General features: G+C 69.4%; 51 protein-coding genes (2 of these 51 cut by a window edge). 31 read left to right on the forward strand and 20 right to left on the reverse strand.

The annotated features are described in order from the left end of the window. The 3 genes from ACFOW8_RS21765 to ACFOW8_RS21775 all read left to right on the forward strand — a co-directional run. Positions 1–907, forward strand: the 3' portion of a protein-coding gene (locus ACFOW8_RS21765) for an alpha-E domain-containing protein (protein WP_378553028.1). Its footprint begins 71 nt before the window's first position; 907 of the gene's 978 nt are visible here — the last part of the coding sequence; its start codon lies beyond the left edge, outside the window; the stop codon is at positions 905–907. Continuing rightward, positions 904–1,746 carry a transglutaminase family protein gene (locus tag ACFOW8_RS21770; RefSeq protein WP_378553030.1) on the forward strand — a complete coding sequence of 281 codons (843 nt, stop codon included), beginning with the start codon at positions 904–906 and terminating at the stop codon, positions 1,744–1,746. Before ACFOW8_RS21765 ends, ACFOW8_RS21770 begins: the two co-directional genes overlap by 4 nt. Positions 1,747–1,813: 67 nt before the next feature. Beyond that, on the forward strand, positions 1,814–2,590 hold the full coding sequence (locus ACFOW8_RS21775; RefSeq protein WP_378553032.1) for an aquaporin: 777 nt from the start codon (positions 1,814–1,816) through the stop codon (positions 2,588–2,590). Between the two features lie 61 nt (positions 2,591–2,651). On the opposite strand, the gene ACFOW8_RS21780 is transcribed toward ACFOW8_RS21775, so the two are convergent. Further along, positions 2,652–3,203, reverse strand: coding sequence for a type II toxin-antitoxin system PemK/MazF family toxin (locus ACFOW8_RS21780; protein ID WP_378553034.1), 552 nt, complete (start codon positions 3,201–3,203; stop codon positions 2,652–2,654). Positions 3,204–3,272: 69 nt separating this feature from the next. On the opposite strand from ACFOW8_RS21780, the gene lepA reads away from it, so the two are divergent. Continuing rightward, positions 3,273–5,156: a translation elongation factor 4 gene (lepA, locus tag ACFOW8_RS21785; protein WP_378553035.1), complete on the forward strand. Its 1,884-nt coding sequence runs from the start codon at positions 3,273–3,275 to the stop codon at positions 5,154–5,156. A 3-nt stretch (positions 5,157–5,159) separates the two neighbouring features. Here the strand turns inward: lepA and ACFOW8_RS21790 are convergent, their stop codons facing one another. Genes ACFOW8_RS21790 through ACFOW8_RS21800 form a run of 3 tightly spaced genes read right to left on the reverse strand, consistent with a single transcriptional unit; the run spans position 5,160 to position 7,538 of the window. Continuing rightward, positions 5,160–6,425, reverse strand: coding sequence for a HAMP domain-containing sensor histidine kinase (locus tag ACFOW8_RS21790; protein ID WP_378553037.1), 1,266 nt, complete (start codon positions 6,423–6,425; stop codon positions 5,160–5,162). Further along, entirely contained in the window at positions 6,422–7,114 is a 693-nt protein-coding gene (locus tag ACFOW8_RS21795; RefSeq protein ID WP_378553039.1) for a response regulator transcription factor, read from the reverse strand. The genes ACFOW8_RS21790 and ACFOW8_RS21795 overlap by 4 nt, the downstream gene beginning before the upstream one ends. A 37-nt stretch (positions 7,115–7,151) precedes the next feature. Further along, positions 7,152–7,538: a hypothetical protein gene (locus ACFOW8_RS21800; RefSeq protein WP_378553041.1), complete on the reverse strand. Its 387-nt coding sequence runs from the start codon at positions 7,536–7,538 to the stop codon at positions 7,152–7,154. A 238-nt stretch (positions 7,539–7,776) separates the two neighbouring features. On the opposite strand from ACFOW8_RS21800, the gene ACFOW8_RS21805 reads away from it, so the two are divergent. After that, positions 7,777–9,792, forward strand: coding sequence for a hypothetical protein (locus ACFOW8_RS21805; protein WP_378553042.1), 2,016 nt, complete (start codon positions 7,777–7,779; stop codon positions 9,790–9,792). A gap of 36 nt (positions 9,793–9,828) precedes the next feature. Beyond that, positions 9,829–11,628 (forward strand): hypothetical protein, encoded by a 1,800-nt coding sequence (locus tag ACFOW8_RS21810; RefSeq protein ID WP_378553044.1) that lies wholly within the window; start codon positions 9,829–9,831, stop codon positions 11,626–11,628. Here the strand turns inward: ACFOW8_RS21810 and ACFOW8_RS21815 are convergent. After that, positions 11,625–13,595, reverse strand: a complete 1,971-nt coding sequence (locus ACFOW8_RS21815) for a glycoside hydrolase family 15 protein (protein WP_378553045.1) — start codon at positions 13,593–13,595, stop codon at positions 11,625–11,627. The genes ACFOW8_RS21810 and ACFOW8_RS21815 overlap by 4 nt on opposite strands. A 117-nt stretch (positions 13,596–13,712) precedes the next feature. Here ACFOW8_RS21815 and ACFOW8_RS21820 point away from each other — a divergent pair, with 117 nt between their 5' ends. After that, complete coding sequence (locus ACFOW8_RS21820) at positions 13,713–13,961, forward strand: hypothetical protein (RefSeq protein WP_378553047.1); 249 nt, start codon at positions 13,713–13,715, stop codon at positions 13,959–13,961. Between the two features lie 272 nt (positions 13,962–14,233). Here ACFOW8_RS21820 and ACFOW8_RS21825 read toward each other — a convergent pair whose 3' ends face one another. After that, on the reverse strand, positions 14,234–15,283 hold the full coding sequence (locus tag ACFOW8_RS21825; protein WP_378553049.1) for a M48 family metallopeptidase: 1,050 nt from the start codon (positions 15,281–15,283) through the stop codon (positions 14,234–14,236). 75 nt (positions 15,284–15,358) lie between these two features. Between ACFOW8_RS21825 and ACFOW8_RS21830 the strand changes: the two genes are divergently transcribed. The 7 genes from ACFOW8_RS21830 to ACFOW8_RS21860 all read left to right on the forward strand — a co-directional run bounded on the left by ACFOW8_RS21830 (position 15,359) and on the right by ACFOW8_RS21860 (position 22,339). Next, entirely contained in the window at positions 15,359–15,460 is a 102-nt protein-coding gene (locus tag ACFOW8_RS21830) for an Ms4533A family Cys-rich leader peptide (protein WP_378553051.1), read from the forward strand. Between the two features lie 155 nt (positions 15,461–15,615). Continuing rightward, positions 15,616–16,665, forward strand: coding sequence for a sulfate ABC transporter substrate-binding protein (locus ACFOW8_RS21835; RefSeq protein ID WP_378553053.1), 1,050 nt, complete (start codon positions 15,616–15,618; stop codon positions 16,663–16,665). Between the two features lie 146 nt (positions 16,666–16,811). Next, positions 16,812–17,612 carry a sulfate ABC transporter permease subunit CysT gene (gene cysT, locus ACFOW8_RS21840; RefSeq protein WP_378553191.1) on the forward strand — a complete coding sequence of 267 codons (801 nt, stop codon included), beginning with the start codon at positions 16,812–16,814 and terminating at the stop codon, positions 17,610–17,612. Further along, positions 17,609–18,415 (forward strand): sulfate ABC transporter permease subunit CysW, encoded by an 807-nt coding sequence (cysW, locus tag ACFOW8_RS21845; RefSeq protein WP_378553054.1) that lies wholly within the window; start codon positions 17,609–17,611, stop codon positions 18,413–18,415. Before cysT ends, cysW begins: the two co-directional genes overlap by 4 nt. Further along, the gene (locus ACFOW8_RS21850) at positions 18,412–19,407 is read left to right on the forward strand and encodes a sulfate/molybdate ABC transporter ATP-binding protein (RefSeq protein WP_378553056.1); all 996 of its coding nucleotides are present in this window, start codon (positions 18,412–18,414) and stop codon (positions 19,405–19,407) included. The genes cysW and ACFOW8_RS21850 overlap by 4 nt, the downstream gene beginning before the upstream one ends. Before the next feature lie 334 nt (positions 19,408–19,741). Beyond that, positions 19,742–20,746, forward strand: coding sequence for an AurF N-oxygenase family protein (locus tag ACFOW8_RS21855; RefSeq protein WP_378553192.1), 1,005 nt, complete (start codon positions 19,742–19,744; stop codon positions 20,744–20,746). 12 nt (positions 20,747–20,758) lie between these two features. Continuing rightward, a complete protein-coding gene (locus ACFOW8_RS21860) occupies positions 20,759–22,339 on the forward strand; it encodes an FAD-dependent oxidoreductase (protein ID WP_378553057.1) in 1,581 nt (526 codons plus the stop codon). A gap of 51 nt (positions 22,340–22,390) precedes the next feature. Here the strand turns inward: ACFOW8_RS21860 and ACFOW8_RS21865 are convergent, their stop codons facing one another. Then, positions 22,391–23,152 (reverse strand): SDR family NAD(P)-dependent oxidoreductase, encoded by a 762-nt coding sequence (locus tag ACFOW8_RS21865; protein ID WP_378553059.1) that lies wholly within the window; start codon positions 23,150–23,152, stop codon positions 22,391–22,393. Between the two features lie 523 nt (positions 23,153–23,675). On the opposite strand from ACFOW8_RS21865, the gene ACFOW8_RS21870 reads away from it, so the two are divergent. After that, on the forward strand, positions 23,676–26,093 hold the full coding sequence (locus tag ACFOW8_RS21870; RefSeq protein WP_378553061.1) for an Hsp70 family protein: 2,418 nt from the start codon (positions 23,676–23,678) through the stop codon (positions 26,091–26,093). 417 nt (positions 26,094–26,510) lie between these two features. Next, on the forward strand, positions 26,511–27,311 hold the full coding sequence (locus ACFOW8_RS21875) for an HAD family hydrolase (protein WP_378553063.1): 801 nt from the start codon (positions 26,511–26,513) through the stop codon (positions 27,309–27,311). Positions 27,312–27,315: 4 nt separating this feature from the next. On the opposite strand, the gene ACFOW8_RS21880 is transcribed toward ACFOW8_RS21875, so the two are convergent. After that, on the reverse strand, positions 27,316–27,729 hold the full coding sequence (locus ACFOW8_RS21880) for a VOC family protein (protein WP_378553066.1): 414 nt from the start codon (positions 27,727–27,729) through the stop codon (positions 27,316–27,318). A 92-nt stretch (positions 27,730–27,821) separates the two neighbouring features. Here ACFOW8_RS21880 and ACFOW8_RS21885 point away from each other — a divergent pair, with 92 nt between their 5' ends. Further along, positions 27,822–28,793, forward strand: coding sequence for a helix-turn-helix transcriptional regulator (locus ACFOW8_RS21885; RefSeq protein WP_378553069.1), 972 nt, complete (start codon positions 27,822–27,824; stop codon positions 28,791–28,793). Between the two features lie 50 nt (positions 28,794–28,843). Here the strand turns inward: ACFOW8_RS21885 and ACFOW8_RS21890 are convergent, their stop codons facing one another. Next, the gene (locus ACFOW8_RS21890; protein ID WP_378553070.1) at positions 28,844–29,536 is read right to left on the reverse strand and encodes an SGNH/GDSL hydrolase family protein; all 693 of its coding nucleotides are present in this window, start codon (positions 29,534–29,536) and stop codon (positions 28,844–28,846) included. Between the two features lie 9 nt (positions 29,537–29,545). Continuing rightward, positions 29,546–30,952, reverse strand: a complete 1,407-nt coding sequence (locus ACFOW8_RS21895) for an MFS transporter (RefSeq protein ID WP_378553072.1) — start codon at positions 30,950–30,952, stop codon at positions 29,546–29,548. Positions 30,953–31,050: 98 nt separating this feature from the next. Between ACFOW8_RS21895 and ACFOW8_RS21900 the strand changes: the two genes are divergently transcribed. After that, a complete protein-coding gene (locus tag ACFOW8_RS21900; protein ID WP_378553074.1) occupies positions 31,051–31,686 on the forward strand; it encodes a TetR/AcrR family transcriptional regulator in 636 nt (211 codons plus the stop codon). 20 nt (positions 31,687–31,706) lie between these two features. Here ACFOW8_RS21900 and ACFOW8_RS21905 read toward each other — a convergent pair whose 3' ends face one another. From ACFOW8_RS21905 to ACFOW8_RS21935, 7 genes are all read right to left on the reverse strand, one after another. Then, complete coding sequence (locus ACFOW8_RS21905) at positions 31,707–32,570, reverse strand: hypothetical protein (protein WP_378553076.1); 864 nt, start codon at positions 32,568–32,570, stop codon at positions 31,707–31,709. Between the two features lie 269 nt (positions 32,571–32,839). Continuing rightward, positions 32,840–33,142, reverse strand: coding sequence for a VOC family protein (locus tag ACFOW8_RS21910; RefSeq protein ID WP_378553079.1), 303 nt, complete (start codon positions 33,140–33,142; stop codon positions 32,840–32,842). A 679-nt stretch (positions 33,143–33,821) separates the two neighbouring features. Next, positions 33,822–34,817: a sirohydrochlorin chelatase gene (locus ACFOW8_RS21915; protein ID WP_378553081.1), complete on the reverse strand. Its 996-nt coding sequence runs from the start codon at positions 34,815–34,817 to the stop codon at positions 33,822–33,824. Beyond that, positions 34,817–36,112: a sulfate adenylyltransferase subunit 1 gene (locus ACFOW8_RS21920; protein ID WP_378553083.1), complete on the reverse strand. Its 1,296-nt coding sequence runs from the start codon at positions 36,110–36,112 to the stop codon at positions 34,817–34,819. The genes ACFOW8_RS21915 and ACFOW8_RS21920 overlap by 1 nt, the downstream gene beginning before the upstream one ends. After that, positions 36,112–37,071 (reverse strand): sulfate adenylyltransferase subunit CysD, encoded by a 960-nt coding sequence (gene cysD, locus ACFOW8_RS21925; protein WP_378553085.1) that lies wholly within the window; start codon positions 37,069–37,071, stop codon positions 36,112–36,114. The genes ACFOW8_RS21920 and cysD overlap by 1 nt, the downstream gene beginning before the upstream one ends. Beyond that, positions 37,068–37,787, reverse strand: coding sequence for a phosphoadenylyl-sulfate reductase (locus ACFOW8_RS21930; protein ID WP_378553087.1), 720 nt, complete (start codon positions 37,785–37,787; stop codon positions 37,068–37,070). Before ACFOW8_RS21930 ends, cysD begins: the two co-directional genes overlap by 4 nt. A 20-nt stretch (positions 37,788–37,807) precedes the next feature. Then, positions 37,808–39,610: a nitrite/sulfite reductase gene (locus tag ACFOW8_RS21935; RefSeq protein WP_378553088.1), complete on the reverse strand. Its 1,803-nt coding sequence runs from the start codon at positions 39,608–39,610 to the stop codon at positions 37,808–37,810. Between the two features lie 601 nt (positions 39,611–40,211). Between ACFOW8_RS21935 and hemW the strand changes: the two genes are divergently transcribed. From hemW to ACFOW8_RS21955, 4 genes are all read left to right on the forward strand, one after another. Further along, entirely contained in the window at positions 40,212–41,417 is a 1,206-nt protein-coding gene (hemW, locus tag ACFOW8_RS21940) for a radical SAM family heme chaperone HemW (RefSeq protein WP_378553090.1), read from the forward strand. Positions 41,418–41,501: 84 nt separating this feature from the next. Beyond that, positions 41,502–41,942, forward strand: a complete 441-nt coding sequence (locus ACFOW8_RS21945; protein WP_378553092.1) for a hypothetical protein — start codon at positions 41,502–41,504, stop codon at positions 41,940–41,942. Positions 41,943–42,107: 165 nt separating this feature from the next. After that, positions 42,108–42,335, forward strand: a complete 228-nt coding sequence (locus ACFOW8_RS21950; RefSeq protein ID WP_378553094.1) for a hypothetical protein — start codon at positions 42,108–42,110, stop codon at positions 42,333–42,335. 169 nt (positions 42,336–42,504) lie between these two features. Next, the gene (locus ACFOW8_RS21955; protein ID WP_378553096.1) at positions 42,505–42,729 is read left to right on the forward strand and encodes a hypothetical protein; all 225 of its coding nucleotides are present in this window, start codon (positions 42,505–42,507) and stop codon (positions 42,727–42,729) included. A gap of 101 nt (positions 42,730–42,830) precedes the next feature. On the opposite strand, the gene ACFOW8_RS21960 is transcribed toward ACFOW8_RS21955, so the two are convergent. Next, complete coding sequence (locus ACFOW8_RS21960) at positions 42,831–44,336, reverse strand: hypothetical protein (protein ID WP_378553098.1); 1,506 nt, start codon at positions 44,334–44,336, stop codon at positions 42,831–42,833. Beyond that, positions 44,323–44,703, reverse strand: coding sequence for a hypothetical protein (locus ACFOW8_RS21965; RefSeq protein ID WP_378553100.1), 381 nt, complete (start codon positions 44,701–44,703; stop codon positions 44,323–44,325). Before ACFOW8_RS21965 ends, ACFOW8_RS21960 begins: the two co-directional genes overlap by 14 nt. Positions 44,704–44,989: 286 nt before the next feature. Between ACFOW8_RS21965 and hrcA the strand changes: the two genes are divergently transcribed. The 9 genes from hrcA (at position 44,990) to ACFOW8_RS22010 (ending at position 55,412) form a co-directional block, all read left to right on the forward strand. Further along, positions 44,990–46,024, forward strand: coding sequence for a heat-inducible transcriptional repressor HrcA (hrcA, locus tag ACFOW8_RS21970; protein WP_378553102.1), 1,035 nt, complete (start codon positions 44,990–44,992; stop codon positions 46,022–46,024). Positions 46,025–46,155: 131 nt separating this feature from the next. Continuing rightward, complete coding sequence (gene dnaJ / locus ACFOW8_RS21975; RefSeq protein WP_378553104.1) at positions 46,156–47,310, forward strand: molecular chaperone DnaJ; 1,155 nt, start codon at positions 46,156–46,158, stop codon at positions 47,308–47,310. Between the two features lie 4 nt (positions 47,311–47,314). Further along, on the forward strand, positions 47,315–48,055 hold the full coding sequence (locus ACFOW8_RS21980; protein ID WP_378553106.1) for a 16S rRNA (uracil(1498)-N(3))-methyltransferase: 741 nt from the start codon (positions 47,315–47,317) through the stop codon (positions 48,053–48,055). A gap of 186 nt (positions 48,056–48,241) precedes the next feature. After that, on the forward strand, positions 48,242–49,303 hold the full coding sequence (locus tag ACFOW8_RS21985) for a PhoH family protein (protein ID WP_378553194.1): 1,062 nt from the start codon (positions 48,242–48,244) through the stop codon (positions 49,301–49,303). 63 nt (positions 49,304–49,366) lie between these two features. Further along, positions 49,367–49,921 (forward strand): rRNA maturation RNase YbeY, encoded by a 555-nt coding sequence (gene ybeY, locus ACFOW8_RS21990; RefSeq protein ID WP_378553107.1) that lies wholly within the window; start codon positions 49,367–49,369, stop codon positions 49,919–49,921. Between the two features lie 50 nt (positions 49,922–49,971). Continuing rightward, complete coding sequence (locus ACFOW8_RS21995) at positions 49,972–51,264, forward strand: hemolysin family protein (RefSeq protein WP_378553196.1); 1,293 nt, start codon at positions 49,972–49,974, stop codon at positions 51,262–51,264. After that, positions 51,257–51,592, forward strand: a complete 336-nt coding sequence (locus tag ACFOW8_RS22000) for a cytidine deaminase (protein WP_378553110.1) — start codon at positions 51,257–51,259, stop codon at positions 51,590–51,592. Before ACFOW8_RS21995 ends, ACFOW8_RS22000 begins: the two co-directional genes overlap by 8 nt. Further along, on the forward strand, positions 51,585–52,490 hold the full coding sequence (era, locus tag ACFOW8_RS22005; protein ID WP_378553113.1) for a GTPase Era: 906 nt from the start codon (positions 51,585–51,587) through the stop codon (positions 52,488–52,490). The genes ACFOW8_RS22000 and era overlap by 8 nt, the downstream gene beginning before the upstream one ends. Positions 52,491–52,580: 90 nt before the next feature. Next, positions 52,581–55,412: an ABC transporter substrate-binding protein gene (locus ACFOW8_RS22010; protein ID WP_378553115.1), complete on the forward strand. Its 2,832-nt coding sequence runs from the start codon at positions 52,581–52,583 to the stop codon at positions 55,410–55,412. Positions 55,413–55,415: 3 nt separating this feature from the next. Here the strand turns inward: ACFOW8_RS22010 and ACFOW8_RS22015 are convergent, their stop codons facing one another. Continuing rightward, positions 55,416–56,716: the 3' portion of an amidase gene (locus ACFOW8_RS22015; RefSeq protein ID WP_378553116.1), read on the reverse strand. Its footprint extends 127 nt past the window's final position; the window shows 1,301 of its 1,428 coding nt (coding positions 128–1,428); the start codon falls outside the window, past its right edge; its stop codon occupies positions 55,416–55,418.

Here is a 56,716-nt window from a genome sequence, read left to right on the forward strand (position 1 = left end):
CATTCTCGACGTCGCCGTGCACCACCTGCTCGAGGACGCCACCGTCGATGCCGACCGCACCTCCCGGGTGCTGCTGAAGGTGCTCGGTATCGAACCACCCGACGGTCTGCCGCTGGACGTGTGGTCGGTGACCGACCTCGTCGCGTTCAGTCACGACCACGGCGTGTCGATCAGCGATTCGATCGCCAAGGCCCGCGAGAACGCCCGCGGTGCCCGCGAGGTGACCTCGAGCGAGATGTGGGAATGCCTCAACGCCACCTACAACGGGCTGGCGGCGGCGGAGAAGGCGGCGCGTGGCCTCGGCCCGCACGAGTTCTTCTCCTACGTCAAGGACCGGGCGGCGATGTTCACCGGCCTGACCGACTCCACGCTGTCCCGCGACGACGGCTACCGCTTCCTGCTGCTCGGCCGCTCCATCGAACGGGTCGACATGATGGTGCGGCTGCTGCTCTCCCGCGCGGGCGACCGCACCTCCTCGCCTGCCTGGGTGACGGTGCTGCGTTCGGCCGGTGCCCACGACACCTACCTGCGCACTCATCGCGGCGCGCTCGACGCGGCGAGAGTCGCCGAGTTCATCCTGATCGACCGGCTCTTCCCGCGCTCGGTGTTCCACACGCTGCGCGTCGCCGAGGACTGCCTGACCGAACTCGACCAGCGGCCCGGCAGCCGCGTCGGCGCCAGGCACGAGGCGCAGCGGGTGCTCGGCCGGGCACGGAGCGAGCTCGAGTTCCTGCCGCCCGGTGTGCTGCTGGAGGACTTGCAGAACCGCCTGCTCGCCTTGCAGAAATCGTGCCGCGAGGTGAGCGAGGCGGTGTCGCGCCAGTATTTCCACGCCGCACCATGGGTGGCGTGGACCGATGTGCGCAGCAGCGCGGACGGCCGCGTGCCGGTGGAGGGAGAACTGTGAGCTGGCGGATCAGGGTGGTGCACACCACCGGGTATGTCTACGACGCGCCGGTGACCCGGTCGTTCAACGAGGCCAGGCTGACCCCGCGGGCCGACAGCCGACAGAACGTGATCCTCAACCGGGTCGAAACCGTGCCTGCCACCAGGTCGTATCGGTACACCGACTACTGGGGGACCGCGGTCACCGCGTTCGACCTGCACGCCCCGCACACCGAACTGGAGGTGACCGGGTCCTCGGTGGTGGAGACCGAGCCGTTCGCCGAACCGGCGGGCGAACTGAGCTGGGACGACCTGCGCGGCGGTCGGATCGCCGACCGGTTCGACGAAATGCTCAGCCCCACCGCGTATGTCCCGCGCGACCGCAAGCTGTCGACCGTCGCCAAGCAGCTCGCGCGCGGTGAGGAGCCGGCCAAGGCGGTGGTGCGCGCGGCCGAGTGGGTGCACAAGGAGATGGACTACATCGCCGGAACCACCTCGGTGCACACCTCGGCGCTGGAAGCCTTCGCCGAGCGGCGCGGCGTCTGCCAGGACTACGCGCACCTGACCCTGGTGTTGTTGCGCAGCATGGGGATTCCCAGTCGCTACGTTTCCGGGTATCTGCATCCGAAGCCGGGCGCGGAGATCGGCGAAACGGTGGCCGGCCAGTCGCACGCCTGGGTGGAGGCCTGGACCGGCCAGTGGTGGGGATACGACCCGACCAACAACCTGGCCGTCAACGAGCAGCACGTCTCGGTCGGTGTCGGCCGCGATTACGCCGACGTGCCACCATTGAAGGGAGTGTTCTCCGGTGGCGGCTCGACCGACCTCGAGGTCGTTGTCGAGGTGACCCGGCTGGCGTAATGTCCATCTCGCTCGTGCGGACCCCGCTCGCCGCGGGGATGAATCCTCTCGGAAGAGGTGGTAGCCGATGTCGCCCACTGCGCAGGAACTCGTCGAACCGGATGTCGTACCCGAGCACAAGAAATGGGCCGCCGAGGGGTTGGGCACCTTCGTTCTCGTGATCAGTGGTGTCGGCACCGCCGTGCTGGCAGGCGACCGGGTCGGTGCGCTCGGTATCGCGCTCGCCTTCGGCCTGTCCCTGATGTTCCTGGTGTATGCGATCGGCCCGATCTCGGGCTGTCATGTGAATCCGGCGGTCACCCTCGGTCAGCTACTGCTCGGCCGGATTCGCGCGGTGTCCGCGGCGGGCTATGTGATCGCCCAGCTCGTCGGTGCCTTCCTGGCCGGGCTCGTGCTGTTCGCGCTGGCGAAGAATCTGCCGTCGTACGACCGTGCGGTGGACGGGCTCGCCGCCAACGGCTGGGGCGCGCACAGCCCGTCGGCGGCGACCGGTCCGCTGGGTGAGGTGGTCGTGCAGAACGGGTACGGCATGGCCGCGATGATCATCATCGAGGTGATGCTCACCGCGCTGCTGGTCTTCGTGGTGCTCGCCTCCACCGACCAGCTCTCGGATGTGCCGCTGGCCGGGTTGTCGATCGGGGTCACCCTCACCGTGATCCACCTGGTGTCCATCCCGGTGGACTTCACCTCGGTCAATCCCGCCCGCAGCCTCGGCGTCGCGCCCTATCAGGACGGCGCGATGGGCCAGGTGTGGGCGTTCGTGGTGTTCCCGCTGATCGGCGGCGTGCTCGGAGCCCTGGTGTACGGCCTGATCTTCGGCCGCTCACGCGACGTGCTCAGCTAGTCACCCGAACGACGACACCCCGAGCCTGCGCCTGCCGGCTCGGGGTGTCGCGTCGGTGTCCTCAACTCCAGCGGTATTCGGCGACCAGCCGGTGCGCCACCAGATCGAAAGTCCTGCGTTCGACGATCGCGCCCTCGCGCCGGATGCCGTCCTCCGGCACGTCGAGCACCCGGTCCAGCCGGACCCAGCTCGGCCTGCCGTCGTGATCCCACGGCCCCGAACCGATCCCGATCCAGTTACGGTCGTGCGCGCGTTCGGGTTTGGACGACAGCATCAGGCCCAGCAGCGTCCGGCGATCACGCCCGACCACCAGCACCGGCCGGTCCTTCCCGTTGGTCGGGTCCTCCTCGAACGGCACCCAGGTCCACACGATCTCCCCAGGGTCGGCGCGCCCGTCGAGCTGCGGGCAATAGACGATCTGCCGGGCGCGATGGGCGGTGGGGACCGGGGTGGACGCGGTCGGGCGCACCGCTACGGTGGGTTCCGGCTTGGTCGACAGCGCCCCCACCAGTTTGTCGAGCAGCCTCGGGCCCTGCTTGCGCACGATCTTCGGCCCCTGCTCCTTGGCGATCACGCCGAGTTGCTTGCCGAGAGTGTTCCAACTGCTGGCCATCCCTGAAATATAACGGTGCACGGGGCTTCGGTGCACCGGTGACAGAGCCGCTGATCCCGCCATGGGACGATGGACGCAGTTCGCCGATACCCCTCGAGGAGTGGAGTGGCTTCCAGCTTTGCCGATACGACGTTCACCGATCCGTCCCGGATCAGGAACTTCTGCATCATCGCGCACATCGACCACGGCAAGTCGACCCTGGCCGATCGGATGCTGCAGCTCACCGGTGTGGTCGAGGAGCGGGCCATGCGCGCCCAATACCTGGACCGGATGGACATCGAGCGCGAGCGCGGCATCACCATCAAGGCACAGAACGTCCGGCTGCCCTGGACCGTCGACGGCGAGGACTTCGTCCTGCACATGATCGACACGCCGGGCCACGTCGACTTCACCTACGAGGTGTCGCGCGCGCTCGAGGCGTGTGAGGGCGCGATCCTGCTGGTCGACGCCGCCCAGGGCATCGAGGCGCAGACGCTGGCGAACCTGTACCTGGCGATGGAACGCGATCTGGCGATCATCCCGGTGCTGAACAAGATCGATCTGCCCGCCGCCGACCCGGACCGCTACGCCGCCGAGATCGCCCACATCGTTGGCTGCGAACCCGACGATGTGCTGCGTGTGTCGGGCAAGACCGGCGTCGGCGTCGACGCGCTGCTGGACAAGGTGATCGCCGAGGTGCCCTCGCCGGTCGGCGACGCCGAGGCACCGGCCCGCGCGCTGATCTTCGACTCGGTCTACGACACCTACCGCGGCGTGGTCACCTACGTGCGTGTCGTCGACGGCAAGCTCACCCCGCGCCAGAAGATCAAGATGATGTCCACCGGCGCACAGCACGAACTGCTCGAGATCGGTATCGTCTCGCCCGAGCCGAAACCGACGCAGGGGCTCGGCGTCGGCGAGGTGGGGTATCTGATCACCGGCGTGAAGGATGTGCGTCAGTCGAAGGTCGGCGACACCGTCACCACCGCCCGCGACGGCGCCGCGCAGGCGCTGGCCGGCTACCAGGAACCGCGGCCGATGGTGTACTCGGGCCTGTACCCGGTGGACGGCTCGGACTACCCGGATCTGCGCGACGCGCTGGACAAGCTGCAGCTCAACGATGCCGCGCTCACCTACGTGCCGGAGACCTCGGTGGCGCTCGGCTTCGGCTTCCGCTGCGGCTTCCTCGGCCTGCTGCACATGGAGATCACCCGCGAGCGGCTGCAGCGCGAGTTCGGACTCGACCTGATCTCCACCGCGCCCAACGTGATCTACCGGGTGGTGATGGAGGACGGTACCGAACACGTCGTCACCAACCCGTCGTACTGGCCGGAGGGCAAGGTGCGCCAGACCTTCGAGCCGATCACCAAGTGCACCGTGATCGCGCCGAGCGAGTTCGTCGGCACCATCATGGAACTGTGTCAGAGCCGCCGCGGCGAACTGCTCGGCATGGACTACCTGTCGGAGACCCGCGTCGAGATGCGGTACACGCTGCCGATGGCCGAGATCATCTTCGACTTCTTCGACTCGCTCAAGTCGCGGACCCGCGGCTATGCGTCGCTGGACTACGAGGAGGCGGGCGAGCAGTCCTCCGCCCTGGTGAAGGTCGACATCTTGCTCCAGGGCGAGGCTGTCGACGCGTTCAGTGCCATCGTGCACAAGGACGCGGCCCAGGCCTACGGCAACAAGATGACCACCAAACTGCGCGAACTCATCCCGCGTCAGCAGTTCGAGGTGCCCATCCAGGCCGCGATCGGCTCGAAGATCATCGCCCGCGAGAACATCAGGGCGATCCGCAAGGACGTGCTCGCCAAGTGCTACGGCGGTGACATCAGCCGTAAGCGCAAGCTGCTGGAGAAGCAGAAGGAAGGCAAGAAGCGGATGAAGACCATCGGCCGGGTCGACGTGCCGCAGGAGGCCTTCGTCGCCGCGCTGTCCTCGGACGCGGCCTCGGACAAGCCGAAGGGCAAGTAGGCCTCACCCCGGTTCGGCCGCGACGCGCACCGACAGTCGCGTCCCGCCGAGCGGGCTGGCGGTGAGTTCAGCACTGCCACCGTGTAATTCGGCCTGCTGGTGAACCAGCGCGAGGCCGAGTCCCGACCCGGGCGAGCCCGGCCGTTTGGCGAACCGCTCGAACGCGGTGGGGGACAGCTGGTCCGGGATACCGGTGCCGTTGTCGTCGACGGTGATCGTGACGCCGTCGTCGTCGGCGTGCGCGGCGACCGCGATCTCGGTGGCATCGCCGTGCAGTATCGCGTTGGTGACGGCGTTGGTGACGATCAGCAGGATGCCGCCGGGCAGACCGGTCATCGGGACCGGATCGCACGCGGTGAGCGCGATGTCGGCGGCGGGGTGCGCGCGGCGCGCGTTCTGTACGGCGCGGTCGAGTGTCTCGCACAGCTCGAACGGTTCGAACGCGTCACGATCGGTGAGCTCGCCAACGGCGAGGCGCTCCAGGTCGGTGAGGGTGCGTTCGATCTGGCCCTCGGCGGCGAGCACGTCGGCCAGCACGGTCGCACGCTGCTCGGCGGGCAGGTCGGTACCTGCCAGCACCTGCAGGTCGGTGCGCATCGCGGTGAGCGGGGTGCGCAGCTCGTGCGCGCAGACCGCCGCGAAATCGCGGGCGCCTGCCAGCGCTCTGCCGGTCTCGCCGTGCGCGGTCTCGAGCCGGGCCAGCATCCTGGTGATCGCGTCGGAGAGTTCCTCGGCCTCGCGCACGCCGCGCCCCGACAGCGGCGGCAGCTCGTCGAGAGTATCGATCTCGTGCGTCGCGGTGGCGAGCCTGCGCAGCGGGCGGGCGGCGAAACCGGCGAGCACCCAACCCAATCCGGCGGCGGCGAGCACCCCGGCCACCCCGATGCCGAGGCCGATCAACTGACTGCGGGTGATGGCGGCGTCGACGCGCTCCCGATCGGGATCCAGCCGCACCAGCAGGCCGGGTGCGCCGAGTACCGGCGCCACGCCGCGATCGGCGGTGTCGGATCGGAAGGTGCCCGGTGGGCGGGGCTGGTCGGGGAGTTCGGGCAGCGGCTGCGCGGGACCGGGCACCGGCAGCGCGGGAACGCTACCGTCGTCCGGCACCGCGAGGACCCGCATGGTGGAGACCGTCTGATCGAGCTGGCGGGTGCCCGCCACCTGCAGCAGCGCCGCGTAGGTGAAGCCGAGGGTGACAGTCACCAGCGCGGCCACCACCGCCGACACGACCGCCACCCGCGTCCGCAGCGACCACGAACCGCGCCTCACGGGCGCTCACGCAGCACGAAACCGACACCGCGCACGGTGTGCACCACTCTGGCGGCACCGTCGGTCTCCAGTTTGCGCCGCAGATAGGACACGAAGACGTCGACCACGTTGGTGTCGGTGGGGAAGTCGTAACCCCAGACGGCGGACAGGATCTGCTCGCGCCCGAGCACGATGCCCACGTTCTCGGCCAGCAATGCCAGCAGTTCGAATTCGCGCTTGGTGAGCTCGACCTGGCGACCGCCCGCGTACACCCGGTGTCCGGCCGGGTCGATCTCCACCGCGCCCACCCGGACCGTCGTGCCCCGCGGCGCCACGGCGGCGGCGCGCCGGCGCAGCAGCGCGCGCAACCGGGCGATCAGTTCGCCGAGATCGAACGGTTTGGTCAGGTAGTCGTCGGCGCCGCGTTCCAGCGCGGCGATCCGGTCGGTCACCGCGCTGCGGGCGCTGAGCACACAGATGGGGATGTCGTCGCCCATCGCCCGCAACGCGGTCACCACGCCGACACCGTCGAGCTCTGGCATGTTCACATCGAGCACCATGGCGTCGGGGGTGGCCGATCGCACCAGGGCGAGCGCGGCGGCGCCGTCACCCGCGGTGATGACGTCGAAGCCGGAGAGTTCGAGGCCACGCCGCAGCGACGCGAGCACGCGGACCTCGTCGTCGACGACCAGGATCTGCTGTCCGGTCATGCGCCCACCCTAGTGCGATTCATTTCTTCCCCCCAGGTCAGCGTGGTCGGCTCGGGGCGATGACGATGGGTCCGTCCGGGGCGGGGACGGTGGTCCGCTCGCCGTCGGGGCCGATCCGCACGCACTCACCCGGCTCGCCCGGCGGCAGCGGGAGGGCGGGCCGGAACTGGGCGGGCTCGCCCGGCGCGACGGGGCGGGTCCGGTCGAAGTGCGCACGGTCACCGGGTTCGGCATGTTCGATCCGTACCCGCGGGCCCGCCGGTGGGGCGGGCTCGCCGGGGGCACCGCACAGGACCAGCGTGTGGTCACCGTGGTCGGCGGTGCGGGCGGGGTCGGCGGCCGCGGCACCGGCGACGGCGGCGGTGAGCGCGGCGGCGCCGCCGAGGACGGCGACCAGCCTGCGCAGGGACGACGATCGGGTCATAGTGGATCTCCTCACAAGGGTTTCGCCGATCGGACCGACCGGCGAAACCGACGCTAAGCAGCCCGTCTTCAGGCTTTGTTGAGCAATCGTTAGAGTTCTCTTGGGATCGCGGGCCCCCGATTCCACCGGGTCGCCGAAACTCGTTGCTCGCCATAAAGTGGGTGCCTACAGTGTTGGATGATCTTCACTTCGCTCGAACGTGGTGGGGGGCCGACAGTGAGCGAATGTTGGAGCATTGATGACGCGTGAACTGCCTATCGATGACGAGGCCGCGCCCGCGGCCGGTGGCGATCTGGCCTACCGGGTCGCCAACGGCGTCGCCCGGGTAGCCAGGGCCGGTGCCTATGTCACCGGCGGCGCGCTGGTCGCGACGAACACCCCGGCACCCGCGCCGACTCCGGGGACGAGCAATGCCGACAGCCGGTGGGCAGGCTGGTCGACGCAGACCGTGCCCGGCGACCCGAGCCCCGACGCACCGAGCCCGGTGATGACCTTCCCCGATCTCACCGAGAACGATCTGCCGATCCCCGACGCCGGGCCGTTCGCCCCGTTCGGCGACTCCCCGTTCGATGCGAGGCCGCAGCCGGAGTCCGAGGTCACGATGGTGGGGCGCTCCACCGAATCCGACTGGCGTTCGGAGATTCCCGGCTCCGACGGCGACACCGAGCTGCGGATCCCCGGGTCGGGGCAGACCTCGTCCGGCATCGGCGTCCCGTCCTACGAGTCCGCGCCGAGCACGCCAGGCCTCGGCCTCGACGACGACAACCCGTTCGCGCCCGGCGGTCCCGGTCTCGGGCTGCCCGGCCAGGGGATGGGTATCCCCGGCTTCGACGGGTTGCCGGGCCAGGGGATCGGTATTCCCGGCTTCGACGGGCTGCCCAAGTTCGGCGATGCCACCGATTCGGTCGCGGCGAAGCCGGGCGATGGCCCGTTCGACGGGATCGGCGACATGTTCGACGGTATCGGCGCGATGGTGAACACCGAGTGGCAGGTCGACGCGCATGTCGGCACCGACGGCGTGTGGTTCACCTCGCAGATGAAGATCACCGGCCAGGTCGGGCAGGTCGGCGATCAGCTCGACGACTACGGCAAATGGCTCGGCGACGGCATCAAGGTCCCCGGCGGCGCCGACAGTGGTATGACCTCGCCGACCGGACCGAGTCTGCCCGGTTCGTCGTCGGGCGGCTCCGGTCTGCCCGGCAGCACGGCCACCCCGAGCGGGGTGGCGCCGACGGGTGTGGCTCCGGCGGGTGCGGCGCCGCTGCCCGCAGCGCCCGCGCCGGTCGCGCCAGTGGCTCCCGCGCCCGCCGCGGTCGCCCCGGCGCCGGTCGCTCCGGCACCGGTGGCTCCCGCCCCGATCGCGCCCGCGCCCGCGCCCGCTCCGGTCCCGCTCGCTCCCGTCGCCCCAGCGCCCGCGCCCGCCGCCGTCGCGCCCGCCGCGCTCAGCCCGGTGGTCAGCACCCCGCTGCAGACCACGATCCAGCCCGATGCCGCGTCCACCCCGATCGCGAACGTCTTCGGTGGCACGGGCTCGGCCGCGCCGCTGACCGCGCCCGCCGCCGCGGTACCCGACCTGTTCACGCCACCGACACCGACGACGAAACCGGTCGAGGTGCCCGATGTGTCCGGTGGTGGTGGCACCAGCCCGTCGACCGCTCCGGTGACCGCACCGCCGCCTGTCCCGACCGTCGATCCGGACATCCCGACAACGGTGCAGGTGCCGACGGTGACCGTGCCGACGATGCCCGCGGTCACCGTGCCGCCGACCGCGGGCACCGGACCGGGAACCACACCGACCGTCCCGACCGACGTCGGCACCGAGCCGGGGACCGGTACCGGCGGCGCCACCACACCCTCGACCGCGCCGACCCAGCCGACCGTCGACGTGCCGGACCCGACCGGATCCACCCCGACAGCCACGGTCCCCACCCAGCAACCGACCGTGCCGACCACGCAGCCGACCGCCCCGACCCAGCAGCCGACGGTGCCGGTTCAGCCGGTGCCGACCAAGCAGCCGACCGTGGACATCGATCCGCCCGGTGTGGTCACCCCGCCGCCGGTCGTCACCGTGCAGCCGACCGTCGCCCCGGTGAAGCCGCCGGTCGTCGACGCCAAGCCGATCGCCGCCGATGTCGACCACCACGCGGGCAGTTACCATGGCGTGTCGGCCGGTCTGTTCGATTCCGGCCTCGGCGGGGCAAGCCAGCAGGCCGCGGTGTTTCCCACCGAGCACCATGGGTATGACTTGATCTAGTTTGCCTCAGCGCATGCAACGAGAGTGAGGAAAAGGTTGGCTGCCGCTGCCGGATTGCAGGCCGCGACGGTGAAACACCCGGACGTGATGGCTCCGGTCGTATCGCTTGTCGACGAACTGCGGGATCTGGTCCGCACCAGCGGTCGTGACGACCTCGACGCCCGGCTCGGCATGGTCCGGGCCAGGCTCACCGACCCCAGGGTGCGCCTGGTCGTCGTCGGCGAATCTCAGGCGGGGATGAGCACCCTGGTCAACAGCATGATCGGTACCCCGGTCAGCGCCACCGACGGCAAGCCCAGCGTTCCGGTCATCGTGGAGTACGGTCCGACGCCGGCCGCGACACTGGTCAAGTCGGCGCCGCGTGGCCGGGTCGAACGCCTCTCGGTCGATCCGCTGAATCCAGGCCCCGCGCTGACCGCGCTCGGCGTGCTCCGCGCGGAATTCGCCGAGCCGAGCGCGCTGCTGGCCGACGGCATGGTGGTGATGGACGCGCCCGGCGCCGTTGCCAACGAGAGCGCGGCGTGGTCGATGATCGCCGCCGCCGACGTGGTGCTCTATGCCACCGATTCCGCCGCCGAACTCACCGAGCGCCAGCTGGACTACCTGCGCCGGGTCGAGCAGGTGTGCCCGTCGGTGGTGTGTGTGCTCACCAAGATCGACCGCAACCCGCACTGGGCGCTGACCCAGCGCCGCAATCGCGCGCTGCTCGACGGCGCCGGGCTGAACTTCGCGGTCGCCCCGGTGTCGGCGGTGCTGCACCGGCGGGCGGGCGAATCGGGCGATCAGCAGCTCGACATCGAATCCGGCGTCCCGCAGCTCATCGACCACCTGCGCGACTATGTGGTGGCCCAGGCTGATTCGGTCGCCATCGTGGCCGCCGTCCGGGACATGACGCGGATCACCGACCAGCTCGGGGTCATTCTGCGCGCGGAGGCCGACACCCTGCGTGACCCGCGCAGGCGCGCCGAGATCACCCAGCGGCTCGCCGCGGCCCGCGCCGAGGCCGATCAGCTGCGCCAGCGCACCGCCACCTGGCAGGTCACCCTGGTCGACGGCAGCGCCGAACTCACCGCCGATATCGAACACGATCTGCGTCACCGCCTGCGCACCCTGGTCCGCGAGGCCGAGGCCGAGATCACCCGCTCCGATCCGGCCCGCAAATGGTCGGAGTTCGCGACCGAACTCGACGCGCGGATCTGTGAGGCCGTCGAGGAGAACTTCGTGATGGCGCACTACCGCGCCGTCGAACTCGCCGAACAGGTGGCTGCGAAGTTCCCGCCGGACAACCGCACCCCGCCGCTGCCCGAGCTGCGCCTGAGCAACCCCGGCGACGTGCTGGAACCCGTGCAGTCGCTGGAGGCACTCGAAACCGCCAAATCCGCCATCGGCCAGCACATGCTCTCGGCACTGCGTGGTTCCTACGGTGGCATCCTGATGGTGGGTCTGGCCACCAGCCTGCTCGACATGGGGCTGGTCAACTGGTATTCGGCGGGGGCGGGCGTCCTGCTCGGCGTGAACGCGCTCTTCGATGAACGGCGCAGCCGCAAACAGCGCAGGCAGGCCGAAGCCAAGGTCGCCGTCGCCAGGCTCGCCGACGACGTGATCTTCCAGGTGGGCAAGGAATCCCGCAACCGGCTGCGCACTCTGCAGCGGGTACTGCGCGACCACTACACCGAGATCGCCGCCGAGGTCGGCCGCACCGCCGAGGAAGCCCTGCGCGCCGCCGAGGAGACCGGCCTGCGCTACGGCGACCAGCGGGAGCTGCGCCTCACCGAGATCGATGCGGGGCTGCGCACGCTGGCCGGCCTGCGCGAACGCGCCGAACGCCTGGCCTAGTTCGGCCGGTTCGACGGGGAATGGGCGGGCTGGAACTGGCCTGCCTGCCGGGAATCCTCGGCCCTGATCACGTGCGTCACGGCGTTGATCAGCGCCAGATGCGTGAACGCCTGCGGGAAGTTGCCGAGGTGCCTGCCGGTGTGTGGGTCGATCTCCTCGGCGTAGAGCCGCAGCGGGCTGGCCAGGCCGAGCAGCCGCTCGCACAGCTGGGTCGCGCGTTCGAGCTCGCCGATCTCCACCAGCGCCGACACCAGCCAGAACGAGCAGATGGTGAAGGTGCCCTCCTCACCGGCGAGCCCGTCGTCGGTGGTGTCGGTGTCGTAGCGCAGCACCAGGCCGTGCACGGTGAGCCGGTCGGCGATGGCGAGCACCGTGGCCTTCACCCGGTGGTCCTCCGGCGGCAGGAAGCGGGTCAGCACCACCATCAGCAGGGAGGCGTCCAAGGTGTCGCCGCCGTAGGTCTGGGTGAACACGCCATCGGCGTCCACTCCGTTGGCGAGCACATCGTCGCGGATCTCCTCGGCGATACCGAACCATTCGGTGGCCCGCTCGTGCTGGCCGTGCAGCTGGGCCAGCCGGGCGCCGCGATCGAGCGCGACCCAGCACATCACCTTCGACGAGGTGAAATGCTGTGGCGCCCCGCGCACCTCCCAGATGCCGCGATCGGGTTCGCGCCAGCGCGCGATCGCGGCATCCACGGTGCGTTCCAGCATGGGCCACAACGACTCCGGCACCTGCTGACGTGACTTCACATGCAGGTACACCGCATCGAGCATGGTGCCCCAGATGTCGTGCTGGTCCTGGTTGTAGGCGGCGTTGCCGATGCGGACCGGCCGCGAGTTGTCGTAACCGGACAGCTCGGGCAGTACCTCCTCGGTGATCCGGCGTTCCCCGCCGATGCCGTAGAGCACCTGCAACGGCAGGGCGTCGCCGTCCTCGCCGGTGGTCGCGTCGTTGAGGAAGTTGAAGAAGTCGTTAGCCTCGCGGTCGAGCCCGAGGGTGTACAGGCCCCACAGCGCGAAGCTGGCATCGCGCACCCAGGTGTAGCGATAGTCCCAGTTGCGTTCCCCGCCGGGGGTTTCCGGGAGCGAGGTGGTGGCGGCGGCGATCAGCGCGCCGGTCGGGGCGTAGGTGAGGCCCTTGAGCGTCAGGGCGCTGCGCTGGAGATAGCTGCGCCACGGATGATCGGGGAAGTCGCCGAGCGTGATCCAGCGGCGCCAGCACTCGGCGGTCGTCCACATCTTCGCTGCCGCCTCGTCGAAGGTGGCGGGCGCGGGCAGATCCGACCAGGACAGCGCGACGAACACCGCGTCGCCCTCACTCATCCTGGTGCGCGCCCGCGCCTCCCTGCCCTCCAGACCGAGCCGTAGATCGGTGTTGAGCACCAGGGACGGCCCGTTCTCCGGATGGTTCAGTGCCACCGCCGTCGCCTGCTCATAGACCTTGCCGGTGTACTCCCAGCGGGCCCCGCCCCGGTGGTAGTCCAGCGACGGCTGACAGCTCATCTCCAACTCGACCGTGCCGCTGACACACTTCACCGTCCGCAACAGCAGGTGCTCGGCATCCCAGTCCATCGGCGTGCGGCGGTGGGTCTTGGAGCGGGCGATGTTGTTGTGCCACGGCCCGAGTACTAGCGCGTCGCGCACGATCAGCCAGCCGGTCTCGGTCTGCCAGGTCGTCTCCAGGATCATCCCGCCGGGCAGGTAGCGGCGCGCGGCCGGGACATGTTTGCCGTACGGCCCGATCCGGAAATGGCCGGCGCTGCGGTCCAGGATGGCACCGAACACGCTGGGCGAATCGGGGCGGGGCACACACATCCACTCGACCGAGCCGCTACTGGCTATCAGGCAGCTCGTCTCGCAATCGGACAGGAACGCGTAGTCGTCGATCGGCGGGAACGCGCCACGGCGACCGCTGGAGGAGACCGGACTCAGAATCGGCAGACTGTCGGCGCTGGAAGACTCCATACCCCATCATCACGGCGCGGCCGGGCACTCGTCCACCGTGTGCGGGACACCGCAGCGACGAAGCCAGGTCACAGCCACGGAATTCGTCCGTTCACGACGACCGACTAGTCTGGTCGCGTGCAACGCATCGCAGGTTGGTGGGACGGCTTCGAACTCTGGGTAGCCGGGCTGCCCTTCATCCCCCAGTTCCTCGTCGTGCTGGTCGGCATGGTGCCGATCAGCTTCGCCATCGCCTTCCTGCTCGACCGCTCGCTGCGCGCGATCTTCCGTTTCCTTCGCCGCGCCGAGCCCATCGACAACGAGCCGATCCCGGTCCTGCCCGCGCAGGCCCCGGTGCGCCCGACCGTGGGCAGCGGGGCCCGCTGATGCCACGTTCCCGCGTTCAGCTCGCCCTCGTCGCCCTCCTGGTCCTCGTCGTCATCGCCTGGTTGTTCACTGTGTAGTTGGAGCGCTGGCGCGCTCGAGTCGCGGCCCCTAGGGGCCGCCGGTCAGCGCTCGAGACTCGCGCCTGCGGCGCATGCGCTTCGAGCGCTGACCGGCGACCCGGCCGCGACCAGCCGCTGCGCGGCTGCCGCTCCTCGGGGTCGCGGGTGCGGAGCTGGGTTGGGTGCTGAGTGGTGGTTCAGGCTGTCTGCCGGCTAGTTCTTGCGCCAGTCCGACAGGCGTTTGCCCAGGTCGGCGACGGTTTGACCGACTTCATGGCCGACCGTGGTCACCGCGGCGCCCACATCGCGGCCGAGGTCGCGGACCGTGCGGACCAGCAGGTCGTCGGACTGGTCGAAGGACTCGCGGTAGCTGCGGGCGGCGTGTTTGACTTCCTCGCTGATCCGCGCGTTGCGGTCCTGGTCGCGACGCGGGTAGGTGCCGCCGAGCACCCGGTCGTAGTCGCCGGACTGGATCCAGCGGCGCAGTTCGGCGGCGCGCAGCACGGAGAACGGATGCGACTGCAGCTCCAGGTTCAGCAACTTGAGTACGCCGTCGCGCAGATCACCGGAGCGCAGGTAGTCGTCGGCCTGGTCGAGGAAGGCGCCGTGGTTCATCTCCCTCAGCCAGGTGCCGCCCGCGGTCTTCATATGCACCCGCACCGAGGCCTCGACGTCCTGGCAGCACAGCAGACCGGCCCGGTCACCGGACAGCTCCGACTTGCGGCTCCACTCCATCAACGCGGCCACGATCGCCCGCAGTGCCCAGCCACCGCCCGGCATCCAGCCGATCGACGCCGACAGTCGCAGCAGATGCATCAGCATCGTGCGGTACACCGCGTGCCCGGACAGGGCGTGGCCCAGTTCGTGCCCGATGACGAAACGCAGCTCCTCGGTGTCCATCAGATCCAGCAGCCCGGTGGTGAGCACGATGAACGGCTTGTCCATCCCGATGGTGAACGCGTTCACATGCGGGTCCTGCAGGACATACATCTCCGGCGTCGACTCCGCGTCGAGCACGCCGACGCAGTCGGCCCGCAGCTGGTGCAGTGTGCGGAACTGGCGCTCGTCCACCCGGACCGCGGTCGCCAGATACAGCAGCCGGTGCTGCCGCTCGCGCAGCAGGCTCGACAGCGCCTTGAGCACCGTGTCGAACCCGGTCAGCGCCCGCAGCGCGACCAGCGCCGTGCGGTCGGCCGGGTGTTCCCAGGCGCGGGTGCTGATCTCGGGAAAACGCACGCGTACGCGGTCAGGAGCCATGGTCATGGAATGAAATCCCCCCTGTGTGTGGAACTCTCGTCGATTCGAACCATCATGTCGCAGTCTGTTACAGTCTGCCCTGTGTCATCGAGTGTCGCCCCGCAGATCCGCCATGAGCTGGCGTTGATCGCTGTCGGCAACCTCGCGGTCGCCGACATTCTCTGTCGCGCAGCGGCCACCTGACCAGGTCGCGCTGCGGCGCCGAGTAGACTGGCGCGCGCTTTTCCCGTCGCGGTCGTGGTGCTCGCCAGCCCGGGTCGCCCGACCGACGACCAGCACACCCGCCACGGTGACGGAGAACGTTGCGCGGCAGGTTATTCCCCGAAAGGTTCCTCCCGATGTCTGCCAGCACCTGGATCGGTTCGCCGCGCCGTGCCGCCGCGGTCGCCCTCGCCGCGGTCGCGGCGATGACGCTGACCGCCTGTGGCGGCGGGGTCAGCGACTCGACCGACGACAGCGTGCCGGTGGCCGACGGCAGCGCGGGCACCATCACGCTGTACGCGTACGCCGTGCCCAAGCCGGGCTTCGACGAGGTCGTGCCGGAGTTCAACAAGACCGAGGCAGGCGAGGATGTCGCCGTCCGCATCTCCTACGGCGCCTCGGGCGATCAGTCCCGCAAGGTGCGTGACGGGGCAGAGGCCGACGTGGTGAACTTCTCCGTCGAGCCGGATATGACCCGTCTCGTCGATGCCGGACTGGTCGAGGACACCTGGAACGCCGACGCCACCAAGGGAGTGGCCTTCGGGTCGGTCGTCACGCTGGTGGTCCGCGAGGGGAACCCCAAGGGCATCAGGGACTGGGACGATCTGCTGCGGCCCGGCGTCGAGGTGGTCACCCCGAACCCGTTCAGCTCCGGGTCGGCCAAGTGGAATCTGCTCGCGCCCTACGCCGCCAAGAGCGACGGCGGCAAGAACCCGCAGGCCGGGCTCGACTACCTGAGCGAGCTGATCTCCGAACACGTCGAGGTGCAGCCGAAGTCCGGCCGCGAGGCCACCGAGACCTTCCTGCAGGGCACCGGCGACGTGCTGCTCAGCTACGAGAACGAGGCCATCTTCACCGAGCGCAACGGTGAGCCGGTCGAGCACGTCAATCCACCGGTCACGATCAAGATCGAGAATCCGGTGGCGGTGGTGAAGAACTCGGCCGAGCTGGCCAAGGCCGTCGCCTTCCGCGATTTCCTGTTCACTCGGGAGGGGCAGCGGGCCTGGGCGCGGGCCGGGTTCCGGCCGGTCGACCCGGCGATCGCCGACGAGTTCGCCGCCGAGTTCCCGAAGCCGGACACGCTGTGGACCATCGACGATCTCGGCGGCTGGAAGGCCGTCGACCGGGATCTGTTCGCCCAGGGCACCGGTAAGATCGCCGTGGTCTACGACGAGGCGACCAGGTAAGTCGTGACCCAGCGCACACGCGATACTGGACAACTGTGACTGACAGCAGCGGGCAGGCCGGGACCGGGGACGACAACGTCTCGGTCACGGTCGTCGAACCCGGGAAACCGAAGGCACCGAGGCCGCGTGGCAAGCGCTGGTCGTGGCTGCGCGTCACCGGCTCGGTCGGTCCGCTCGGCATCGCCACCGCCGTGCTGTGGCTCAGCGTCATCGTGCTGCTGCCGCTCGCGGCGCTGACGGTGAGCTCGTTCGAGGACGGCTGGTCGGGGTTCTCGGACGCGATCACCGCGCCCGCCGCGCTGGACTCGCTGAAGGTGACGATCGGTGTGTCGGTGATCGTCGCGCTGCTCAATGTCGTCATGGGCACCCTCATCGCCTGGGTGCTGGTGCGTGACGAGTTCCCCGGCAAGGGAATCGTGAACGCGCTGATCGATCTGCCGTTCGCGCTGCCGACGATCGTGGCCTCCATCGTGTTGCTGTCGCTGTACGGTCCGAGCAGCCCGCTCGACATCCATCTCAACGCCACTCAGCCGGGCCTCGTCGTCGCCCTGGCGTTCGTCACGCTGCCGTTCGTGGTGCGGTCGGTACAGCCGGTGCTGATCGAGGCCGACCGCGAGGTCGAGCAGGCCGCGCTCTCGCTCGGTGCGAACAACTGGACGACCTTCCGTCGCATCGTGTTGCCGACGCTGGGCCCGGCGATCATCTCCGGTGGCGGGCTGGCCTTCGCCAGGGCGATCGGCGAGTACGGGTCGGTGGTGCTGATCGGCGGGAACATCCCGCGCGAGACCCAGGTGGCCTCGCAGTACATCCAGCAGCAGATCGAGGTCGACCGGCCGGTGGACGCCGCCGCGGTGTCGGTGGCGCTGCTGGCAATCGCCTTCGCCACCCTGCTCGTCCTGCGGCTGCTCGCCGAGCGCACCGCGCGCAAGGAAGAGGCCGCCCGATGAAGCTGTCCGCCGTCACCAGGCTCTCGCTGCGCACGGTCGCGCTCGGCTACCTCGGCGTGTTGCTGGTGCTGCCGCTGCTCATCATTCTGTGGCGCACCTTCGAGCGGGGGATCGGCGCGTTCATCGACTCGGTCACCACGCCCGCCGCGATCTCGGCCTTCCAGCTGTCGATGCTCATCGTGGCCATCGTCGTCCCGCTGAACGTGGTGTTCGGTGTGGTCACCGCGTTGGCACTGGTCCGAAGCAAGTTTCCGGGCCGCAGTCTGGTGCAGGGGATCGTCGATCTGCCGTTCGCGGCCTCGCCGGTCGTTGTCGGTGTGGCGCTGATCCTGCTGTGGGGTGCCGGTGGCTGGTTCGGCGGCCTGCGCGATCTCGGCTTCCAGGTGATCTTCAGCCTGCCCGGCATGGTGCTGGCCACGATCTTCGTGACCCTGCCGTTCGTGGTGCGCGAGGTGGAGCCGGTCCTGCACGAGATCGGCGACGATCAGGAACAGGCGGCGGCCACGCTCGGCGCGTCCGGCTGGCAGACGTTCTGGCGGATCACCCTGCCCGCGATCCGGTGGGGTCTGACCTACGGTGTCGTGCTCACCGTGGCCCGCGCGCTCGGCGAGTTCGGCGCGGTGATCATGGTCTCGTCGGCGCTGCCCGGCACCTCGCAGACGCTGACCCTGCTGGTGCACGGCCGCTACATCGACGACCACAACACGTTCGGTGCCTACACCGCGGCCACGGTGCTGATGGGTATGGCGCTGGTCGTTCTTCTCCTGATGACTCTCCTCGAACGCAAGCGGGGCACCGAATGATCACCGTGACCAACGCGCGCAAGAACTACGGTTCCTTCGCCGCGCTCGACGATGTCAGCATCGACATCCCCGCGGGCGAGCTGACCGCGCTGCTCGGTCCGTCGGGATCGGGAAAGTCGACCCTGCTGCGCTCGATCGCCGGTCTGGAGTCGCTGGACGGCGGCATCGTCACGATCGCGGGCAACGATGTCACGCACGTGCCGCCGCAGAAGCGCGATATCGGCTTCGTGTTCCAGCACTATGCCGCGTTCAAGCACATGACCGTGCGCGACAACGTCGCCTTCGGCCTGACGATCCGCAAGCGGCCGAAGAAGGAGATCGACAAGCGGGTCGACGAACTGCTCGGCATCGTCGGTCTCGACGGTTTCCAGCACCGGTACCCGGCGCAGCTGTCGGGTGGCCAGCGCCAGCGCATGGCGCTGGCACGGGCGCTGGCGGTCGACCCGCAGGTGCTGCTGCTCGACGAGCCCTTCGGCGCGCTCGACGCGAAGGTGCGCACCGACCTGCGTACCTGGTTGCGCAGGCTGCACGAGGAGGTCCATGTGACCACGGTGCTGGTGACCCACGATCAGGAGGAGGCGCTCGACGTCGCCGACCGGATCGCGGTGATGAACAAGGGCCGGATCGAGCAGGTCGGTTCCCCGGAGGACGTCTACGACCGGCCCGCCAACGAGTTCGTCATGTCGTTCCTCGGCGCGGTGGCCCGGCTCAACGGCCACCTGGTGCGTCCGCACGACATCCGGATCGGCCGCGATCCGAGCATGGCGCTGGCCGAGCACGAGGGCACCGCGGAATCGGCTGGGGTCACCAGGGCCACCGTCGAGCGCATCGTCCGGCTCGGTTTCGAGGTGCGTCTCGAACTGCGCAATGCCGCGACGGGCGATCAATTCGCCGCCCAGGTGACCAGGGGTGACGCCGCCGCCCTGCATCTGACCGAGGGTGAGACGGTGTACGCGAGGGCGACCAGGATCCCGGATCTGCCGTCGAACTGATCCGATTCGCCGAGACCGGCCGGGCGGGGTTGCTGAGCGACTTCGCCCGGCCGGTTCGCGTTCCGGCGGTGCAGGGTAGCCGGTACCGGTGGTCGACGTGGCTGAACGCGGAAGCGCCGCGGAAGTTTTTTCCGGGCGCGGCCGAGGCGGGTCCGCGAGTGTGCATGACGCGGTGTCACAGGTAGAGCCGTTTTTACTGGTGAGTAGCTTAGCTTCCAGGCATTTCGACAGGCCTAACGCGGCACTTCCGGTCATTCTGGGAGTTGACGCGACCTCTCTTAGCTGTAACTATTGGAAACAGTAAAACGTCCCTTGAGGAGAGGCAGTGACGACGATGTCTGCGCCCACCACCCCTGACGTCGATCCTGTAGTCGCCGAGGCTCAGGCGTACGCCGAGAAGTTGCTGATGCTGTCCGAGGCGTCGGTCAACCGTCACTTCGACCCGTTCGAGGACATCGACTGGGACAACCCCGACTTCGACCCGGATCACCAGCCCGAGCGCTGGGTGCTGGTCACTTCGGCCGACCCGATCGGTCGCCACCCGTGGTACCAGTCGCTGCCGCTGGAGAAGAAGATCGAGATCGGCAAGGTCCGCCAGGCCAACGTCGCCAAGGTCGGCCTGCAGTTCGAGGCCATCCTGATCATCGGCATGATGCAGCACATCTTCAATCTGAAGAACAACGATCCGGAATTCCGGTACTGCTCGCACGAGATGATCGAAGAGCACAACCACACCCTGATGTTCCAGGAGATGGTCAACCGGGTCGCCGACGTGCCCGGCATGAACCCGCTCGTGCGTCAGCTGCGCCACCTGGCCGCTCCGGTCGGTGCCGCGATGCCGAACCTGTTCTTCATGGCCGTGCTCGCCGGCGAGGAGCCGATCGACCACATCCAGAAGGACATCCTGCGCTCGGGTGACAACATCCACCCGATCATGCGTGGCGTGATGGCGATCCACGTGGCCGAGGAGGCCCGCCACATCTCCTTCGCGCACGAGTTCCTGAAGAAGAACGTGCCGGCCCAGCCCAAGTTCAACAAGGCTGTGCTCTCGATCGCGATGCCGGTCATCATGTTCATCCTCGGCCGCGCGATCGCGACCCCGCCCAAGACCTTCTTCCGGCAGTTCGACATGCCGAAGGAAGTCAAGAAGGAGCTGTTCTACGGTTCCAAGGAGGCCAAGCAGGTCTTCGCCGACTACTTCATCGACGTGCGCGCGCTCGCCGAGGAGATCGGGCTGATGAACCCGGTCGCCAAGCGGGTGTGGAAGCTGCTCGGCATCGACGGCCCGTCGAGCCGCTACCGGTCCGAGCCCAAGCGCTCGGCCAAGCACGCGGCCTGAGACGATAGCAACATGCCATATGTCGTGACCCAGTCATGCTGTAGTGACGCCTCGTGTGTCTACGCATGCCCGGTGAATTGCATTCATCCGACCCCGGATGAGCCGGACTTCCTCAGCGCGGAGATGCTGTACGTCGACCCGGCGGCCTGCGTGGACTGTGGCGCCTGCGCCACCGCGTGCCCGGTCGACGCGATCACCTCGTCGAAGAAGCTGACCGAAGAGCAGAAGCCCTTCATCGAGATCAACGCCGACTTCTACCGCGTCCAGCGGGATCGGCCGACGTTGGCTCGCCCGGTGATGCCGCCCGCGATCGACACCGAGCGTTCGCCGCTGCGCGTGGCGATCGTCGGGTCGGGCCCGTCGGCGATGTACGCCGCCGACGAGCTGCTCACCCAGCCCGGTGTGTCGGTGACCGTGTTCGACCGGTTGCCGCAGGCCTACGGGCTGGCCCGGCTCGGCGTCGCGCCCGATCACAAGCGCACCAGGCAGGTCGCCGAACTGTTCGACGTGATGTCGAAGCAGGAGGATTTCGGCACCTACCTGGACGTGGAGATCGGCACGCATGTCAGCCACGCCGAGTTGCTCGAGCACTTCCACTCGGTGATCTACGCCGTCGGTGCGTCCGCGGACCGCAAGCTCGGCATCCCCGGTGAGGGGGTGGCAGGCAATGTGTCGGCCACCGACTTCGTGGCCTGGTACAACGGCCATCCCGACCATGCCGAGGACCGGTTCGACCTGGACCAGCAGCGGGTGGTGATCGTCGGCAACGGCAATGTCGCCCTCGACGTCGCGCGGATCCTGACCGTCGATCCGGCCACCCTGGTCGATACCGACATCGCACCCTACGCGCTGAAGGCGTTGCGGGAGAGCAAGGTCGAAGAGGTCGTGATCCTCGGCCGTCGTGGTCCGGCGGAGTCGGCGTTCACGGTGCCGGAGTTCGTCGGTCTGCTCGCCACCGACATCGACATCGCGATCGAGGGCGAGCTGCCCGAGATCACCGCAGAGCTGCCGTTCAAGGTGGAACAGAAGTTGCGGCTGCTGCACAGCGTCGCGAATCGCCCGTTCGGTACGCGGCGGCGGATCGTGTTCCGGTATCTGTCCTCGCCGGTGGAGATCCTCGGCGCCGACGCGGTGACCGGGGTGCGGGTCGAGCGCAACGAGCTCGTCACCGACGCCGACGGCCGCACCAGCGCGGTGCCGACCGGTGACACCGAGCTGCTCGAGGCCGGTGTCGTGCTCACCTCGGTGGGCTACCGTGGCGTCCCGACCAAGGATCTGCCCTTCGACGACGCGCGCGGGGTGATCCCGAACGATCGGGGCCGGGTGCTGACCGCACCCGGTGGCGAGGTCGTTGCCGGGGTGTATGTGACCGGCTGGATCAAGCGCGGCCCGACCGGCTTCATCGGCACGAACAAGTCCTGTGCGCAGGAGACCGTGCAGCAGCTCGCCGCCGATTTCAACAGCGGCGCATTGCGCGCACCCGTGCGCGACGCGCGGGAGTTCGATCGCCTGGTGCACGCCCGACGTCCGCAGGTCAAAGCGGGCGGTGCCGCGGCTCCTCGACAGCGGCGTCGCCTGCTCGCCCGCGGCTGACACAGCGGAACCGAAGGCCCGCTCCGGATCGGAGCGGGCCTTCGGTCGTTCTCACTGTGCGGTGAATCCGCCGTCTACGGTCACCGCGGCGCCGGTGACGAAGGAGGCCTCGGCGCTGAGCAGGAACGCGCACAGCGCGGCGATCTCCTCCGGCCGCGCGACCCTGCCGATCGGATGCAGTGCGGCGATGTGCGCCTCGCCCTCGGGGGTGGCGCCCATCGACGCGCGGAAGGCCGGAGTGTCGACCGCGCCGGAGATCAGCGCGTTGACGCGTACCCCCGCCGCGGCGGTCTCCAGCGCCGTCGATCTGGTGAGCCCGACGACGCCGTGCTTGGCAGCCACATACGGTGCCACCGAGGCCATCCCGACCACGCCGAGATTCGAGGCGTTGTTCAGGATCGTGCCACCGCCGGAGGCGATGATGGCGGGCACCTGGTGGCGTAGGCCGTGGAATACTCCGGTCAGGTTCAGATCGAGCTCCGCCCGCCATGACGCGTCGTCGATGTCGGCGACCGAGCCGAACGCGGTGAGCGCGCCCGCGTTGTTGAACGCCGCGTCGAGTCCGCCGAACTCGGTGAGCGCGGTCTGGGTGAGCCGCTCGACGTCGGCGTCCACGGTGACGTCGGTGGGGACGAATCGCGCGCGGCCGCCCTCGGCCCGGATCTGCTCGGCGACCCGCTCGCCCTGATCCTTGCCGCGTGAGCCGAGTACCACCGCGGCGCCCTCGGCCGCGACCCGCAGTGCGACCGCCTTGCCGATGCCGGAACCGCCGCCGGTGATGAGGACGACTTGGTCGGCGAAACGTGCGGACATGTGTATTCCCTTCTCTCCCTGTGAAATCGGATGCTGTGTGCGGCATCTCCGGTATCGAGTCAACCGGGCGGGGGCGGCCCGCGCTGGCGGGAATCCGCCCTGACGCTGACACGTCATTGGATTTCGCGTGTACTTCTTCGCACGCATCGGCGAAATGTCGCTTTTCGAATTCTGCTGAGCGGTAATTGAATTGCTTACCGGTCGGTAAGTGCATCAATTGCCGGTCAAAACAAACCGTAGGAATGTGTTGTGGCGGCGGAAGATTCGATTACTCGCGCGTAGCTGCCTCTCGGGGTCTGTGGGCCGACATGCCGAGGTTCAGGGGACTGGACGCACGTCCGTATACCTATTGACCTGCAAAGATCCCCTAACAAGGGCCGAAGGTCACGTGTTTCGTATCAATCAGGCAGCAATTCGGCTTTGTGGCAGTTAATCTATGCGGGCTGTTTGGAAGACGACCGCGGCCACATGGTGCGCTCGCGTGCTGGACGTGGTCACGGTGCGTTGACGGGATAGCAATTACATGACCAGAGGTCTGGGCTTAAGTATCGGTACGGTCAATGCGATTACGGCGGCTGTCGCCGATGATCCGGCCAAGCCATCGGTGCGCACGCGGCGCACCGCACTCACCTTCGACGAAGCGGGTCGGCCCCGCATCGGGGCGATCAACGAATTCGCCTCGGCGGTGACAGATTTCGCGGATCTGAGCCGAAAGCCGGAGCCGATGGTGATCGGCGGCAGGTTCTACTCGGCGACCAACCTGATCGCCGCCGTCGTCACCGGGCTGATCGAACTCGCCGAGCCGGCGGCCGGCGCCGTATTGGCTTATCCGGCTGTGTATTCCGACAAACAGGTCGCGCTCCTCGCGCAGGCACTGCACCTGGGTGGCGCCGGGCAGGTGCTGCTCGCGCCGGAGCCGGTGGCCGCCGCGGAGTGGTTGGAGGCCGACCGCGGCCCACTGGAGCCGGGCTTCGTCCTCGTCTACGACCTCGGCGCGAACAGTCTCGACCTCACCGTGCTGCGGGTCGGGCCGGACTGGCCGCATCATCCGATGGTGGGAACTCCGGTGCGTTCCACCGACTTCGGTGGCAAGCCGCTGGGCGAGATGGTCGCCAGGTATGCCGGATCGGGGCGCGGTGCGCGTGCGACGCAGACGCTCACCTCGATGGTGAATGTCGACGCGCTGCGCGCCGAGCACATCCGCGACACCTTCCCGCTGGTGAGTAAGAGCGTCGCCGCCGCGGGACTGCGGCTGGCCGATCTGTCCCGCATCCTGCTCGTCGGTGGTGCCTCGCGCCCGCCCGAAGTCGCGCGGACGCTGGCCGAACTCGGCGTCCCGCTGGTCACCGTCGCCGACCCGGGCCAGGTGGTCGCCGCCGGCGCCGCGGCCCTGGCCGCCAGGACCTTCGCGCCCGCGCAGCCCAGTGGCCCGTCCGCACCGCACGTGGCGGTGTTCTCCAGCGCGGCCGTCGTTTCCGCGCTCGCGATGTCGGCCATGACGGTGTTCGGCAGTCCCTACGATCCGGGCCTCACGCCCGCCCTGGAACGGTTCCCCGCCCTCGGCGCGCCCGCGGATACGCTGCTGTACGACATGAGCGCGGACTTCGTCGCCGCGCAGTCCGCCGGGCTGCTCGGCAAGGTCGATCCCGCCGTCGCGCGCGCCAGGATCGCCGGCGCCGCCGCCGCGGCGCAGACCGCCTACGAGCAGATCTTCGCGCCCGCGAAAGCGAAGGGCGGTAAGGAATTCGCCGGCGGCGACCGGGTCGTGGACCGCCCCATCGACTGCAGCGCACCGGTCATGGCCAGAACCACCTACGGTGATCCAGCCAGCTTCGTCAACCCGTTGCCGTTCGCTCCGGCCCCCACCCAGCCCGGTGAGCCGGGTCTTCCCGGCGGCGGCCCGATCGCGGGGCCAGGCCCCGGCATCCCTGGCGAGCCGACGATTCCGGGCGCGCCCGGCACCGACCCCGCCGCGCCCGCGCCGTCGGACGGCTCGCCGGTGTCCACACCCGGCAGCGGAACCGACACGGGGACAAGTGCTCCCGACGGATCCACCGATGCCCCCGGGACCGGTACCGGCGGAACCGACAGCGGCAGCGCCGATCCCGGTACGGATGGCACCACCGCGCCAGGTGATGGTGCTACCGGTGGCGCCGGCGGAACGTCCGGCGGATCCACCTCGGGTGACGGTAGTACCGGCACCGGGGCACCGGACGGTGGTACGTCGGACGGCGGTGCCGCAGTTGGCGGGGGCTCTGGTGACGGGGCTTCCGACGGTGGTGCAGCGGGCGGTGGTGCTTCTGCCGGTGGTGGCGCGGCCGGTGGCGGTGCCGGGTCGGCCGGTGGCGGTGGCGGGTCTGCCGGTGCCGGGACGGGTGGCGGTGCCGGGTCGGGTGGTGGTGTATCCGGTGGTGGTGCGTCCGGCGGTTCCAGTTCTGACGGCGGCGGTTCCGGCGGAGGAGTGGGTACCGGTGGCGGTGGTGCATCGGGCGGCGCCGGTTCCGGTGGCTCTGGCGGTTCCGGTGGTTCCGGTGGTTCCGGTGGTTCTGGTGGTTCTGGTGGTTCTGGTGGTTCTGGTGGTTCTGGTGGTTCTGGTGGTTCTGGTGGTTCTGGTGGTTCTGGTGGTTCTGGTGGTTCTGGTGGTTCTGGTGGTTCTGGTGGTTCTGGTGGTTCTGGTGGTTCTGGTGGTTCTGGTGGTTCTGGTGGTTCTGGTGGCTCTGGCGGTTCCGGTGGTTCCGGTGGTTCTGGTGGTTCTGGTGGGTCCGGTGGTAGCGGCGGCTTCGGCGGTGGTTCAGGCGGCGGCGGTTTCGGTGGGGGAGGCTTCGGCGGAGGCTCGAAGGGCGGTGCGTCCGGCGGTGATTCGGGCGGCGGATCCAAGGGCGGCGGCTTCGGAGGAGGCGGCGGCGGGGGCGGCGGGGGAGGCGGCGGTTCCCGGCGCTGACGATCTCGATCGGGCGGGTGCGGTTGTCGACAGTTGGCATTCGCTGCTGAGCGTGAGCGGACCGCTGCCGCTGACCGGGGCCGCTCGTCACCGGGTCGACGTCACCTGAGTTCCGCCGGTGAAGCCACCGCGTTGACGCCCGGCTTCGTCCGGCATGAGTCACACGAGGAGAGTCACCCGCTATGCGGGGCGCGCACCAACGGTTGTGGTGCGCGATGGCCCAGCAATGTCGGGCCCCGGCACTGGCCGTTGTGGTGCGAGGTCTTTCCGTCGTGCCGGGTGTGTACCCCGGTTGTTGTGGTGCGTGGTGATGTGGCGGTGTCGGGTCTCGGCACCGGCTGTCGTGGTGCCCGTCGGCTCGCTGGGTGCGTGGTGAATTCGGGGGTGGGTGTCGGTGGGGGCGGGCACAATGGGCTGATGGCTTTGCCCGGGGGAGCGCCGAAGCTGATCGCGCTCGATGTGGACGGCACCCTAGTGGCGACGGGGTTCGAGGTGAGCGCACGGGTTTCGGCGGCGGTGGCGGCCGCGGTGGCGGCGGGGGCCCACGTGGTGGTGACCACCGGTCGCACCATGCTGACGACGCGCCCGGTGTTGAAGGAACTGGGGCTCACCGAAGGACACGCGTTGTGTTCCAACGGCGCGGTCCACATCGATGTGGCACGCGGTGAGCCGGTCGCGGTGCAGTCGTTCGATCCGGCGCCCGCCATCGAGGCCCTGCGTGCGCTGTTCCCCGACATGATCTTCGCGGCCGAACGGGTGGGCGAGGGCACCTGGGCGACGGGCCACGGACCTGGCGAGTTCTCCATCGGCGAGTTCCTGCTCGTCGACCATCAGATGCTGAGCAGCGCGCCGACCCCGAGACTCAACGGCTGGTGGCCCGGCGGCAGCGTCGAGGAGATGCTGCGCCAGCTGGCCTCCCTGGAGGTCCCCGACGCCTCGTGGGTGCACGGCGAATTCGGTCCGTGGGTCACGGTGTCGCGCCGCGGCGTCTCCAAAGGTTGGGCGCTGGAACGACTTCGCCGCACCCTCGGCATCGACGCGGACGCCACGCTCGCCATCGGCGACGGGTTCAACGACCACGAGATGCTGCGCTGGGCGGCACATTCCGTCGCGATGGCGGGGTCACCGGACTCCGTGCTCGCCCTGGCCGACGAGGTGACCGGCGACGTCGCCGAAGACGGTGTCGCCACTGTCCTCGAGCGCTGGTTCGCCGCCTGAGTGGCTACGCGGTCCCCGCGGTGGCGGCCATCGCCACGAAGTGCGGATTGCTCATGATCCCGAGGACGTTGCCGAACGGATCGAGTACCGCCGCCGTCGCGAATCCAGCGCCGTCGCCGCGTTCGGTGATCGATTCGTACTCGGTGGCGCCCAGCTCGAGCAGCCGGGCGAAGGTGGCCGACAGGTCGTCGACCTGCCAGAACACCACACCGCCCCCGCCGGGCGGATTGTGCGCGCCCGTCGGGGCGTATGCCCGGTTGATGAGGCCGAGCTCGGCCTGCAGCGGGCCGAGCCGGAACTCGTAGTAGCCTCCCGGTACCTCGTAATACGGTGCGATACCGAGGAACTCGGTGTACCAGTCCTTGGCGGCGGTGAGATCGTCGGCGTAGTACGTGGTGGTGGCCATTCCGCGCAGCATGGATGCTCCTGATGTCGTCTTCGGTTGCTGGACCAGACTCTGCCAGCGAAAGTGCTCACCGAATGAGCACTTTTTGCGGGAGAATCTCAGGCATGCGAGCGGATCGGTTGGTCGCCACCCTGTTGTTCCTCCAGGCGCGCGGCCGGGTGACGGCGGCGGAGGTCGCGGCGGAACTCGAAGTCTCGGTGGCGACCGCCCGCCGCGATCTCGAGGCGCTTTCGACGGCGGGTATTCCGGTGTATCCCCAGGCCGGGCGGGGCGGCGGCTGGTCGCTGATCGGCGGTGCCCGCACCGACCTGTCCGGCCTGACCGCCGGGGAGACTCGGGCCTTGTTCCTGCTGGCCGGGCCCGCCGCGCAGGCCGCGCCCGAGCTGAAATCGGCACTGCGCAAGCTGGTCAGGGCACTGCCACAGACCTTCCGGGAGGACGCGGCCGCCGCGGCCGCCGCCGTCGTCGTCGATCCGGCGCGCTGGGGCCGCCCCGATCCGACGCCACCAGCGGCGCTCGCACCGTTGCGCCAGGCGGTCGTCGAGGGCAAGCGCCTGCGAATCGAGTATCGCAGGCCGGGTGAGTCGTCCGTCCGCCTCGTCGACCCGTGGGGTCTGGTCGAGAAGGAGACCGTCTGGTACCTGATCGCGGGCACCGACCGTGGCCGCCGGACCTTCCGCCTCGACCGCATCGGCGCGATCACCGTGCTGGACGAACCCGCGCACCGCCCAGCCGATTTCGATCTGCAGGCGGAGTGGTCGCGGATCGTCACCCGGATGGAGGAGCGGCGGGCCGCGATCGCGGCGACGGTCCTGGTGCCCGCGGCGCTCGCCCCGATCCTGGCCGATCAGCAGGGGCGCAACTGCACCTTGTACGAGCCGACCGGCGATGGCCGCGTGCGTGCCACCGTCACCGCCGACACGGTGAAGATGGTGGCCCGCCAGTTGGCAGGTTGGGGCGCCGACATCGAGGTGGTCGGTCCGCCGCAGGTGCGCGCGGAGCTCGTTGCCCTCGGCACCGAGCTGGTACGTGGTAACAGCGACGGCGGAGCCGGCCGCGGGGATGGCGGCCGGTAACGGCGACGGCGGAACCGGCCGCCGGCGAAAGCGGCTGGTCCCGGCGCGACTCAGCCGCGGTCGACGCGCGCGGCCAGCGACCGCACGACCTCCGCGGCGACCACGGCGTGCCCGCTGGTGGTGAAGTGGATGAGGTCGGCGCTCATCAGGGTCGGCCTGGTGCGGACCGGGTGGTCCCAGAATTCGGTGAGCACCGCGTCATAGTCGGCGGCGACCGTGCGGATCACCTCGTTCATCGTGGCCATCCGGTCGCGCATCGGACGCATCGGCGCCATCCGCTCGACCTCCCACACATCGGCCACCGTGAAGGTCGAGAGCTGGGCACCGGTCGCGGCGAGCGCGGCGAACACGGCGGACAGATTGTCGTGCAGCCGATTCGGGTCACCACCGGCCTCGAACAGGTCGTTCCCGCCGCAGCTGATGTGCACGAGATCCGGGGCGAACGCCAGGATCTCGGGCAACTGCCGGTGCCTGACCTGTGTACTGGTCGCTCCGACACGACCCGAATTCCGGTAGGCGAGGCCAGGATTCACCGCGGTGAGTGCCGCGGCAACCCGATCGGCCCAGCCGGTGGGGTGGTAGCCGGGGCTCGGATCGCCGGTGCCCGCGGCGATCGAGTCACCGAGCACGGCGAAGCGCTGCCATGGCGCGCCGTCGAGCAGGGCGATCGCCTGCTCGCGCGGCAGCACGAGCGGGTCGTCGGTCTCGGTGTACGGCGCGGGCAACGGTGTGATGGAAGACATCTCGAACTCCTAAAGCTGGTCGTCGGTGGTGTGGGACAGGGCGAGCAGGGCCGCGACCGCGAGGCCGATCGCGGCGCCCACCGCGAACACGAGGTGGAAAGCCCGAACCGGTTCGTCGGGAACCACGGTGAAGACAGCGGCGAGTACCGCGATGCCGAACGCGCCACCGACCTGCCGTGCTGTCACATTCATGCCGATGCCCGTCGCGAACTGCTGTGGTGGAACCGATCGTGCGGCAACGGTGCCGTACACGGTGACGACGACACCGATCCCGCCGCCGCCGAGCAGCCCCGCCGGAATCCAGGCCGACCACAGCGCGGGGTCGGTACCGAACGCGTCGGTGCTCATCCAGGCCAGTCCGGCGGTGTACATCAGCGCGCCGACCACACCGGCCCAGCGTTGTCCCATGGGCGTGGTGATGCGGCCGATGATCATCGAGGTCACCATCGCGGCGACCGCGCCCGCGGTGAGCGCCGCGGCCGACTCGAGCACTGAGTAGCCCCAGATCCGGTCGAGGAACAGCGGACCCGCGAGCAGCCAGGCGAACATGGTGGCGGCGAACAGGAACGAGCCGGCGTTGGCAAGCGCGAATTGCCGATTCCGCCACAGGGTTACGGCCAGGGCGGGAGCGGGGTGGCGCCGGGAGCGGACGAGCGCGAACAGCACGAGGGCGGTGCCGCCGAGCAGTGCGGCGAGCGTACCGGGCGCCGTCCACCCCCAGTTCTGGCCCTCGGTGACGGCGGCGACCATGGAACCGAGACCCAGTGCGACGGCGAGCATGCCGAGCGGGTCGGGGAGCGCGGTGTCGCGCTGCGGATCGTCGGTCGCGGGGAGGCGCAGGCCGGGCACGATGAGCGCGAGCGCGACCGGCACGTTCACCAGGAACACCCCGCGCCAGCCCAGCGTCTCCACCAGCGCTCCACCGATCGCCGGTCCGATCACGGCGGCGAAGCCGCCCGCGGCTGTCCACACGCCCATGGCGGCACCGATCCGCTCCCGCGGCGTCGCGGCCAGGACCAGGCCCATCGCGGCGGGCACCATGAATGCCGCCGTCATGCCCTGCAGAATTCGTGCGGCGATGAGCCAGGTCGCGCTCGGCGCGAGTCCGCACAGTAGGGAGGTCACCGCGAAACCGGTGAGCGCGAGTGCGAAGAGTCTGCGCCTGCCGAGGACGTCGGCGAAGCGTCCGGCCGGGGTGAGCAGGGCGGCGAAGGCGATGGCGTAGCCGCTGACGATCCAGGTCAGGGTGCTGGTCGCGGTGCCGGGGTAGGTGTCGGCGATGGTCGGGAAGGCGATATTGACCACGGAGAGGTCGAGGAAGGCGAGGAAGCCCGCGCCCGAGGCGACCGCCAGGGTGCGGCGCGCGGCGCTCGCGGTACCTGCTGGATCGTCGGGCCGAGTGGACACAGCGGTCATGGGGATCTTTCGGTGAGGAATAAGTACGTACGATCGTTCGTAAATTAAAGTACGACCGATCGTCCATGTAAGCAAGAGGTGGTGGAACAATGAATCCCATGACGCAGTCGACCGAGCCCGGCGATCAGCGGCTCGCCAAGGGGGCGCGAGCGCGGGCGACCATTGCCCGGCGTGCCGCCGAACTCGCCTCCGTCGAAGGTCTCGACGGCATCAGCATCGGGATGCTCGCCACCGATCTCGGTCTCAGCAAGAGTGGAATCGCCACGCTGTTCGGCACGAAGGAGGCGCTGCAGCTGGCCGCGGTGCGGACCGCTCGCGAGGTCTTCATCGACCGGGTGATCGCGCCTGGCCTGGCGGAGCCGCGCGGCGCGGCGCGAGTGCGGACCCTGATCGACCGCTGGTTCGCCCACATCGAGGATCCACCGTTTCCCGGCGGCTGCTTCCGTGTCGCCACTCTGGTCGAGTTCAGCAGCAAGCACGGTCCGATCCGGGACGCGGTGGTCTCCGATCGGGAGGAATGGCTCGCGCTGCTGACCGCCGAGATCGCCAAGGCGCAGCAGGTCGGTGACTTCCCCGGCGTCGACCCCGAGGCTATGGTCTTCGAGCTCGACGCTGTGGTCAGCGCCGCGAATATCGCTCGCCAGCTGGGTGATTCGGCCCGTGTCGAGGCGGCGCGCGAGATCGCAGGGCGGCTGTTGGGAACGAACGGCGGCGCCACCACCCGTTCGGGGTAGCGGCGCCGCGGTGACCGTGCTCAGTGGTGGGCGTGCCCGTCCGGCTCGGGTACGGAGACGTTCGCGGTGAGGGTGAAGGCCGCGGTACGGACCACGTCGTCGTGCCGGAAGTCGAGGAACAGCCGGTAGGTGCCGGGGCCGGGGACCGCGGTGTGGAAGGTGATTTCCGGGCCGGCGGGGGTGCGGCCGTCGCCTGGTTCGCCGTTGGGGTGCACGTGCACGTAGGCGAGGTCACCCGCGCGCAGGACCACCAGGTGGCCGAAGGCGGCGAGGTAGGGCTGTAGATCCGTCACCGGTACACCGTCCTTGCGCACGGTCAGGGTGAGTAGGTCGCCCGCCGTGCGTAGGTCACCGTCGACAGTGACTTCGTAGCCGTCGACGGTCGCGGTGCGACCGACCGCCGGAACAGGCTGTGGCGCATAGTGTCCCGCGATCGCGAGATCCGCGCCGAGCGTGATGGTGCGGCCGAGTGCGTGCGGCGCGATATCGGCGAACACCCGGTAGGCGCCCGCCTCCGGCAGCTCGAGCCGGATCGCCCAGGTGCCGTCCGCCTCGCGCACCGGATGTACGTGCCAGAACCCGGTCAACTCCCGCCGCGCGACGATCAGGTGCAGCTCGCGATCGTGGATCGGGTCGAACTCGGTCACCGCGGCGCCGTCCGGCCCGAGGACCCGGAAGCGAAAATCGATAGCCCCCGGCTCGGCGACCGTGGTGTCCAAGTCCAGCGTGTAGCCGCCCTGGGTGATCAGCAGGCCTCCGGGTGTGGCGGGGCCGTGACCGGCGTGAGAGGGGCCGTGACCGGCGTGAGCGGGGCCGTGACCGGCGTGAGCGTCCTGGTGCACGGCGGGGTTGGTGGGGTGGGCGGCGTTGGCGTTCGTGGTCATTGTTTCGCCTCTTTCGGTTCGCTGTGCTTCCGACTATGAACATATACCCCATGGGGGTATATCAGGAAGGAGTGTGGATATGAACTGGCTCACAGGAATCTCGGACGACCTCGGTTGATCAGTTATGGGGCGATGGTGGGCGAATGCGTCGTGCTATCCGATGGCCGCGGGTGCCACGGTGCGTGGGCGGTGGGCGCGGATATCCACCGGTCGTCCATCTGGATCGTCGGTGGTCATCGTCCACTGCGGCGGTAGCGTCTCGATCTCGCTCACCTGGTGTCCGGCGTGCAGTAGCTGTACGCGGACGTCCGCGAGCTGAGCGTGTGAGGCGACCCGCAGTCCCCACCCAGCACGGCGCAGGGGATCGAGCCCGGGGACCGGGCGCTCGCGGTCTCGACGATCATCAGATTGTCGTCACCGCCCACATCGACGACGGCGATCCGGGGATCGGGCGGTGTGGCCGCGCGTTCGAAAGCGCGGGTGGCGCCGAGAAACTCGGTATAGAACGCTAGGAGCCGATCGAGGTCGGTGGTGGCGAGAGTCAGGTGGTTGATTCCGAGCGGATCGGGCATGATCGCCGCACTGCAGGACAGCGAGCCCGCAGACGAACAGCGCGAGCGACCGGGTACACGCCGCCAGGACCGATCCCAGCAGGACCCCATGCGTGCAGTGTGCGGTATCTCCGTGCCGCCGGGACTGGTCCGGGTCGGCCGGACTGCGTGCGGGCTGTGCGATCGGTGTACTGCCGGGTGGGTGTGGGTCGGCCGGACTTCACGCGTCGGGCGCGGTCTGCGACGACGGCAGGGCCGGGGCATCGGGCTTGCTGCGTCGGTTGTGCCTGGCGAACGCTGGTGCGGCCAGCGCTGAGCGCGCACAAAGTGGTCGAATTGTCGCGTGTGAGACCGTTTCGCAAGAAAGTGAATGCTCAGCGCGGAGTTTTGTCCGTCGTGTGGCTTCCGTCGGGCACCGCAAGGCCCACCTGATCGAGTGCGGTGTGGAACGACTGGGCCGGGCATCGGGGTTGCTGCCTCGGTGGTACCTGCGCAGTCGGGGTTTGCTGCCGGGACTGGTGCGGTCGGTCGGACTGTGTGCGGGCTATGCGGTCGGTGTGTGCTGCCGGAACCGTGCGGGTCGGTCGGACTGCGTGCGTGCCTATGCGATCGGGGTGCGCTGCCGGTGGGTGCGGGTCCTGCGCGTGGGCGTGCGATCGATCGGGGTGTGCCGCCGGGGCCGGTGCCGGTCAGCTGGACTTCACGCGGACAGCTCGAGTTCTGCGGCGAGTGCGCTGTCGTACCGGGCCGAGACCACCTCGGCCAGTGCGGAATGGGCGCCGATGGTCGCCGCGTGCACCACGTCGGGTGCTGTCGTGAGGAGGCGATCGGTCAGGAGCCCTGGTGCCAGGAACCACGGCGCGACGATGATCCGGTCCACACCGCGCGCACGTAGCCGCGCGATGGCGGTCGACATGGTGGGTTCGCTGGTGGCAAAGCAGATCTCGGTGGGCAGCCCGGTGCGCCGGGCGACCTCGGCCGCGACCTCGGCGGTGCGTTCGTTCGCGCCGGGCCGCGTCGACCCGACGGCCGCCACCGCGATCCCGGTTGTGGTGGTGGGTGTGCCGGTCTGGGTCGGCTCGACGGTTGCGTTCGCGATCCCGGTTGTGGTGGGTGTGCCGGTTTTGGACGGCTCGATGGTCGCGCGCGCTATCCCCGATGCGGTGATCGGCGCGCCCGACCGTATCGGCTCGATGGTCGCGCCCGCGTTTCCCGTCCCGGTGGCGGGAGGGCAGGTTCGTGCCGACCCGGATGCACCACCGATGGTGACCGGTCTACCCGTACTCGCTTCGGCGATCCGCTCGCACAGCGCGGTGATCAGGTGTGGATCGGGACCGAGCACCTCGGCTTGGATCAGCTCCAGCCGCGGCAGCCGACGCCGCGCGGCGTCGAGCAGACCAGGCAGGTCGACCCGCGCGTGGAACGCGCTGCCGAGCAGCAGCGGAACCACGACGGCCCGCGAGAAACCAGCCGCGGCAACGGCATCGACGGTCCGATCGACCGACGGCGCGGTCAGGTCGAGGAAGGCCAGCCGCACCGCCAGCTCCGGCCTGGCCGCGGCGACCAGATCGCGCACGGCCGCCGCGTTCGCCGCCGATCGCGGGTCACGGCTGCCGTGCGCCACCAGGACAAGCGCGGGCTCGCCACCGCCGCGGTGTGTCGCGGCACCACGCAGCGGGGTGAGCACGCGCGTCATCAGACCGCGCTACCGACCTCGACCGAGGTCAGCACATCGCCGACCAGGCCGGCGGCCAGGGTGTTTCCTCCGGCGGGATCGATCAGCAGGAACGATCCGGTGTGCCGGTTGGTGCGGTAGTCGTCGGCCGGGATCGGCTCGGCCAGCCGCAGCGAGACCCGGCCGATATCGTTGAGCTCCAAGGTTTCCGGGCTCTCCAGCGCGGCGAGCCGCTGCTCGTCGAACCGCTCGACGAGCGCGCCGACGATGGCCTGGGTGGTCTTGGTGCCGTGCTTGAGCAGCAGCCGGGCGCCGGAGCGCAGCGGCTTGTCGCCGAGCCAGCACACGGTGGCGTCGAAGGAGTCGATCGGCTCCGGCGCGTCGGCGGGCGAGGCGATGATGTCGCCACGTGAGATGTCCACCTCGTCGGCCAGGATCAGCGTCACGCTGCGGCCCACCTGGGCGACGGCGAGTTCACCGTCGGGGGTGTCGATGCGCTCGACGGTGGTGCGCTTGCCCGAGGGCAGTACCACGATCTCGTCACCGGGGGAGACCGAGCCCGCCGCGATCTGCCCGGCGTACCCACGGTAGTCGGGGTACTCGGCGGTACGCGGGCGGATCACGTACTGCACCGGGAACCGCAGGCCGAGCGCGTGCGTACCGGTCGAGTCCGCGTCGACCGGCACTGATTCGAGATGCTCGATCAGCGAGGGACCGTCGTAGTACGGGGTGTTGGCGGACCGGCTGGCGATATTGTCACCGTGCAGGGCCGACACCGGGATCTCGAGAACGTCCTCGGCGGCCCAGCCCAGCCTTGCGGTGAGCGTGTTGAACTCCGCGGAGATCGCGGCGAACACCTCTGCCGGGTTGTCCACCAGGTCGATCTTGTTCACCGCCAGCACCAGCTTCGGCACCCCGAGCAGCGCCAGCACGGCGGCATGGCGGCGGGTCTGCTCGATGACGCCCTTGCGCGCGTCGACAAGCAGGATCACCAGCTGCGCGGTGGACGCGCCGGACACGGTGTTGCGGGTGTACTGCACGTGGCCAGGGGTGTCGGCGAGCACGAAAGAGCGCTTGGGCGTGGCGAAGTAGCGGTACGCCACATCGATGGTGATGCCCTGCTCACGCTCGGCGCGCAGACCGTCGACCAGCAGCGACAGATCAGGCGTCGACAGACCCTTGTCCACCGAAGCGCGGGTGACGGCGTCGATCTGGTCGGCGAGTACCGACTTCGTGTCGTAGAGCAGTCGCCCGACCAGCGTTGACTTGCCGTCGTCGACAGAACCGGCGGTGGCCAGCCTCAGGAGGTCGGACATCAGAAATAACCCTCTCGCTTGCGGTCTTCCATGGCGGCCTCGGACACGCGGTCGTCACCACGGGTAGCACCGCGTTCGGTCAGTCGGGACGCCGCGACCTCGGCCAGGATGGCCGCGTTGTCGGCGGCGTCGGAGATGATGGCGCCGGTGGTGGAACCGTCGCCGACGGTGCGGTAACGCACCGACCGGGTCTCGAGCAGCTCGTTGTCGTTCGGGCCGCCCCAGACGCCGGGCGTCATCCACATGCCGTCGCGCTGGTACACCGGGCGCTCGTGGGCGTAGTAGATCGAGGCCAGATCGATGTCCTCGCGCGCGATGTAGCGCCAGATGTCGAGCTCGGTCCAGTTGCTGAGCGGGAACACTCGCACGTGTTCACCCGGCGCGTGCTTGCCGTTGTAGAGATTCCACAGCTCGGGGCGCTGACGCTTCGGATCCCACTGGCCGAAGGCATTGCGCAGCGAGAAGATCCGCTCCTTGGCGCGCGAACGTTCCTCGTCGCGGCGGCCGCCACCGAAGACCGCGTCGAAGCGGTGCTCGGTGATGGCGTCGAGCAGCGGGACGGTCTGCAGCGGGTTGCGGATGCCGTCGGCGCGTTCGGTGAGGCGGCCGTCGGCCAGGTACTCCTCGACCGAGGCGACGTGCAGCCGCAGCCCGTACTTGTCCACCACCTTGTCGCGGAACTCGAGCACCTCCGGCAGGTTGTGCCCGGTGTCGACGTGCAGCAGCGCGAACGGCAGCGGCGCGGGCCAGAAGGCCTTGAGCGCCAGGTGCAGCAGCACCGTGGAGTCCTTGCCGCCGGAGAACAGGATCACCGGCCGCTCGAACTCGCCCGCGACCTCACGGAAGATGTGGATCGCCTCGGACTCCAGCGCCGCGAGGGTGTCGAACTCGGTCAGACCGAGCTCGCGTTCGGTGGTGTGGGTACTCACAGGCACGCTCCCTGAGGTGGTGATGGTCATGATTGGTGCAATCCGCACTCGGTCTTGGCGAGGCCGGCCCAGCGGCCACTGCGCGGATCGGACCCCGGCTCGGGCTTGCGCGTGCAGGGTGCACAGCCGATGGACGGGTAGCCCTCCTCCACCAGGGGATTGACGAGAATGCCGTTGGCCTCGATGTAGGCCTGCATCTCGTCGTCGGACCACGGTGCGATCGGGTTGATCTTCACCAGGCCGAAAGCGTCGTCGAAGGAGATCAGCGGGGCGTTGGCGCGTGTTGGAGCCTCCACCCGGCGGATCCCGGTGATCCAGGCGTTGTAGCCGGCCAGCGACTTCTTCAGCGGGACCACCTTGCGCAACCGGCAGCACTCGCCCGCGTCCCTGGCGAACAGGTCCTTGCCGAGCAGTTCGTCCTGCTCCGCGACGCTGTGCTCGGGCCGCACGTCGATCACGTTCACCCCGTAGACCGCCTCGACCGCGTCGCGGGTGCCCATGGTCTCGGCGAAGTGGTAGCCGGTGTCGAGGAACAGCACGTCGACGCCGGGCCTGGTCTGCGCGGCCAGGTGCACCAGCACGCCGTCCTGCATGTTGGAAGCCACGATGTAGCCGTTGCCGAAGGTGCGGTCGGTCCAGGCGATCAGGTCGGCGGCCGAGGCATCGGAGCCCAGTTCGGCCGCGCCACGCTCGGCGATGGCGCGCAATTCGTCCTCGGACAGCTTGGCGGCGAGATTCGTTGTCACAGTTGAGATCTCCTCATCCACTAGCGGAGGTCGGCCTCGTCGGCGCGAACCGCCCACACCGCGAAGCGTTCACCGTCTTCGCGGGTCTTGACGAAGTTGCGCACAACCCGCTCGATGTAGTCGCCGAGCTCGACGCTGGTCACCTTGTGCTGGCGAAGCTTGCGGCCGAATCCGGAATCCAGACCCAAGCTGCCACCCAGATGAACCTGGAAACCCTCCACCTGATTCCCGGTGCCGTCGTCGACGAGCTGGCCCTTGAAGCCGATATCGGCGATCTGGGAGCGGCCGCACGAGTTGGGGCAGCCGTTGATGTTGATGGTGATCGGAACATCGAGCTGCGCGTTGATATCGGCAAGCCGCTGCTCGAGTTCGGGCGCGAGTACCTGCGAACGCTTGCGGGTCTCGACGAAGGAGAGCTTGCAGAACTCGATCCCGCTGCAGGCGAGCAGGTTCCGCCGCCAGATCGACGGACGAGCCTGCAGGCCGAGCGGTTCCAGCTCGTCGATCAGCGCGTCGACCTTGTCGTCGGCGATGTCGAGGATGATCAGCTTCTGGTACGGAGTGAACCGGATGCGGTCCGAGCCGTACTTCTCGGCGGCGTCGGCGACCTTGCTCAGGATGGTGCCCGAGACGCGACCCGCGATGGGGGAGAAGCCGACAGCGTTGAGACCGTTGCGCAGCTTCTGCACACCCACGTGGTCGATCGGCTTGGCGGGCTGCTCCGGCGCAGGCCCGTCGATCAGCTTGCGCTTCAGGTACTCGTCCTCGAGCACCTGCCGGAACTTCTCGATGCCCCAGTCCTTGATCAGGAACTTCAGGCGCGCCTTCGTGCGCAGGCGCCGGTAGCCGTAGTCGCGGTAGAGCGCGACGACCGCTTCCCACACATCGGGCACCTCGTCGAGCGGCACCCACGCGCCGACCCGCTTGGCCAGCATCGGGTTGGTCGACAGACCACCGCCCACCCACAGATCGAGGCCGGGCCCGTGCTCGGGGTGGTTCACGCCGACGAAGGCGATGTCGTTGATCTCGTGCACCACGTCCTGCTGGCCCGAGATCGCGGACTTGAACTTGCGGGGAAGGTTCGAGTACTCCTTCTTCCCGATGTAGCGCTTGACGATCTCGTCGATCGCGGGCGTCGGGTCGATGATCTCGTCGAGGGACTCGCCTGCCAGCGGCGAACCGAGGACGACGCGCGGGCAATCGCCGCACGCTTCGGTGGTGTGCAGGCCGACCGCTTCCAGCCGCCGCCAGATCTCCGGGACGTTCTCGACCTCGATCCAGTGGTACTGGACGTTCTCGCGGTCGGACAGGTCGGCGGTGTCGCGGCCGAACTCGGTGGAGATCTGGCCGACGGTGCGCAGCTGGGCGACGTTCAGCGCGCCCGCGTCGCAACGCACCCGCATCATGAAGTACTTGGCTTCGAGGATGTCGATGTTGTCGTCGTCGGTCCAGGTGCCGTCGTAGCCCTCTTCGCGCTGGGTGTAGAGGCCCCACCAGCGGAAACGGCCACGCAGATCGGCCTTGTCGATCGAGTCGAAGCCGCCCTTGGCGTAGATGTTCTCGATCCGCGCCCGCACGTTGAGCGGGTTGTCGTCCTTCTTGGACTGCTCGTTCGGGTTCAGCGGTTCGCGGTAGCCGAGGGCCCACTGGCCTTCGGACTTGCGGCGGACCGGTCGGCCGGTGCGCTCACGCGGGGCGACGGGGGCCTCGCTGCGCGGCCGGTCGGGCCGCACGCGGCGTTCGGCGGCCGGGCGCGATGGGCGCTCGGGGCTGGCCTGCGCCGTCGACTGCTCGGTCGAGGCGGCGTCGGTGCTCGACGTCATGTGGGGTCGCTCCTGCGGGGTGGGTGGTACATCCGTGCTGAAGGCGCGAGGGGCTGGCTCGCGTCAGGTGGTCAGCGGGCCGGTGAAGGTCGAAGGCACCGGGAATCGACCCGGGCGTGGACGCCGCTGCGCTACCGGTGGAAACCGGGCCGACAGCAGGCGCTGCAGACACGCTGGAAGTCGACGTGGCGACGGGCCACGAGTCGTACTCCGGATGCGTGCATGGGCCTATTGTGCCATGTCAGCCGGGTCGTTCCGACCGCAAGGAGATATTTCCCGCACTTTTGAGGGAAATTCCCTGGACGGTCGTCCCGTTCTGTGACGGGGGTCATAGTTCGGTGCCGGGATTCGCGGGCAGTGCGTCGAATCGGCCACCGTGCCGTGTGGCACACCGGCTGAGCGACCTGCTCGTGCTGCCGGGGTCGGAGCGGTGGGCGGCGCCGTATACGTCGCGCCGCGCGCTGCCGTGCCGCCGCAACCGCGGCCGTGCGACCGGCGCTCGCCGGGTCTCGGGACAGCGCGATCGACCGGGCGCCGGTGGGGTCGCGGCCGCCGGTGGGGTCGTGCTGGACCGCCGCGGCCCACCCGGCAGACTGGGGGGATGAAGACCGAGGCTTTCGTGACACCGGCCGACGCGGCTGGGCCGGTGCTGCGCGACTTCGGCGGCGGCGCGTTCGGGGTGTACGTGCATGTGCCGTTCTGCGCCACGCGCTGCGGATACTGCGACTTCAACACCTACACCGCGGGGGAGCTGGGGACCTCGGCATCGCCGCAGTCGTGGCTCGCGGCGCTGCGCGGCGAGCTCGCGACGGCGGCGGCCGAATTCGCCGGACTGCCGAGTCCCACTCCCGAGGTATCGACGATCTTCGTCGGCGGCGGGACGCCCTCGCTGCTCGGCGGTGACGGGCTTGCCGACGTCCTCGACGCGGTGCGGGCGAACTTCACCCTGGCCGATGGTGCCGAGGTGACCACCGAGTCGAATCCGGAGTCCACCTCGCCGGAGTTCTTCGAGCGGATCAGGGCCGCCGGGTACACGCGGGTGTCGCTTGGCATGCAGTCCGCGGCCAAGCACGTGCTGCGCGTGCTCGACCGGACGCACACCCCCGGCCGCGCCGTCGCCGCCGCGCGGGAGGCGCGGGCCGCCGGGTTCGAGCACGTCAATCTCGACCTCATCTACGGCACGCCGGGGGAGACCGACGCAGACCTGGATGCCAGCCTCGACGCCGTCCTCGCGGCCGGAGTCGACCACGTCTCGGCCTATTCGCTGATCGTCGAGGACGGCACCGCGCTGGCGCGCAAGGTCCGCCGTGGCGAACTGCCCGCCCCCGACGACGACGTCCTCGCCGCCCGCTACGAGAGCATCGACCGCAGGCTGCTCGACGCGGGCCTGCACTGGTACGAGGTATCGAACTGGGCCGCGAACGACGACGCCCGCTGCCGCCACAACCTCGGCTACTGGGACGGCGGCGACTGGCTCGGCGCCGGCCCCGGCGCGCACAGCCACGTCGGCGGGGTCCGCTGGTGGAACGTCAAACACCCTGCCCGCTACGCCGACCGCGTCGCCCTCGGTGGTCTGCCCGCCGCAGGCTGGGAGGCTCTCACCGCCGACGAGCGCTACACCGAACACCTCATGCTCACCGTCCGCCTCCGCACCGGCCTCCCCCTCGACACCCTGGCCACGTCGGCCCACCCCGCCCTCGACCGTATCGTCGCCGACGGCCTGGCCCACCTCGCCGACGATCACCTGATCCTCACCGACCGCGGCCGCCTCCTCGCCGACGGCATCGTCCGCGACCTGCTCACCTGACCGCCGGAGCGATCCATCGGTGATGCTCCACTCGGGCAGGTGTGGAGCCCGGACGAGGAATTGCCGGTGCCGCCGGAGGGGTGCATGTCGCCCGAGGGCTCGCCGCCGTTGTTCAAGAGCGGGACGAACGATTGGACAGCCGATTTCGCGGCGAACCACAACGCCGACCGGAAGGCGGTCCGGCAGAGTCTGCCACCGCTTGTGGCCGGGGAAGCCATCACTCCGTTCCAGCGCGCCGCGATCCTCGGCGACGTGACCAATCACGTATGCCACTGGGGTTCTGCGGGGGCCGGATATATCAATGCCGATGTCACGGTGAGCCTCGCGCGCCTTCCGGTCGGCTACGAGGTCGGCCTGCGCGCCGACAGCACCATTGCCGCCGACGGCCTCTCGGTCGGGAGCGCCACGCTCTACGATCGCATCGGTCCGGTCGGAACCTGCGTAGTGACCGCACTGTCGAACGTTCGCCGTCGGATCGACTTCGCCGCGACATCGGTCGCGGAATTCGCGGGAGAGCCGCGTTGACCTCGGCACCGGGATCCGCCCCGTAGCGGTGTCGAACTGGGACAGGGATTCGCCATCGATCTGCGATGACCTCGCGGATCGGCTCGTGCGCTGAGCAGAGTGGAGGAATTCGTTCGCCAACGGCCGGGTGTCCACCGAGCGGCGGGCGTTCCTGCCGTGGCCTGGTTGCGGGACTTGCGCGCGGAGTGGCGCACGATTCTGGACGGGCTCGACGATGCCGCGCTTGGCGCGGATTCGGGATACCCGTGGCCGGCCGATGCCGGATTGACGGTGGCGCATCTGGTCTCCTGGGTCGATGCCGAACTGATGAAGAACGTGGCCGAGATCGGCCAGCTGCGGATGCTGCGGGGAGTTCGGCCGAGATTGATTCGTGATCCGAATTCCCACTGCTGAGCGGGTGCGCGTCACCTGGATAAATGCCGGGGTCAGCGCCCGGATTTCGAGTGATGCACACCTCACTGCGGCGGATGCGCACCGGGGTGGCGAAACAGAACTTTCCCGGGGTTCGGGGCCGGAGATAACGATTGGGGGCGTAGGCTTCGGCTCGATCCTAGGGAGCTATATGTCCACCGAACGGCACATCACCCTCGTCAACGAGCAGAGCGAATTCGCGGAAGCGCGTTCCGCGGAGAAGGCGGAGAACGCGCGGCAGTGCGCGGTCGCCGCCCGCACGGTCGCGTCGCACGCCACCGACGCCGACGACTGCGTATCGCTGCTGGCGATGCTCGGCCTCGACGCCCTCGCGGGCAAACAGGTCGGCGCCGCCCAGCCCGCCGTCCGCGGCTAGCGGATACTCGGCCGCCCACCCTGGGCGGCCGAGGTCGGCGGTCGGTCGGAACGGCTACCCTGCTCGTAGCCTGTCAGGCACCGAGCCGCTGTGTCGCGCCCCTACGGCGGTTCGCCACCGATCACACCTCCGATCACCGTCGGCCGTCGATCGTCGAGCAAGGCTTCGGTATTCGCCTGGGTGATCAGATAGTCCGGAATCCCGCGCTCGGCATCAGGTTCCGGCGCGCAGCCGATTCCCGACGGCACCGCATAGTGGAACAGCCGGTCGACCATCCGCACCGGCGCTCCCGGTGGTGCGCCGGCACCGATCACCGGCCCCGCCGCACCCGGCACGCTCCGACCGTCACCTGGTCGGACCGAGTCACCTGGTCGCATCGGGTCGCCGACGGTTGCTGGATCACCTGTTCGTGTTGAACTGCCCGGCCTCGCTAGGTCGTTGACCAGCCCGGGAACGCGAGGCTGGCCAATGCGGTTCTGCTGGGCCGGATCGCCTGGCCACGCCGGGTCACCTTGGCGCGCGGAGTCACCCGGCGGTGTCGAGCCGTTGCGACGCGCTGTGTCGTCTGGCCGGGCCCGATCGCCCGCTCGTGCCGCGTCGCCGACCTGTGACCACACGCCGCGCGGGCCGGCTCCGGGTGGTTCCTTCCACGATGAGCCTGCGGCGCCGGCCGATCCTTCGCGGGGAGATGGTGCCGGATTGTCGGTGGTCGAAGGGACTGTCGCCGAATGCGCAGCCGGGATGAATCCGCTCGGGAGACGTCCGTGGTCGTCCGCGTTCGACCGGACCGACGCGGTGGCGGTCTGGCCGACCTGTTCCGCCGGTTTCGTCGCACCGTCCGCCTCGGTGCCAGAACCGCCTGCGACCGAGCGAGCTATCCGGGCGGGGTCCTGGGGCGATGAGTCGTCGATGGACGGTGCAGGCGGGCCCAGGCCTGGCGGATCGGTCGCGAGGCCGACGCTACGCGCCGTGCCGTCGGCGGATGTCCCCGAGACCGCGGCATCACCCGAGCTCGCCAGGGCGACACCGCGTGGCGACCCGAGTTCGGCCGTCGGCGCACCCGGCTCGCGTGTTCCCCACTCCCTGTATGGCAGGTCGAGGGAGTGAACAGGCATGGGTAACAAGGGAATCCGGTGATCGATCGCCCTGAACGGTCGCACATATCGCTCGTGCATCGCCACCCGCGCCTCCTCCAGCGCTGCCGCCTGTCTGCCGTGTGCCTCCGCGTCGGCGGGGCCGGTGGCGACGGGCAGTTCCGGGACAGCATGCTTGGTCGCCACGATCGCCTCGGCCGCCGCCGTGACCAAGCCGGGGAGTTCGGCCAGTGCGATGGCCAGCGCTCGCGCCCCGGCCAGGTAGGCATCGACCGCGGCTTCCATCGCTTCCGCGCTCGCCCCGGACCATGCCACCGCCGATGCCTCGCAGAGGTCCCGCTCGAAGGCGGTGAGGCCGGTCGACCAGCGCGCGGCGATCCGGGCGAACGTGTCGGCCATGGCGATGGCATCGGTGACCTCCAGTGTCGCGAAGGCCTCGGCGATCTCCCGGTGCCGCCACGCGTTGGCGTTCTCGCCGCCGCCGCGAATGCCCGGCGGCTCATACCCGGACATGACGGTCCGCCACTGGAACATCCTGTACTGCAGCGGCATTCAGGTGTCGCGCCCATTCCTCGTCGGCTCGGATGAGCTGATTCGATGCCTGCCGGTACGCCCGCCGGAGATCGGTGACGAACCGGGCGTGGGCCGCCATCACCGCGCCGATACTGTTGCTGCCGCCATCAGCCTTGGCGCGCAAACGAGCCACCACGGCCCGGCCGGAGATCAGCCGGGCGTCGCGCTCCCCGAGCCCCCAGTGCTCGTGCCCGGCAATCTGCCCGGCCAGTACCACGATCTCCTCGATCACCCGGAGAAACTCCGCACACCCTCGATCGAAACCGGCGAACTCCACCGGCCGCACCGCCACTCCGGCCTTGTCCATCGCATGCCCCCTCGCGTTCGTCCGAAAACCACTGGTGAACAGCAGAATCAAGGCCGAACGTACGCCGCGGGCCGCGCCGCGGCCAGCCCTGATCGGCCGCCTGTGGACAACTCGCGGCCTGTGGACAACTCGCCCTCCCCGGCGACAACGCGCGCGGGCGATCCGGGACCGGACAATTAGACTGGACAACGAGACGCTGCGGGCATCCGCGTGCGAGTCTGTGCGGCGAACACAGCGACACACGCGGGCCGATGACGTACCCGGCACGAGCGAGGAGGTGGGGTCGATGGCGTCGAGCACCGAGGATCGGCGGTTCGAGGTCCTGCGAGCGATCGTGGCGGACTATGTGGCCACCAAGGAACCGATCGGCTCCAAGTCGCTCGTGGAACGGCACAATCTGGGTGTATCCAGCGCGACCATCCGCAACGACATGGCCGTGCTGGAGGCGGAGGGATACATCACCCAACCGCACACCAGTTCCGGCCGCATCCCCACCGACAAGGGCTATCGCGAGTTCGTCGACCGGATCGCCGAGGTGAAGCCGCTCTCGGGTGCCGAACGACGCGCGATCATGGAGTTCCTGGAATCCGGCGTCGACCTCGACGATGTGCTGCGCCGAGGAGTGCGCCTGCTGGCCCAGCTCACCCGGCAGGTCGCGGTGGTCCAGTACCCGACCGTGTCGGCGTCGATCGTGCGCCACATCGAGGTCGTCGCGCTCAATCCGGCCCGCCTGCTGCTGGTGGTGATCACCGACACCGGCCGCGTCGACCAGCGGATCGTCGATCTGGGCGCGGTGATCTCCGACGACGATCTCGCCGCGGTGCGCGGACTGCTCGGCGGTGCGATGGACGGCAAACTGCTGTCGGTGGCCAGCGCGGCGGTGGCCGGGCTGCCCGAACAGGCGCCTGCCAAGATCCGGGACGTGCTGGTCCGTGTCTCGACCGTGCTGGTGGAAACCCTGGTCGAGCATCCGGAGGAACGACTCGTGCTCGGTGGTACCGCCAACCTCACCCGCAATGTGGCCGATTTCGGCTTCCCCGGCTCGCTGCGCACCGTGCTCGAGGCGCTGGAGGAGCAGGTCATCGTGCTGAAACTGCTCGCGGCAGCGCAGCAGCCCGGGCGGGTGATGGTGCAGATCGGCGAGGAGACCCAGGTCGAGCAGATGCGCGGTACCTCGGTCGTATCCACCGGCTACGGTGCCGCGGGCGCGGTGCTCGGGGGCATGGGTGTGCTCGGACCGACCAGGATGGACTACCCGGGCACGATGGCATCGGTGGCCACCGTGGCCAGGTACATCGGTGAGGTGCTCGCGGAAAGGTGACGGGCGCGCCGGGAACGGTGCACCCCGCACTGTTAGAGTCGATACTTCGGCCGGTAAAGTTGAGTCGATTCGACTAAAGGATGCGCCCGGCGCTCGGCTGGACCACAGCGACCAAGGACTAGAGAACTCAAGTGGCACGGGATTACTACGGACTGCTCGGCGTCGGCAAGAACGCCACCGACCAGGAGCTCAAGCGCGCCTACCGCAAACTGGCCCGCGAACTGCACCCCGACGTGAACCCGGACGAGGCCGCCCAGGCCAAGTTCAAGGAAGTTTCCACCGCCTACGAGGTGCTGACCGATCCGGAGAAGCGCCGCATCGTCGACCTCGGCGGCGACCCGCTCGAAAACGGTGGCGGCGGTGCCGGATTCAGCGGGGCAGGCTTCGGCGGCCTCGGCGACGTGTTCGAAGCCTTCTTCGGCGGCATGAGCGGCCAGGGCGGCGGCGCGCGCAAGCCGCGCGGCCGGGTGCAGCCCGGTGCCGACTCGCTGATCCGCACCCGGTTGAGCCTGGCCGAATGCGCGGTCGGTGTCACCAAGCACCTCACCGTCGACACCGCGATCCTGTGTGACATCTGCCACGGCGCCGGTACCAACGGCAACTCCAAGCCGGTGCGCTGCGAGACCTGCGACGGCGCGGGTGAGGTGCAGTCGGTGCAGCGGTCGTTCCTCGGCCAGGTGCTCACCTCGCGTCCGTGCCCCACCTGCCGCGGCGCCGGCGAGACCATCCCTGACCCCTGCCACAAGTGCGGCGGCGACGGCCGGGTGCGCGCGCGTCGCGAGATTGCCGCGCCGATTCCGGCCGGCGTGGCCAACGGCATGCGGGTGCGGCTGGCGGCACAGGGTGAGGTCGGTCCGGGTGGCGGCCATGCCGGTGACCTCTACGTGGAGGTCGTCGAGCAGCCGCACGACACCTTCGTCCGCGACGGCGACGACCTGCACTGCACCGTCCGGGTGCCGATGGTCGACGCGATCCTGGGCACCACGGTCGTCGTCGACACGATCCTCGACGGCCCGACCGAGCTGACCATCGGGGCGGGTACCCAGCCCGGCGAGGTCATCCAGCTGCGCGCCCACGGCATGCCCCGGCTGCGCTCGGGTGCCCGCGGCGACCTGCTCGCCCACCTCGACATCGTGGTGCCGACCAAACTCGACGGCAAGCAGACCGACCTGCTGCGCAAGTTCAAGGGCATGCGCGACAAGGACCGCGCCGAGGTGATGTCGGCCCAGTCCGAGCACAACAGCGGCCTGTTCGCCCGGTTGCGCGCCTCCTTCAGCGGACGCTGACCTGGTGGCCGCGACGGTCTTCTACCTCGACGAGGTCCCCGAACCGGGCGCCATCGCGGTCCTCGACGGGCCGGAGGGCAGGCACGCGGCCACCGTCCGCCGGATCCGAGTGGGCGAGCCGATCACCCTGTCCGACGGTCGAGGGGTGCTCGCCGAGTCGGAAGTCGTCGCAGCCGAGAAGGACCGGCTCGAGCTGGCGGTGCGCGATCGGCGACGTGCCGAACCGGTGACGCCGACGGTGACGGTGGTGCAGGCACTACCCAAGTCGGACCGCTCCGAACTCGCGGTGGAACTGATGACCGAGGCAGGCGCCGACCGGATCGTCCCGTGGCAGGCCGCGCGCTGTGTGGCGAACTGGGAAGCCAAGGCCGCCAAGGGGATCGAGAAGTGGCGGGCGGCGGCCAAATCGGCGGCCCGGCAGTCCAGGCGGCCTTACATTCCCGACATCGCCGACCTGCACCGCACCCGCGACCTGCTCGAGCTGGTACGAGAGGCCAAGGCGGACGGCGCGATCATCGCCGCGCTGCACGAATCGGGCACCGGGAAGTTCACCGAACTGCCGCTGGCACGGACCGCCGAGGTGGTGCTGATCGTCGGTCCTGAGGGCGGACTCGACGATGTCGAGTTGACCGCGCTGGCCGAGGCGGGCGCCGACGTCGTGCTGCTCGGCCCCACCGTGCTGCGCACCTCGACGGCCGCCGCGGTGGCCCTCGGCGCGCTCGGTGCGCTCACCACGCGCTGGTAGTCCGGCCGCGACCCGCGATCACCGCCGGATCGCGGTTCGGCCGAGCCCGCCGTTATATCGCTGGGCGGTGTCGGTGCCGAGGGTTAAACTGGGCTCATCGAACACACAGTCGAGACCGGAAGCAGGCTATAGCCACTTTTGAAGAACTCAGGCGAGATCGGCGACCCCACCAACCCCGTATCAGGCATCGGCGCAGGCGGTAACAGCGCGGGTCCCGCGGCGCGAACAGTGCGTTCCAGCATCGAACTCGCCCCGGAGTCTGTGTTCCCGTTCCTCGGTTCCGCCGATCAGAACCTCCGTCAGCTGGAGAAACTGCTCCCGGCCGACATCCATGTCCGCGGCAACACCGTCACCATCACCGGCAAGGCGGCCGAGGTGGCCCTGGCCGAACGCGTGATCGAGCAGCTCGTCGCGCTCACCGGCCGCAATCGGGTGATCACCCCCGAAGCCGTCCGGCACACCGTCTCCATGCTCACCGAGGGCGTGGCCGAATCGCCCGCCGAGGTGCTGAGCCTGGACATCCTGTCCCGGCGCGGCAAGACCATCCGGCCCAAGACGCTGAACCAGAAGCGCTACGTCGACGCGATCGACGCCAACACCATCGTGTTCGGCATCGGTCCCGCCGGTACCGGCAAGACCTACCTGGCCATGGCCAAGGCGGTGCAGGCGCTGCAGTCCAAGCAGGTCACCCGCATCATCCTGACCAGGCCCGCGGTCGAGGCCGGTGAGCGGCTCGGCTTCCTGCCCGGCACGCTCAACGACAAGATCGACCCGTACCTGCGGCCGCTCTACGACGCGCTGCACGACATGATGGACCCGGAAGCGATTCCCAAACTGCTCGCCTCCGGCGTCATCGAGGTCGCTCCGCTGGCGTACATGCGTGGCCGTAGCCTCAATGATTCGTTCATCATCCTCGACGAGGCGCAGAACACCACGGCCGAGCAGATGAAGATGTTCCTGACCCGCCTCGGCTTCGGCTCGAAGATGGTGGTCACCGGTGACATCTCCCAGGTCGACCTGCCCAATGGGCAGCGCTCGGGCCTGCGGGCGGCGGCGGAGATCCTCACCGAGATCGACGACATCCACTTCTCGGAGCTCACCAGCGCCGATGTGGTGCGGCACCGGCTGGTGTCCGACATCGTCGACGCCTACGACCGGTACGAATCCGACACCCGCGCGGTGCCGGGCCCGCACTACCCGGGCAACCGTGCGCAGCGGCGTGCGGCCGGTCGGGCAAACCGCGGGTAACTCACGCCACGCTGCCCCGATGCCGCTCCCGGCGGGATATGGGCAGCACCGTACCCTGAACAGGTGAGCATCGAGATCGCCAACGAATCGGGCATGGACGTCCCGGAAGAAGACCTGGTCAGCGTGGCACGGTTCGTGATCGGCCGGATGGACGTTCATCCGGCCGCCGAGCTGTCGATGGTGCTCGTCGATCTCGACACCATGGCCGACCTGCATGTGCGCTGGATGGATCTGCCCGGCCCCACCGATGTGATGTCCTTCCCGATGGACGAGCTGGAGCCGGGTGGGCGCCCCGACAGTCCCGAACCCGGCCCGTCGATGCTCGGCGACATCGTGCTCTGCCCGGAGTTCGCCATGGGCCAGGCCCAGAAGGCGGGCCATTCGCTCGACCACGAACTGGCGCTGCTCACCGTGCACGGCGTGCTCCACCTGCTCGGCTACGACCATGCCGAGCCGGAGGAGGAGAAGGAGATGTTCGCGCTGCAGGCCCAGCTGCTCGAAGAGTGGTATGTGAGCCTGCGCGAGGAACAGCGCCGCGCCGAACTCGCCGAACGTGATGCCCGGTTGCTCGGCAAGGCGGGCTTCGCCGCACCGGGTGACGCACTGGGTCCGGCGTGAATGTGCTGATCCAGATCCTGCTGGCGATCGCGCTGATCGGCCTCGGCGGGATGTTCGCGGCGATCGACTCGGCATTGAACACGGTCTCGCGGGCCCGGCTCGACGATATGGTCCGCGAGGAACGCTCAGGGGCGGCGCGGCTGCGCACGATCGTGGACGACCGGCCGCGCTATGTGAACCTCATGGTGCTGCTGCGCATCCTGTGCGAGATCAGCGCCACCGTGCTGCTCGCCGCCGCGACCATGCAGTTGTGGCGCACCGGTCCGGCACTGCTGGTCACCGCCGCGGTCATGGTGGTGGTCTCCTATGTCGTGATCGGGGTCGGGCCGCGCACCCTCGGCCGTCAGCACGCCTACTCGATCGCGCTCGGTGCCGCGGTGCCGATGCAGATCATCGGCGCGGTGCTGAGCCCCGTGAGCAGGCTGCTGATCCTGCTCGGCAACGCGATCACCCCCGGTAAGGGCTTCCGCAATGGCCCCTTCGCCTCCGAGATCGAGCTGCGCGAGGTGGTCGACATGGCCAGGGAGCGCGGGGTGGTGGCCGACGACGAACGCCGGATGATCCAGTCCGTCTTCGAACTCGGTGACACCGCGGCCCGCGCCGTGATGGTGCCGCGCACCGAGATGGTGTGGATCGAGCACGACAAGACCGCCGCGCAGGCGATGTCGCTCGCGGTGCGATCCGGGCACTCGCGGATCCCGGTGATCGGCGAGAACGTCGACGACGTGCTCGGCGTCGTCTACCTGAAAGACCTTGTGCCCTATGCCGATCGCAGCCGCAAGGTGACCGTGCGCGAGGTGATGCGGCCCGCGGTGTTCGTGCCCGACTCCAAGACCCTCGATCATCTGCTCGACGAGATGCAGCGCCGCCGCAATCACATGGCGCTGCTGGTCGACGAGTACGGCGGCATCGCCGGTCTGGTGACGATCGAGGACGTGCTGGAGGAGATCGTCGGCGAGATCGCCGACGAATACGACACCGACGAGACCCCGCCGGTGGAAGACCTCGGCGACGGGCGTTTCCGGGTCTCGGCCCGACTGTCGGTGGAGGATCTCGGCGAGCTGTACGGGCTCGATATCGAAGACGAGGACGTCGACACCGTCGGCGGTCTGCTCGCGCACGAGCTGGGCCGTGTGCCGCTGCCCGGTTCGAAGGTGACCGTGTACGGGCTGGTGCTGCGCGGCGAGGGCGGTGCGGACGCGCGTGGCCGGATGCGGGTGAACACCGTCCTGGTGCGCCGCGCCCCCGACAAAGAGAAGAAGAAGGACAAGGCGCGCAACGGTGACAGCGCCGAGCCCGCCGCGGTGCATGTGCCCGACGACAACGGAGAAGCCGATGAGTGAACTGGACGCCGAGGACAACAAGCTGCTGGTGCTGGCGCGCGGCGCGCTCGGGCGCACCGGCGGCGCGAGCGGTGCCGCGGTGCGCGACACCGACGGTCGTACCTATGCCGCCGGCGCGGTGACGCTCACCGCCCTGCGGCTCACCGCGCTGCAGGCCGCGGTGGCCGCCGCGATCTCGAGTGGCGCCGAGGGTTTCGAGGCGGCCGTGGTGGTCGGCGGTGACACCGAGGACGCCGGGATCGCCGCGATCCATGAGGTTTCGCCTGCGGCCGCGGTGATCCGCACCGACCGCGCCGGTGCTGTGCTGAGCGAGGTGCGCGGTGGCTGAATCCGAATTCCGGTCTGGTTTCGTCTGTTTCGTCGGCCGCCCGAACACCGGCAAATCCACCCTCACCAACGCGCTGGTTGGTACCAAGATCGCGATCACGTCCTCGCGACCGCAGACCACCCGGCACACCATCCGCGGCATCGTGCACCGCGAGCACGCCCAGCTGATCCTGGTGGACACACCTGGCCTGCACCGGCCGCGCACGCTGCTCGGCCAGCGGCTCAACGATCTCGTGCGCGATACCTACTCCGAGGTCGACGTGATCGCCGTGTGTATCCCGGCCGACGAGAAGATCGGGCCGGGCGACCGCTGGATCGTCGAGCAGATCAAGTTGATGGCACCGAAGACCACTGTGATCGGGGTGGTGACCAAGATCGACAAGGTGAGCCGGGATCAGGTGGCGCACCAGCTGATGGCGGTCTCGGAGCTGCTCGGCCCAGCGGCCGAGGTGGTCCCGGTCTCGGCGGTGAAGGGCGAACAGGTCGAGGTGCTCGTCGATGTGATCGCGTCGAAGATGCCGGAGGGTCCGGCGTTCTATCCCGATGGCGAGATCACCGACGAGCCGGAGGAAACCCTCATGGCCGAGCTGATCCGCGAGGCCGCGCTCGAGGGGGTGCGCGACGAACTGCCGCACTCACTGGCCGTGGTGATCGAGGAGATCCAGCCCTACGAGGCCAACGAGGACATGCTGGAGGTGCACGCCCTGCTGTATGTCGAGCGACCGAGTCAGAAGGCGATCATCATCGGCCGCAACGGTTCCCGGCTCAAGGAGGTCGGTACCAGCGCGCGCAAGCAGATCGAGCACATCCTCGGCACCAGGATCTATCTGAACCTGCACGTCAAGGTGGCCAAGGACTGGCAGCGCGACCCGAAACAGCTGGGGAAGCTGGGCTTTTGACCGTTTGAGTCCCGGCGGTACGGGGTATCGTTCGGCGAATACGCCGTCTGCTCGGCGAGTTCGCTGTTTCGCCCCGGGGAGGCCGTCGAAGTGCCCGATGCCAATGATGTCGGCAAGCTGCTGGAGTTGCTGCGGGCTCTCGAGATTCCCGACGCCAAACCGCGTGTGCTGCGCACGATGTTGCGGGGGCGGCACACGTTGCCGCGCCCGATCGTCGAACTGGTCGGGGTGTCGGGGCATTCCCGGCTGGTCGGCGAGCTGTACAGCTGGCTCAGCGAATCGGGTGGCCGCCGCGCCACGCCGCGTGCCAAGGTCGACCTGCGATCACCCGATCTGCCGCGCACCGCGCTGACACCGGACTTCAGCGCGGTCAGCCCGCACGACGAGGAGGAGCTCGCCGGGCACTGCCTGCCGATCATCCAGCAGCTCGTCGCCGGGTTCGCCACCGACGACACGGCGATGGGCGCGATCAAGTTCCCGCGCTACCGCACCGCCGACTGGCTGACCCGCCAGCGCGTCACCAGCGACGAATCCGAGGCACCCGACGAACTGCGCCGCAGGCTGCCCAAGCTGCTGCGCAGCGGATCGCCGGCCAGCCGCTCCGATACCGCGGAAGGCATTGCCGGCGACACGATCTCGCGGGTGGTCTTCGGGGTCCTTGCGCTGTGGCCGGTGCTGCGGCTGTGGCTGTGGGTATCGGGGCGAATCCCAGGTATGTCGAAGGTGACCAGGTGGTTCCTGCACCAGCGTTATCTCGCGCCCGAACTGTCGGGCAGCTTCCTCGGATTCGCGTCCAGGCTCACCGCGTCGCATCGGGTCGACGAGAACGAGGAACAGGTCGCCAAGCTGCTGATCCACGCGTTCCTCGAGGACCTGCGCGATGCCTACCGGCGCCGGATCTGGCGGCCGTCGAGCTGGCGGCGCACCGCCTATCCGGTGGCGCTGCTCGGCGGCCTCTCCGAGGGTGGCGACGGGGCGCGCATCCTCACCTGGATCAACGAGATCCGCAACGAGACCGGGCATTTCGATCCACTGGTGGTAGTGGCCTTCCGCGAGGAGGGGCCGCACCGCGAGGTGGGGGAGCTGTCGCACGTGGGTGAGCTGCGCGCGCTGCGCACCCTGGAGAGCATCGCCGACGCCCCGACCAGCCAGCCGCCGGACCCGCTGCAGACCTGGGTCCGCGAGATCGAGAACCGCCGGACACACCGGCAGACCGACGCCTGGTTCCTGCCGCTGCGCGCCCTGCTGCCCGCCGACACCCCGCCACACATCGGTGACCCGCGCTTCCGCGGCCTCGCCCTGCCACCTGCCCCACCGATGGCGGCGCGCAGCTGGTTCGTCGGGCTGTGCGTGCTGATCCCGATCGCGCTCGCCGCCGCGGCCGCGCTGGTGTACTTCCCGCCGTTGCGCGGGGCGCCGTGCTCGCAGTGGCCGTGGACGGGCGGTGTCGCGGTGAGCCTGCGCGACGGGGAATGCGTCGGGTACAGCGACAATCCACGGCAGATCTTCGCCGACGACCCCGAACTCACCGCGATGCAGCGCGAGGTCTTCCGGCTCAATGCCGCCGCGGCGCTGGCCCGCGAGTCCAACCCGAACCGGCCGCTGGTCTCGCTGGTGTACTTCGCCGGTCTCAGCTATGCCGACACCAATGTGCGCTACCCGCACGCGCAGGTCGAGGAGCTGGCCGGGCTCGCCGTGCAGCAGCGGCGCGCGCTGCTGGCCTCCGACGAGTCCGAGCCGTTGCTTCGGGTCGTCATCGCCAACGGCGGGACTGACATGCGCGCGGCGAGCTGGGTGGTCGAGCACCAGCTGCGGCCGCTGGTGGCCGATGATCCGAGTGTGCTCGGCGTCGTCGGCATCGACCGCAGCACCGACGAGACGCGCCGCGCGATCACCCGGCTCGGGGAACTCGGGGTGCCCGCGGTGGCGACGACGCTGTCCGCCGACGGTCTCGATCAGGCCTCGCCGCTGTATTTCCAGGCGGCGCCGAGCAATTCCGTGCAGGCCAGGCTGATCGCCGACTACGCGCAGGGCGCCCGCGCTGCCGACGGGACACCCCGCTACGACAAGGTGGCGATCTATCATCCCGAGGCCGAGGACGATCTCTACGTCACCACGCTGGTGACGGATCTGCAGACCGAACTCACCGACCGCGGCATCGCCCACGAGAGCGCGAGCTGGCGCGAGCAGCAGCAGCTCTACCGGTTCCCCGCCCCGTGCGAGACCGCGGGCTTCGACCGCGGCACCCTGCTGTTCTTCGCCGGTCGCAACGACGATTTCCCCACTTTCGCCAAGGCGGTGAGCCGGGGTTGTCTCAGCGGTGACGGTCCGGCAATCCTCGGCAACGACGCGGTGACCAGGCTGATCACCGATCCACGGGCGACCGCGGCGTTGCCGGCCAACCTGACCGTGCGCTACGTGTCGAAGGCGGCGCCGGTGATGCTCGGCGGCGCCGACTGCGTCGAGGGGATCGGGAAACTCGGTGATCAGCCGGTGCCGTTCGAGCACGAGCAGCTCTGTGTGGAGCTGGCCCGGCTGATCGAGGACCTGCGCGGCTACCCGGAGCTCGACGACTACCGCCCCACCTGGGCCGGTGACCGCACCGGACTGGCGTTCGACGTGAGCGGGTTGTTCCTGCAGGCCGTGCGCAGCAGTCGCGGGGTGCTGGCGGACCTGCCGCCCAACCGGACCGCCATCGCGGTGCAGCTGCGCGAGAGCGACTATCGCGGCGTCACCGGCACCCTCGGCTTCTCGACCCGACGGGTCGCCGACGGGTCGACGATCGCGATTCTGGTCACCACCGCCGTCGGAGGGGGTGGACCGCAGCGCTGCCTGCTGATGTACCCCAGGGTGCCGGGGGAGGACGGCTGCCCACCCGGGACCAAGAGCACGCTCGAAGGCTGGCGCGAACCGGGCCGGTAGCGCTCACCACCAGGGTGTCGGCCGGTCGCGGTCCCAGCGCCGCTCCGACTCCAGTTGCGCGGCCAGCGCGATCAGCATCGGCTCGCTGTCGGCGGTACCCATCAGCTGCGCGCCGATCGGCAGGCCGGCCTCGGTGAAACCGGCGGGGACGTTGACGCTCGGCCAGCCGAGCACGTTCCACGGCCACGTGTACGGGCAGGCGCCGGTGATCAGGGCATTGGTCGCGCTGACGCCGATGCCGTCGATCTCCTCCGCGCCTGGCGCTGCGGTGGCGGTGGTAGGGGCGAGCACCACGTCGACATCGTCGAAGAACGAGCCGATCCGCCGGCGCAGCACCGGTTCCGCCATGCGGGCGGCGGTGAGCGCCGGGCCGTGCAGCAGCCTGCCGATCCTGGCGTTGGCGGTGGTGCGCGGGTCGACGACCGCCGCGGGCATCGCCCGGCGCACCCGGCTGATGCCGCCGAGCGAGCGCGGCAGGAAGCTCGCGCCGATCAACACGCCGTAGGGCAGATCGGCGACAGTGACCGTATGGCCGAGCGCGCGCAGGGTTTTCGCCAGGTCGTGCACGGCAGCCGCGATCTCGGGGTCCAGCGCTGTGCGGGTCGCGGTGAACGGAATCCCCAGCGACAGTGCGATTCTGAGCCTGCCCGGATCCCGGCCGACGGCGGCGCTCGCTTCGATCGGCGCCGGCGTGTGCAGATCGCCCGCGTGCGGACCGGCGGCCACGTCGAGCAACAGCGCGGCGTCGGCGACGGTACGCGCGAGTGGCCCGTTGACGGTGAGCCCGTAGAACGCCTCGGCGTGCGGCCAGGTGGAGATGCGGCCGCGCTGTGGTTTGATCCCGACCAGGTTGGTCCACGACGCGGGGATGCGCACCGAGCCCGCGCCGTCGGAACCGAGTGCGGCGGGGACGGTTCCGGCCGCGACCGCCGCGGCGGAGCCGCCCGACGAACCGCCGGGGGTGCGGGCGCGGTCCCATGGATTGCGGGTGTGGCCGAAGGCGTCGCCGCTGGTGAACGGCAGCTGGCCGAGTTCGCAGGTATTGGTCTTGCCCACGATCACCGCGCCCGCCGCGCGGAGCCTGCGCACCGATTCGGCGTCGCTGGTGGCGGGGGAGAGGTCGCCGCCGCAGCCGAACGCGGTCACCTCGCCGGCGATGTCGGTGTCGTCCTTGACCGCGATCGGGACCCCGAGCAGCGGCAGGCGTACCCCGGCGGCCAGCCGCGTGTCGGCCTCGGCGGCTTCGCGCAGGGCCGCCGTGCGCCGCACGACCCGGTACGCGTTGAGCGTCGGCTGGGACGCCT

This window comes from Nocardia rhizosphaerae, from assembly GCF_042650365.1.
GTDB lineage: Bacteria > Actinomycetota > Actinomycetes > Mycobacteriales > Mycobacteriaceae > Nocardia > Nocardia rhizosphaerae.

What these genes read in the sequence shown, in the direction of transcription:
- ACFOW8_RS21775 (WP_378553032.1), top strand. Translation starts at nt 1,814, where the DNA reads ATGTCGCCCACTGCGCAGGAACTCGTCGAACCGGATGTCGTACCCGAG.
- ACFOW8_RS21780 (WP_378553034.1), bottom strand. Translation starts at nt 3,203, where the DNA reads ATGGCCAGCAGTTGGAACACTCTCGGCAAGCAACTCGGCGTGATCGCC.
- lepA (WP_378553035.1), top strand. Translation starts at nt 3,273, where the DNA reads ATGGACGCAGTTCGCCGATACCCCTCGAGGAGTGGAGTGGCTTCCAGC.
- ACFOW8_RS21795 (WP_378553039.1), bottom strand. Translation starts at nt 7,114, where the DNA reads ATGACCGGACAGCAGATCCTGGTCGTCGACGACGAGGTCCGCGTGCTC.
- ACFOW8_RS21800 (WP_378553041.1), bottom strand. Translation starts at nt 7,538, where the DNA reads ATGACCCGATCGTCGTCCCTGCGCAGGCTGGTCGCCGTCCTCGGCGGC.
- ACFOW8_RS21805 (WP_378553042.1), top strand. Translation starts at nt 7,777, where the DNA reads ATGACGCGTGAACTGCCTATCGATGACGAGGCCGCGCCCGCGGCCGGT.
- ACFOW8_RS21815 (WP_378553045.1), bottom strand. Translation starts at nt 13,595, where the DNA reads ATGGAGTCTTCCAGCGCCGACAGTCTGCCGATTCTGAGTCCGGTCTCC.
- ACFOW8_RS21825 (WP_378553049.1), bottom strand. Translation starts at nt 15,283, where the DNA reads ATGACCATGGCTCCTGACCGCGTACGCGTGCGTTTTCCCGAGATCAGC.
- ACFOW8_RS21835 (WP_378553053.1), top strand. Translation starts at nt 15,616, where the DNA reads ATGTCTGCCAGCACCTGGATCGGTTCGCCGCGCCGTGCCGCCGCGGTC.
- cysW (WP_378553054.1), top strand. Translation starts at nt 17,609, where the DNA reads ATGAAGCTGTCCGCCGTCACCAGGCTCTCGCTGCGCACGGTCGCGCTC.
- ACFOW8_RS21850 (WP_378553056.1), top strand. Translation starts at nt 18,412, where the DNA reads ATGATCACCGTGACCAACGCGCGCAAGAACTACGGTTCCTTCGCCGCG.
- ACFOW8_RS21855 (WP_378553192.1), top strand. Translation starts at nt 19,742, where the DNA reads ATGTCTGCGCCCACCACCCCTGACGTCGATCCTGTAGTCGCCGAGGCT.
- ACFOW8_RS21860 (WP_378553057.1), top strand. Translation starts at nt 20,759, where the DNA reads ATGCCATATGTCGTGACCCAGTCATGCTGTAGTGACGCCTCGTGTGTC.
- ACFOW8_RS21865 (WP_378553059.1), bottom strand. Translation starts at nt 23,152, where the DNA reads ATGTCCGCACGTTTCGCCGACCAAGTCGTCCTCATCACCGGCGGCGGT.
- ACFOW8_RS21870 (WP_378553061.1), top strand. Translation starts at nt 23,676, where the DNA reads ATGACCAGAGGTCTGGGCTTAAGTATCGGTACGGTCAATGCGATTACG.
- ACFOW8_RS21875 (WP_378553063.1), top strand. Translation starts at nt 26,511, where the DNA reads ATGGCTTTGCCCGGGGGAGCGCCGAAGCTGATCGCGCTCGATGTGGAC.
- ACFOW8_RS21880 (WP_378553066.1), bottom strand. Translation starts at nt 27,729, where the DNA reads ATGCTGCGCGGAATGGCCACCACCACGTACTACGCCGACGATCTCACC.
- ACFOW8_RS21885 (WP_378553069.1), top strand. Translation starts at nt 27,822, where the DNA reads ATGCGAGCGGATCGGTTGGTCGCCACCCTGTTGTTCCTCCAGGCGCGC.
- ACFOW8_RS21890 (WP_378553070.1), bottom strand. Translation starts at nt 29,536, where the DNA reads ATGTCTTCCATCACACCGTTGCCCGCGCCGTACACCGAGACCGACGAC.
- ACFOW8_RS21895 (WP_378553072.1), bottom strand. Translation starts at nt 30,952, where the DNA reads ATGACCGCTGTGTCCACTCGGCCCGACGATCCAGCAGGTACCGCGAGC.
- ACFOW8_RS21900 (WP_378553074.1), top strand. Translation starts at nt 31,051, where the DNA reads ATGACGCAGTCGACCGAGCCCGGCGATCAGCGGCTCGCCAAGGGGGCG.
- ACFOW8_RS21905 (WP_378553076.1), bottom strand. Translation starts at nt 32,570, where the DNA reads ATGACCACGAACGCCAACGCCGCCCACCCCACCAACCCCGCCGTGCAC.
- ACFOW8_RS21910 (WP_378553079.1), bottom strand. Translation starts at nt 33,142, where the DNA reads ATGCCCGATCCGCTCGGAATCAACCACCTGACTCTCGCCACCACCGAC.
- ACFOW8_RS21915 (WP_378553081.1), bottom strand. Translation starts at nt 34,817, where the DNA reads ATGACGCGCGTGCTCACCCCGCTGCGTGGTGCCGCGACACACCGCGGC.
- ACFOW8_RS21920 (WP_378553083.1), bottom strand. Translation starts at nt 36,112, where the DNA reads ATGTCCGACCTCCTGAGGCTGGCCACCGCCGGTTCTGTCGACGACGGC.
- cysD (WP_378553085.1), bottom strand. Translation starts at nt 37,071, where the DNA reads ATGACCATCACCACCTCAGGGAGCGTGCCTGTGAGTACCCACACCACC.
- ACFOW8_RS21935 (WP_378553088.1), bottom strand. Translation starts at nt 39,610, where the DNA reads ATGACGTCGAGCACCGACGCCGCCTCGACCGAGCAGTCGACGGCGCAG.
- hemW (WP_378553090.1), top strand. Translation starts at nt 40,212, where the DNA reads ATGAAGACCGAGGCTTTCGTGACACCGGCCGACGCGGCTGGGCCGGTG.
- ACFOW8_RS21945 (WP_378553092.1), top strand. Translation starts at nt 41,502, where the DNA reads ATGTCGCCCGAGGGCTCGCCGCCGTTGTTCAAGAGCGGGACGAACGAT.
- ACFOW8_RS21955 (WP_378553096.1), top strand. Translation starts at nt 42,505, where the DNA reads ATGTCCACCGAACGGCACATCACCCTCGTCAACGAGCAGAGCGAATTC.
- ACFOW8_RS21960 (WP_378553098.1), bottom strand. Translation starts at nt 44,336, where the DNA reads ATGTCCGGGTATGAGCCGCCGGGCATTCGCGGCGGCGGCGAGAACGCC.
- ACFOW8_RS21965 (WP_378553100.1), bottom strand. Translation starts at nt 44,703, where the DNA reads ATGGACAAGGCCGGAGTGGCGGTGCGGCCGGTGGAGTTCGCCGGTTTC.
- hrcA (WP_378553102.1), top strand. Translation starts at nt 44,990, where the DNA reads ATGGCGTCGAGCACCGAGGATCGGCGGTTCGAGGTCCTGCGAGCGATC.
- ACFOW8_RS21995 (WP_378553196.1), top strand. Translation starts at nt 49,972, where the DNA reads ATGTTCGCGGCGATCGACTCGGCATTGAACACGGTCTCGCGGGCCCGG.
- ACFOW8_RS22000 (WP_378553110.1), top strand. Translation starts at nt 51,257, where the DNA reads ATGAGTGAACTGGACGCCGAGGACAACAAGCTGCTGGTGCTGGCGCGC.